52 protein-coding genes are annotated in these 53,475 nt (G+C 73.3%); 17 read left to right on the forward strand and 35 right to left on the reverse strand.

Annotated features, from left to right (window positions below):
- Positions 1-136 precede the first annotated feature (136 nt).
- The 10 genes from ACH495_RS19785 to ACH495_RS19830 all read right to left on the reverse strand — a co-directional run bounded on the left by ACH495_RS19785 (position 137) and on the right by ACH495_RS19830 (position 13,484).
- Entirely contained in the window at positions 137-2,977 is a 2,841-nt protein-coding gene (locus tag ACH495_RS19785; RefSeq protein WP_396859196.1) for a discoidin domain-containing protein, read from the reverse strand.
- Between the two features lie 153 nt (positions 2,978-3,130).
- Entirely contained in the window at positions 3,131-4,756 is a 1,626-nt protein-coding gene (locus ACH495_RS19790) for a glycoside hydrolase family 13 protein (RefSeq protein ID WP_396859243.1), read from the reverse strand.
- A gap of 79 nt (positions 4,757-4,835) precedes the next feature.
- Positions 4,836-5,723 (reverse strand): carbohydrate ABC transporter permease, encoded by an 888-nt coding sequence (locus ACH495_RS19795; RefSeq protein ID WP_396859197.1) that lies wholly within the window; start codon positions 5,721-5,723, stop codon positions 4,836-4,838.
- A 3-nt stretch (positions 5,724-5,726) separates the two neighbouring features.
- Positions 5,727-6,686 carry a carbohydrate ABC transporter permease gene (locus tag ACH495_RS19800; protein WP_396859198.1) on the reverse strand — a complete coding sequence of 320 codons (960 nt, stop codon included), beginning with the start codon at positions 6,684-6,686 and terminating at the stop codon, positions 5,727-5,729.
- Positions 6,687-6,743: 57 nt separating this feature from the next.
- The gene (locus tag ACH495_RS19805; RefSeq protein ID WP_396859199.1) at positions 6,744-8,120 is read right to left on the reverse strand and encodes an ABC transporter substrate-binding protein; all 1,377 of its coding nucleotides are present in this window, start codon (positions 8,118-8,120) and stop codon (positions 6,744-6,746) included.
- A 638-nt stretch (positions 8,121-8,758) separates the two neighbouring features.
- A complete protein-coding gene (locus ACH495_RS19810) occupies positions 8,759-9,760 on the reverse strand; it encodes a LacI family DNA-binding transcriptional regulator (RefSeq protein ID WP_396859200.1) in 1,002 nt (333 codons plus the stop codon).
- 115 nt (positions 9,761-9,875) lie between these two features.
- Complete coding sequence (locus ACH495_RS19815; RefSeq protein WP_396859201.1) at positions 9,876-10,688, reverse strand: SigB/SigF/SigG family RNA polymerase sigma factor; 813 nt, start codon at positions 10,686-10,688, stop codon at positions 9,876-9,878.
- A gap of 128 nt (positions 10,689-10,816) precedes the next feature.
- A complete protein-coding gene (locus ACH495_RS19820) occupies positions 10,817-11,362 on the reverse strand; it encodes a GerMN domain-containing protein (RefSeq protein WP_396859202.1) in 546 nt (181 codons plus the stop codon).
- Positions 11,363-11,463: 101 nt separating this feature from the next.
- Positions 11,464-12,813: a sensor histidine kinase gene (locus ACH495_RS19825; RefSeq protein WP_396859203.1), complete on the reverse strand. Its 1,350-nt coding sequence runs from the start codon at positions 12,811-12,813 to the stop codon at positions 11,464-11,466.
- Positions 12,810-13,484, reverse strand: a complete 675-nt coding sequence (locus tag ACH495_RS19830) for a response regulator transcription factor (RefSeq protein ID WP_396859204.1) — start codon at positions 13,482-13,484, stop codon at positions 12,810-12,812. Before ACH495_RS19830 ends, ACH495_RS19825 begins: the two co-directional genes overlap by 4 nt.
- Between ACH495_RS19830 and ACH495_RS19835 the strand changes: the two genes are divergently transcribed.
- The 8 genes from ACH495_RS19835 (at position 13,485) to ACH495_RS19870 (ending at position 18,321) form a co-directional block, all read left to right on the forward strand.
- On the forward strand, positions 13,485-13,634 hold the full coding sequence (locus tag ACH495_RS19835) for a hypothetical protein (RefSeq protein WP_396859205.1): 150 nt from the start codon (positions 13,485-13,487) through the stop codon (positions 13,632-13,634). It begins immediately after the preceding gene.
- The gene (locus tag ACH495_RS19840) at positions 13,634-14,008 is read left to right on the forward strand and encodes an STAS domain-containing protein (RefSeq protein WP_396859206.1); all 375 of its coding nucleotides are present in this window, start codon (positions 13,634-13,636) and stop codon (positions 14,006-14,008) included. Before ACH495_RS19835 ends, ACH495_RS19840 begins: the two co-directional genes overlap by 1 nt.
- A gap of 9 nt (positions 14,009-14,017) precedes the next feature.
- Entirely contained in the window at positions 14,018-14,332 is a 315-nt protein-coding gene (locus ACH495_RS19845; RefSeq protein WP_396859207.1) for a hypothetical protein, read from the forward strand.
- On the forward strand, positions 14,329-14,865 hold the full coding sequence (locus ACH495_RS19850) for an STAS domain-containing protein (RefSeq protein WP_396859208.1): 537 nt from the start codon (positions 14,329-14,331) through the stop codon (positions 14,863-14,865). The genes ACH495_RS19845 and ACH495_RS19850 overlap by 4 nt, the downstream gene beginning before the upstream one ends.
- 23 nt (positions 14,866-14,888) lie before the next feature.
- Entirely contained in the window at positions 14,889-15,179 is a 291-nt protein-coding gene (locus ACH495_RS19855) for a BON domain-containing protein (RefSeq protein ID WP_396859244.1), read from the forward strand.
- 134 nt (positions 15,180-15,313) lie between these two features.
- Positions 15,314-16,750 (forward strand): cellulase family glycosylhydrolase, encoded by a 1,437-nt coding sequence (locus tag ACH495_RS19860; protein ID WP_396859209.1) that lies wholly within the window; start codon positions 15,314-15,316, stop codon positions 16,748-16,750.
- A 130-nt stretch (positions 16,751-16,880) separates the two neighbouring features.
- The gene (locus ACH495_RS19865; RefSeq protein ID WP_396859210.1) at positions 16,881-17,498 is read left to right on the forward strand and encodes a YdcF family protein; all 618 of its coding nucleotides are present in this window, start codon (positions 16,881-16,883) and stop codon (positions 17,496-17,498) included.
- 61 nt (positions 17,499-17,559) lie between these two features.
- A complete protein-coding gene (locus tag ACH495_RS19870; RefSeq protein WP_396859211.1) occupies positions 17,560-18,321 on the forward strand; it encodes a glycosyltransferase in 762 nt (253 codons plus the stop codon).
- Between the two features lie 43 nt (positions 18,322-18,364).
- Here ACH495_RS19870 and ACH495_RS19875 read toward each other — a convergent pair whose 3' ends face one another.
- Both ACH495_RS19875 and ACH495_RS19880 read right to left on the reverse strand, forming a co-directional pair.
- Complete coding sequence (locus tag ACH495_RS19875; protein ID WP_396859212.1) at positions 18,365-20,926, reverse strand: discoidin domain-containing protein; 2,562 nt, start codon at positions 20,924-20,926, stop codon at positions 18,365-18,367.
- 174 nt (positions 20,927-21,100) lie between these two features.
- The gene (locus tag ACH495_RS19880) at positions 21,101-22,177 is read right to left on the reverse strand and encodes a DUF4037 domain-containing protein (RefSeq protein WP_396859213.1); all 1,077 of its coding nucleotides are present in this window, start codon (positions 22,175-22,177) and stop codon (positions 21,101-21,103) included.
- Positions 22,178-22,276: 99 nt separating this feature from the next.
- Between ACH495_RS19880 and ACH495_RS19885 the strand changes: the two genes are divergently transcribed.
- A complete protein-coding gene (locus tag ACH495_RS19885) occupies positions 22,277-23,200 on the forward strand; it encodes a 5'-3' exonuclease H3TH domain-containing protein (RefSeq protein WP_396859214.1) in 924 nt (307 codons plus the stop codon).
- Between the two features lie 120 nt (positions 23,201-23,320).
- On the opposite strand, the gene ACH495_RS19890 is transcribed toward ACH495_RS19885, so the two are convergent.
- Complete coding sequence (locus ACH495_RS19890; RefSeq protein ID WP_396859215.1) at positions 23,321-24,262, reverse strand: MHYT domain-containing protein; 942 nt, start codon at positions 24,260-24,262, stop codon at positions 23,321-23,323.
- Positions 24,263-24,427: 165 nt separating this feature from the next.
- The gene (locus ACH495_RS19895) at positions 24,428-27,220 is read right to left on the reverse strand and encodes a DEAD/DEAH box helicase (RefSeq protein ID WP_396859216.1); all 2,793 of its coding nucleotides are present in this window, start codon (positions 27,218-27,220) and stop codon (positions 24,428-24,430) included.
- 86 nt (positions 27,221-27,306) lie between these two features.
- On the opposite strand from ACH495_RS19895, the gene ACH495_RS19900 reads away from it, so the two are divergent.
- Together ACH495_RS19900 and ACH495_RS19905 are read left to right on the forward strand one after the other, a co-directional pair.
- Complete coding sequence (locus ACH495_RS19900) at positions 27,307-28,071, forward strand: HAD family hydrolase (protein WP_396859217.1); 765 nt, start codon at positions 27,307-27,309, stop codon at positions 28,069-28,071.
- Positions 28,072-28,143: 72 nt separating this feature from the next.
- On the forward strand, positions 28,144-29,061 hold the full coding sequence (locus ACH495_RS19905) for an EamA family transporter (RefSeq protein WP_396859218.1): 918 nt from the start codon (positions 28,144-28,146) through the stop codon (positions 29,059-29,061).
- On the opposite strand, the gene ACH495_RS19910 is transcribed toward ACH495_RS19905, so the two are convergent.
- Positions 29,024-29,950, reverse strand: coding sequence for a diacylglycerol kinase (locus ACH495_RS19910; protein WP_396859219.1), 927 nt, complete (start codon positions 29,948-29,950; stop codon positions 29,024-29,026). The genes ACH495_RS19905 and ACH495_RS19910 overlap by 38 nt on opposite strands.
- A 95-nt stretch (positions 29,951-30,045) precedes the next feature.
- Here ACH495_RS19910 and ACH495_RS19915 point away from each other — a divergent pair, with 95 nt between their 5' ends.
- Positions 30,046-30,792 (forward strand): hypothetical protein, encoded by a 747-nt coding sequence (locus ACH495_RS19915; protein ID WP_396859220.1) that lies wholly within the window; start codon positions 30,046-30,048, stop codon positions 30,790-30,792.
- A 57-nt stretch (positions 30,793-30,849) separates the two neighbouring features.
- On the opposite strand, the gene ACH495_RS19920 is transcribed toward ACH495_RS19915, so the two are convergent.
- The gene (locus ACH495_RS19920) at positions 30,850-31,500 is read right to left on the reverse strand and encodes a fasciclin domain-containing protein (RefSeq protein WP_396859245.1); all 651 of its coding nucleotides are present in this window, start codon (positions 31,498-31,500) and stop codon (positions 30,850-30,852) included.
- Positions 31,501-31,603: 103 nt separating this feature from the next.
- On the reverse strand, positions 31,604-32,302 hold the full coding sequence (locus ACH495_RS19925) for a hypothetical protein (RefSeq protein ID WP_396859221.1): 699 nt from the start codon (positions 32,300-32,302) through the stop codon (positions 31,604-31,606).
- A 151-nt stretch (positions 32,303-32,453) separates the two neighbouring features.
- On the opposite strand from ACH495_RS19925, the gene ACH495_RS19930 reads away from it, so the two are divergent.
- Positions 32,454-33,338 (forward strand): ABC transporter substrate-binding protein, encoded by an 885-nt coding sequence (locus ACH495_RS19930; RefSeq protein WP_396859222.1) that lies wholly within the window; start codon positions 32,454-32,456, stop codon positions 33,336-33,338.
- Positions 33,339-33,418: 80 nt separating this feature from the next.
- On the opposite strand, the gene tatC is transcribed toward ACH495_RS19930, so the two are convergent.
- The 5 genes from tatC to ACH495_RS19955 form a co-directional block, all read right to left on the reverse strand.
- A complete protein-coding gene (gene tatC, locus ACH495_RS19935) occupies positions 33,419-34,372 on the reverse strand; it encodes a twin-arginine translocase subunit TatC (protein WP_396859223.1) in 954 nt (317 codons plus the stop codon).
- A gap of 20 nt (positions 34,373-34,392) precedes the next feature.
- A complete protein-coding gene (gene tatA / locus ACH495_RS19940) occupies positions 34,393-34,719 on the reverse strand; it encodes a Sec-independent protein translocase subunit TatA (RefSeq protein ID WP_396859224.1) in 327 nt (108 codons plus the stop codon).
- A gap of 185 nt (positions 34,720-34,904) precedes the next feature.
- Positions 34,905-35,153 (reverse strand): hypothetical protein, encoded by a 249-nt coding sequence (locus tag ACH495_RS19945; protein WP_396859225.1) that lies wholly within the window; start codon positions 35,151-35,153, stop codon positions 34,905-34,907.
- A 9-nt stretch (positions 35,154-35,162) separates the two neighbouring features.
- Complete coding sequence (locus tag ACH495_RS19950; protein WP_396859226.1) at positions 35,163-36,173, reverse strand: helix-turn-helix transcriptional regulator; 1,011 nt, start codon at positions 36,171-36,173, stop codon at positions 35,163-35,165.
- Positions 36,170-37,168, reverse strand: coding sequence for a helix-turn-helix transcriptional regulator (locus tag ACH495_RS19955; RefSeq protein ID WP_396859227.1), 999 nt, complete (start codon positions 37,166-37,168; stop codon positions 36,170-36,172). The genes ACH495_RS19950 and ACH495_RS19955 overlap by 4 nt, the downstream gene beginning before the upstream one ends.
- 126 nt (positions 37,169-37,294) lie before the next feature.
- Here ACH495_RS19955 and ACH495_RS19960 point away from each other — a divergent pair, with 126 nt between their 5' ends.
- The gene (locus tag ACH495_RS19960) at positions 37,295-38,284 is read left to right on the forward strand and encodes a cation diffusion facilitator family transporter (RefSeq protein ID WP_396859228.1); all 990 of its coding nucleotides are present in this window, start codon (positions 37,295-37,297) and stop codon (positions 38,282-38,284) included.
- A 44-nt stretch (positions 38,285-38,328) separates the two neighbouring features.
- A complete protein-coding gene (locus ACH495_RS19965) occupies positions 38,329-39,414 on the forward strand; it encodes a DUF3866 family protein (protein ID WP_396859229.1) in 1,086 nt (361 codons plus the stop codon).
- Between the two features lie 57 nt (positions 39,415-39,471).
- On the opposite strand, the gene ACH495_RS19970 is transcribed toward ACH495_RS19965, so the two are convergent.
- The 10 genes from ACH495_RS19970 to arc all read right to left on the reverse strand — a co-directional run bounded on the left by ACH495_RS19970 (position 39,472) and on the right by arc (position 48,913).
- Positions 39,472-40,020 carry a carboxymuconolactone decarboxylase family protein gene (locus ACH495_RS19970; RefSeq protein WP_396859246.1) on the reverse strand — a complete coding sequence of 183 codons (549 nt, stop codon included), beginning with the start codon at positions 40,018-40,020 and terminating at the stop codon, positions 39,472-39,474.
- 115 nt (positions 40,021-40,135) lie between these two features.
- Complete coding sequence (locus ACH495_RS19975) at positions 40,136-40,360, reverse strand: hypothetical protein (RefSeq protein WP_396859230.1); 225 nt, start codon at positions 40,358-40,360, stop codon at positions 40,136-40,138.
- Positions 40,361-40,420: 60 nt separating this feature from the next.
- A complete protein-coding gene (pafA, locus tag ACH495_RS19980) occupies positions 40,421-41,779 on the reverse strand; it encodes a Pup--protein ligase (RefSeq protein ID WP_396859231.1) in 1,359 nt (452 codons plus the stop codon).
- Between the two features lie 146 nt (positions 41,780-41,925).
- Complete coding sequence (prcA, locus tag ACH495_RS19985; RefSeq protein ID WP_396859232.1) at positions 41,926-42,759, reverse strand: proteasome subunit alpha; 834 nt, start codon at positions 42,757-42,759, stop codon at positions 41,926-41,928.
- 63 nt (positions 42,760-42,822) lie between these two features.
- Positions 42,823-43,662 carry a proteasome subunit beta gene (gene prcB / locus ACH495_RS19990; protein ID WP_396859233.1) on the reverse strand — a complete coding sequence of 280 codons (840 nt, stop codon included), beginning with the start codon at positions 43,660-43,662 and terminating at the stop codon, positions 42,823-42,825.
- Positions 43,581-44,102: an endonuclease VII domain-containing protein gene (locus ACH495_RS19995; RefSeq protein ID WP_396859234.1), complete on the reverse strand. Its 522-nt coding sequence runs from the start codon at positions 44,100-44,102 to the stop codon at positions 43,581-43,583. The genes prcB and ACH495_RS19995 overlap by 82 nt, the downstream gene beginning before the upstream one ends.
- A 186-nt stretch (positions 44,103-44,288) precedes the next feature.
- Positions 44,289-44,495: a ubiquitin-like protein Pup gene (locus ACH495_RS20000; RefSeq protein WP_073836803.1), complete on the reverse strand. Its 207-nt coding sequence runs from the start codon at positions 44,493-44,495 to the stop codon at positions 44,289-44,291.
- Positions 44,496-44,601: 106 nt separating this feature from the next.
- A complete protein-coding gene (dop, locus tag ACH495_RS20005) occupies positions 44,602-46,119 on the reverse strand; it encodes a depupylase/deamidase Dop (RefSeq protein ID WP_396859235.1) in 1,518 nt (505 codons plus the stop codon).
- Between the two features lie 159 nt (positions 46,120-46,278).
- Entirely contained in the window at positions 46,279-47,037 is a 759-nt protein-coding gene (locus ACH495_RS20010; protein WP_396859236.1) for a hypothetical protein, read from the reverse strand.
- A gap of 94 nt (positions 47,038-47,131) precedes the next feature.
- Complete coding sequence (gene arc / locus ACH495_RS20015) at positions 47,132-48,913, reverse strand: proteasome ATPase (protein ID WP_396859237.1); 1,782 nt, start codon at positions 48,911-48,913, stop codon at positions 47,132-47,134.
- Between the two features lie 177 nt (positions 48,914-49,090).
- Between arc and ACH495_RS20020 the strand changes: the two genes are divergently transcribed.
- A complete protein-coding gene (locus ACH495_RS20020) occupies positions 49,091-49,384 on the forward strand; it encodes a ferredoxin (RefSeq protein ID WP_396859238.1) in 294 nt (97 codons plus the stop codon).
- A gap of 50 nt (positions 49,385-49,434) precedes the next feature.
- Here ACH495_RS20020 and ACH495_RS20025 read toward each other — a convergent pair whose 3' ends face one another.
- From ACH495_RS20025 to ACH495_RS20035, 3 genes are all read right to left on the reverse strand, one after another.
- Positions 49,435-50,007 carry a hypothetical protein gene (locus ACH495_RS20025; RefSeq protein WP_343447548.1) on the reverse strand — a complete coding sequence of 191 codons (573 nt, stop codon included), beginning with the start codon at positions 50,005-50,007 and terminating at the stop codon, positions 49,435-49,437.
- A 149-nt stretch (positions 50,008-50,156) separates the two neighbouring features.
- Entirely contained in the window at positions 50,157-51,101 is a 945-nt protein-coding gene (locus tag ACH495_RS20030) for a tRNA (adenine-N1)-methyltransferase (protein ID WP_396859239.1), read from the reverse strand.
- Entirely contained in the window at positions 51,098-52,249 is a 1,152-nt protein-coding gene (locus ACH495_RS20035) for a M50 family metallopeptidase (RefSeq protein ID WP_396859247.1), read from the reverse strand. The genes ACH495_RS20030 and ACH495_RS20035 overlap by 4 nt, the downstream gene beginning before the upstream one ends.
- Before the next feature lie 73 nt (positions 52,250-52,322).
- On the opposite strand from ACH495_RS20035, the gene ACH495_RS20040 reads away from it, so the two are divergent.
- Complete coding sequence (locus ACH495_RS20040) at positions 52,323-53,240, forward strand: RecB family exonuclease (protein WP_396859240.1); 918 nt, start codon at positions 52,323-52,325, stop codon at positions 53,238-53,240.
- The last annotated feature ends 235 nt before the right edge of the window (positions 53,241-53,475 follow it).

A 53,475-nucleotide genomic window follows, 5' to 3' on the forward strand; every position in this document is an offset into this window, starting at 1 on the left:
GCGGGGGGGGGGGGGGGCGGGGGGGGGGGGGGGGGGGGGCGGGGGGGGGGGGGGGGGGGGGGCGGCGGGGGGGGGGGGGGGGGGGGGGGGGGGGGGGGGGGCGGGGCCCCCCCCCCCCCCCCCCCCCCGCGCCGGGTCAGGAGGCGTAGACCTCGAACTCGGAGAGCTGGCCGGCCGGCCAGCCGGTGTTGCCGGTGAACGTCAGCCGCACGAAGCGGCGGTCACCGGCGGGCACCGCGATCGACACGGTGTTGCCGCTCGCCGGGTCGAACGGGTAGCCGGCCGACGCCTTGAGCGTGGTGAACGACGCGCCGTCGGTGGAGCCGAGCACGGACACCGTCTGGGTGCGGGTCTGCCAGGCCGCCGACGGTGGCAGCTTCAGCACCACCCGGGCCACCGGCCGGGCGCTGCCCAGGTCGACGGTCACCGACTGCGGGAACGCGTTGTTGGCGCTCTCCCAGTAGGTGTTCGCGTTGCCGTCGACCGTGTTGCCGGCACCGTAGACGTCGGCGTGGCTGGTCTCCGCGACCGGCCGGCCGGCGGCCAGGTTGCCGGTCGGCGGCGCGGTCGTGGTGGGCGGCGGGGTGGTCGTGCCGCCGCCGTACACCTCCAGCTCGCTGAGCTGGGCGGCCGGCCAGCCGGTGTTGCCGGTGACGGTGACCCGGACGAACCGGCGGGTGCCGGACGGCAGCGCGATCGAGACGCTGTTGCCGGCCGCCGGGTCGAACACCCGGCCCGCCGACGCGGCGAGCGTGCTGTAGGAGGAGCCGTCGGTGGAGCCGAGCACGGAGAGCGTCTGCGTGCGGCGCTCCCAGCCGGCCGGCAGCTTGAGCACCACCCGGTCGACCGTGCGCGACGCGCCGAGGTCGACGGTCACCGACTGCGGGAACGCGTTGTTGGCGCTCTCCCAGTAGCTGGCCGCGTTCCCGTCGACCGCGTTGCCGGCCGCGTACGTCTGGTTGACGCTGGTGGCGGTCGCCGGCCGGCCCAGGGCCAGGTTCCCGCCGGCCGGCGGCGGCGTGGTCGGCGGGGCGGTGGTCGGCGGAGCCGTGGTCGGGGGCACGCTGGTGGGCGGCGGGCTGGACGGGCCGTTGCCCCACTGCGGCTGCGGCCACGGCCCGCAGTACGGGGTGGCCGTGTACCAGCCGGAGTTGCCGGCGCCCTGGGTGATCTGGAAGCCGCTGCCGACGCAGTTGTGCATCGGGTTGGCCTGCGCGATGTTGGTGGCCCGCACGTTGGTGAAGCTGACCTGGCTGGGCGCCTGCACCTGGAGCGCGTACGTGCCCGCGCCGTCGATGCGCACATTATTGAAGCTGATGCCGCTGGTCTGCCCCTCGATCCAGTGCAGCGCCGCGTACGAGCTGTCCAGGATGTCGGTGTCGGTGACATTGATCGCCGCGCCCTGGATCGGCTCGTTGAGCGCCGAGAACCAGATCGCGCCGACCCCGAAGTTCCAGTTGTAGTCGGAGTTGCCGTTGCGGATCAGCGTGTTGCGGGCGACCGTGATGGTGCCGGCCACCGCCGTCGGCCCGGTGACGCCCGGATAGCGGTTCGCCACATGGATGCCACCGCCGTTGGTCACCGAGTCGGCGGTCACGTTGTCGGCGATGGTGATGTTTCGCCCGCCGTACGTGACCAGGTGGTTGGCCAGGACCGTCACGCCGATGGTGTTGTGGGTGAACGAGTTGCCGACGTTCGGCACGCTCTGCGCCCACATGGCCAGCGCGTCGTCGCCGGTGTTACGGACGAACGTGTTGGTCACCGTGGAGTTGGTGACGCCCCAGTGGAAGTTCACCCCGTCGGCGGTCTGGTCGAGGATGCGGCTGTTGCGGATGGTGAAGTTGTCCATCGGGCCGTCCATCCAGGCGCCGACCTTGGTGTGCTGCAACCACAGGTTGTCCACCACCGAGTTCGTCATCGCGCCGCCGAGCGCGTTGACCTGGTCCTCGTCCACCCGCTCCCGGATGTCGCCGATGATGGCGAAGTCCCGCAGCGTGACGTTGCGGCTCGGCCCGCCGGCCTCGTGCGGGCGGATCTCCCCGGAGTAGCCGCCGCCGGGCACGTACTTGCCGTAGATGCCGGCGGCGCGCTTGCGGTCGGTGGGGTGCCGGCCGCCGAGCACCGAATACCACGGCCCGGCGCCGCGCAGCGTCACACCGTCGACCACCACGTGGTCCCAGAGCGTGAACGTGCCGGCCGGGATCCACACCGCCCTCCCCTGCGCCTTGCCGGCGTCCACCGCGGCCTGGAACCTCGCGGTGGAGTCGGTGGCGCCGGTCGGGTCCGCGCCGAAGTCGGTGACCACGTCCAGCACCCCGGACGGCTTCGCGATCGGTGCCCCGACCAGCTCGAAGTCGGCCAGGTCGATGGTGAACGTGGGCGACTGCGCGGTCGAGGAGACCTGGAGGCGGATCTTCGTGCCGGCCGGGTAGGTGGTGCCGAACATCGCCCGGGTCTCGTCGTAGAAGTGGTGCGGGTTGGTGTCGCCCGGGTTGTTGTTGAACGGGTAGCCGCCGTAGAACCAGCCGTACCGGGAGGTGACCGGCACGGCCTTGACCAGCGTGCCGTTCGCACGCAGGTCGATGGCGGCGTCCCGGCCGGTGCCGGCGGCGTTGTCCGGCAGGCTGTAGCGGAACGTGACGGCGTTCGCCGGGGCGGCGAGCGTGAACTCGACGTACTCCCCGACCGCGTCGAGCGTGACCGCCTCCCGGCCGGACGCCTCGGACGGCAGCGTGCCGTAGCGGCGGTCCGGGCCGATCCTCGTGCCGTTGTGCGCGGCCTGCTCCGCCTCCTGCTCCCGGAATCCGACGGTGGCGCCGCGGCCGGCGATGTCGAACGGGGACAGCCCGGCGGCCTGCGCCGGGGTGGCGGTGGAGGTCAACGCCACGACGGTGAGTGTCGAGGCGGCGAGCGCGGCGGCGGTCAGGGCCGCCAGCCCGGTCCTGCGGTGGCGGTGCGCGGTGCGGTGCTCGGCCATGCGGGGTGTGCTCCCTTTCGTCGGTGGCCAGGTCCCCCGTTGCGGCGGTGCTGTTCCTTTCTCCCGGGTGCGGTGGCGGCCGGGACGGGCCGCCGGTCGTGGTGCGGCGCGGTGATGCCGGCGGCGGGACGGAGCCGCCGGCGCCGCCGCGGTTCAGCGCGATCCGGTACGCAGCCAGACCGCGGTGTCCGGTGGTAGCCGGTCGTCGTCGAGTGGGCCGCTGGCCAGCAGCAGCCGGTCGTGCGCGGGCAGCGGCACGGCCTCGCGGCCGAGGTTGACCAGGCAGGCGAAGCCCGGTTCGCGGGCGAACGCGAGCACCCCCTCCGGCGCGGGCAGCCAGCGCAACGCGCCGTCGCCGAGTGCCGGTTCGGCCCGGCGCAGGCCCAGCGCCGCCCGGTACAACTCCAGCATCGAGTGCGGGTCGCCGACCTGGGCGCGGACCGTGCGGTCCTTCCAGTCCGCCGGCTGCGGCAGCCACGGCGCGACGGTGGCGTCGTCGGGGCTGAACCCGAACGGCGGCGTGTCGCCCTGCCAGGGCAGCGGCACCCGGCAGCCGTCACGGCCCGGGTCGACCCGTCCGGAGCGTTCCCACATCGGGTCCTGCCGCAGCGCGTACGGGATGTCCTCGACCTCCCAGAGCCCCAGCTCCTCGCCCTGGTAGACGTAGGCGGCGCCGGGCAGCGCCAGGCTGAGCAGCGCGGCGGCGCGGGCCCGGCGGGTGCCCAACTCCAGGTCGGTGGGGATGCCCTCGCGCTTGGCGGCGAAGCTGAACGTGGTGTCCGCCCGGCCGTAGCGGGTGACGTGCCGGGTCACGTCGTGGTTGGACAGCACCCAGGTGGCCGGCGCGCCGACCGGCGCGTGCGCGCTCAGCGTGCCGTCGATGCTGTCCCGCAGCGCGACGGCGTCCCAGGCGCAGCCGAGGAAGTCGAAGTTGAACGCGGTGTGCAGCTCGTCCGGGCGCAGGTAGTTGGCGAACCGCTGCCGGTCCGGCAGCCACACCTCCCCCACCAGCGCCCGCTGGCCCGGATAGCTGTCGGCGATCCGCCGCCAGGCCCGGTAGACGTCGTGCACGCCGTCGAGGTCGTGGAACGGGTGCGGCCGGTCCGGGTCGACCTCGGGCAGCGTGCCGTCCTTGACCAGCAGGCCGGCCGAGTCGATCCGGATGCCGTCCACCCCCCGGTCGAACCAGAACCGCAGGATGTCCTCGAACTCGGCGCGCACCCGGGGGTGGTCCCAGTTGAAGTCGGGCTGCTGCGGGGCGAACAGGTGCAGGTACCAGTCGCCGGGCGTGCCGTCCGGGTCGGTGGTGCGGGTCCAGGTGGGGCCGCCGAACTCGCCGGTCCAGTCCGTGGGCGGCCGGGAGCCGTCCGGGCCGCGGCCGGCGCGGAACCAGAACAGGTCCCGCTCCGGCGCGTCCGGGCCGCCGGCCAGCGCCGCCTGGAACCACGGGTGCGCGTCCGAGCAGTGGTTGGGCACCACGTCGACGATGGTCCGGATGCCCAGCGCGTGCGCCTCGGTGATCAGCGCCTCCACCTCGGCGAGCGTGCCGAAGACCGGGTCGATGTCGCGGTAGTCGGCCACGTCGTAGCCGGCGTCGGCCATCGGCGACGGATACCAGGGGCTGAACCAGATCGCGTCGACGCCGAGCGCGGCCAGGTGGTCCAGGCGGGACCGGATGCCGGCGACGTCACCGATTCCGTCGCCGTTGCCGTCGGCGAAGCTGCGCGGATAGACCTGGTAGATCACCGCGGAGCGCCACCACGGGCTGCTGTCGACCATGGACACGGTCACCTGCTTTCTGCGGGTCGGTTCTGCTGCGGCGGGGCTCGGTGGCCGGCTGCGGGGCGGCGACGCCCGGTCAGCCCTTGAGCCCGCCGGTGGTCAGGCCGGACATGATGTTCCGTTGGAAGATCAGGAACAGCAGGACGGTGGGGATCGCGGCGATCACCGACGCGGCGATCACCACGTTCATCGGGGTGCCGCCGGCGAAGGCGTAGATGCCGACGCTGACCGTGCGCGTCTCCGGCGACGGCATGACCAGCTTGGGCCAGAGGAAGTCCTTCCAGACCGCGGTCACCGCGAAGATGGCGACCACGCCGAGGATCGGACGGGACATCGGCAGCACGATCGACCGGAGCGTACGCAGCGGCGACGCGCCGTCCATCACGGCGGCGGCCATCAGATCCTCCGGGATCGAGTCGAAGAACCGCTTGAGCAGGAAGATGTTGAACGCGTTGGCGACCAGCGGCAGCCAGATCGCGAACGGCGAGTCCAGCAGGTTGAGGTGCACGATCGGCAGGTCGATCACGGTCACGTACTGGGGGACGATCAGCACCATCGCCGGGATCATCAACGTCGCCAGCATCAGGCCGAGGATCAGCCCACCCAGCACCGGGCGCAGCTTCGACAACGCGTACGCGGCGGCGGTGTCGAACACGAGCTGGAACAGCACCGCGCCGGTGGCGTAGTAGAACGTGTTGAACAGCAGTTTCGCCAGGTCGAGGTTGGTCCACGCGTCGACGTAGTTCTGCGGCTGCGGGTCGCGCGGGAACAGCGACGGCGGCGTCTGCGCGATCTCCTGGCCGCTCTTGAGCGCACCGGTGACCATCCAGTAGAGCGGGCCGAGGAAGACCAGCGTGAACGTCACCACGACGACGGCGAGCACGGTCCAGTAGAGGACCCGGCCACGACCGCGCCGCAGTTGGGCCGCGGAGATGAGGGTACGGGTGGTGGAGTCGGCGGCCATGTCCTAGTCCTGTCTCGCGGTCAGTCGCACGTAGACGGCGGAGAACCCGGCCAGCACCACCAGCATGATCACGCCGAGCGCGGCGGCGCCGTTGAGGTCGTTCTGGAAGAAGCCGTGCTGATAGATCAGGTACGCCACCGAGGTCGCCGAGTCCTGGGTGCCGGCGCCGTTGGCGAGGATCAGCGGCTCGATGAAGAGCTGCATGGTGGCCACGATCTGGAGCATCGCCAGCAGCGCGAGGATCAGCCGGGTCTGTGGGATCGTCACGTGCGCGATCCGCCGCCACACCCCGGCGCCGTCGATCTCGGCCGCCTCGTACAGCTCGCCGGGGATGTTCTGCAACGCGGCCAGGTAGATCAGCACGGCGCCACCCATGTTCATCCAGGTCGACGCCAGCACCATGGCCGGCATCGTCATGGTCGGCGACTGCATCCACTCCGAGGTGGGCAGCCCCAGCGCGGTGAGCACCGCGTTGAACAGTCCCGCCTCGCTCGGGTCGTACGCGTAGAACTTGAACAGGAACAGCGCGGACGCCGGCGGCAGCATCACCGGCAGGTAGACCAGCACCCGCAGGTAGCCCTTGGCGTGGCGTAGCTCGTTGAGCAGGATCGCCACGAAGAACGGCACCGCGTAGCCGAGCACGAGCGCCAGGCCGGTGAAGACGAAGGTGTTCTTCCAGGCGGTCCAGAAGCTCGGGTCGGCGACGATCCGGGCGTAGTTGTCCCAGCCGACCCAGGTGGTCTCGCCGCGCCGGGTGCGCTGGAAGCTCATCACCACGCCGCGGACCATCGGATACCAGGAGAAGACGGCGAAGCAGGCGACCGCGCCGATGAGGAACGTGTGCCCGGTCAGGTTGTCCCGTACCTTCCGGCCGAGCCCGGCCCGCCGGGCGGCGGAACGCTGCGGTGGAAGGGCGGGGCGGCCGGGGGTGCGGGTGGCACCCGGGGCGGTGGTGAGCGCCAAGACGACTCCTGCGGTAGTGGGTGGGGGCCGGTGCGTCCGGCCCCCACCCCGGTCGGGTCAGCTACCGGCGGCGAGGAGCTGGTTGACCTTGTCCTCGGCGGTCTTGAGCAGGGCGTCGATGTTCGCGTTCGGGTTGGTCAGCACCCCGGACATCGCGGCGTCGAGCACCGCGTAGATGGCCTGGGCGTTACGCGGCTCCCCCTTGATCGGCACCGGGTTGGCCTCGAAGGCCGTGAAGTTGGTGGTGTCCACGTTGGCGTTGGCCTTGCGCAGCTCCAGTTCCTGCTTCTGCGCGTCGCTGCCGTTGGTGAACAGCAGCGGCTGGGGCAGACCGACCGGGTAGTTCTGCGGCTTGGCGCGGACGTAGTCGAACTGGCCCTTGCCGGGCGTGAGCTTCTGGTAGGCGATCCACTTCAGACCGGCCTTCACCTGCTCCGGGCTCAGGCCCTTCTTGAAGAAGTAGCCCTCGCCGCCGCCGAGCGTCGCCTTGGCGGGCCCGTCCTGGCCGGGCAGCGGGCCCATCGCCCAGTCCTGGTACTTGCCCTGGAACTGGCTGACGATCGCCTGGGTGGCGTCGGGCGCGCCGATGAACATGCCGACCTTGCCGGCGCCGGCGTTGGTGAGCAGGTCACCCCACTGGAGAAGCTGGCGGCTGCCCATGCTGTTGTCGCCGTACCGCATGTCCTTGAGGTTCTGCAGGACCTGCCTGCCCATCGGGTTGTTGAAGTCGGCCTTCTTACCGTCGGCGCTGAGCACCTGGCCGCCCTGGGAGTAGAGCAGCGAGGTGAAGTGCCAGCCGCCGGTGTTGCCGGCGCTGTACTCGGAGTACCCGGCGACGCCACCGCCGAGCGCGGAGATCTTCTTGGCCGCGGCCCGCACCTCGGGCCAGGTCTTCGGCGGGTTGGCCGCGTCGAGCCCGGCGCGCTGGAACAGCGCCTTGTTGTAGACCAGGCCCATCGAGTAGTTCTTCACCGGTACGCCGTAGAGCTTGCCGCCGTCGGTGAAGACCTCCTTGAGCGCCGGGTCGACGCTGTCCCAGGTGGGGATGGTGTCCTTGCCGACGTAGTCGGTGATGTCCATCGCCTGGCCGGAGTCCAGCACCTGCTGAAGGTCGGTCATGTATCCGTAGAACACGTCGGTGACGGTGCCGCCGGCGAGGCGGGCGGTGAAGTCGGGCGGGTTGTTGCACTGCTCGCCGACGCTGACGCTCTTCACCACGATGGTGGGGTTCTGCCGCTGGAACTCGGCGACGTCGTCGTTCCAGTTCTTCAGCAGCTCCTTCTGGGCGCCGACCGGCTGGCAGTCGACAGTGATGGTGACCTTGCCGCCGGCGTCGGCGGAGTCGTCGCCCTTCGTGGAGCAGGCGGCGAGGCTGAGCCCGAGGCCGGCCGCGAGCGCCGCCGCCGCGACCTTCCGATATTGCGGTACGGACATCTGTCCATCCCTTCGGGAACGGTTATGTCGAGGACCTTCACTGGTGTGGGTGACCGCCGGTGAGTGGAGTCAATGTAGCGAAGCCGACTCTTGACGGCAAGGTTTCAACTCGATGACGAAAGAACACGACTTGACTACGGATGATCGAGACGACGGATGGGTTCGGGTGGTCGGACGGGGCGGCCGAGGCGGATCGGCCGAGGCGGCCGGGAGCACTCGACCGGCGCTTTCGAGCTGAGTCGACGGTGATATCGCCTCGCCGTCACCGGCGGTGCGGACAAGTGCCCGACCAAGGCGGGAGTGCGGCGCGGCGTGCGGGCACGGCGATGCGCGGCGTACGGGCGAGGCGCTGCGCGGCGTACGGGGGCGGCGAGGCGTGCGGGCGCGGCGTGCGGCGGCGCGGCGTACGGGCACGGCGAGGCGTGCGGGCGAGGCGTGCGGGCGCGGCGAGGCGTGCGGGCACGGCGTGCGGGCACGGCGAGGCCTGGCCGGGCGGCGACGCCGGCTGAGTCGTTTCTGCTCTCAGCTCGAAAGGGACCGGTCAGCAGCCCTCCCCGCTCCGCACCGCCGGGGCGAGCCGGCGGAAGGAGCGGCGCCGGAAAGCGCGGCGCGGGCGCGGGCGCGGGCGGAAGGCGGGGCTAGGAGCGGGGAGCGGGGGCGGTGGAGCCGCGTACCACCAGCTCGGGCTCGAAGAGCAACTCGTCGTGCAGCACACCGGCACCCTCGATCTGGGTGACCAGCAGGTCCACCGCGGCCTGCCCCATCGTCTCGATCGGCTGCCGGACCGTGGTCAGCGGCGGATCGGTGCAGGTCATGAACGCGGAGTCGTCGAAGCCGACCACCGACACGTCGGCCGGCACCGCGCGGCCGAGCCGGCGGGCCGCGCGGATGGAGCCGAGGGCCAGCACGTCGCTGGCGCAGACGATGCCGGTCACCCCGCGCTCGATCAGCTTGGTCGCCGCGACCCGCGCCCCCTCCATGGAGAAGCTGGACCGCTCGACGAGGCGGTCGTCCGCGCCCCAGCCGGCGGCCCGGACCATGGCATCCAGCTTGCGCCGCGAGGGCACGTGATCCTCCGGGCCGAGCACCATGCCGATCCGCTCGTGTCCGAGCGAACGCAGGTGCCCGTACGCCTGCTCGACCGCGACCGCGTCGTCGGTGGACACGCGCGGGAAGCCCAACTCCTCGACGCCGGCGTTGACCAGCACCACGGGCAGGCCCCGGTCGGTCAGCCGCCGGTAGTGCTCGTGCGAGGCGTCGGCGAGCGCGTACGAGCCACCGGCGAAGATGACGCCGCTGACCTGGTGGTCGAGGAGCATCTCCACGTAGCCGGACTCGGGCACGCCACCGATGGTGCGGGCGCAGAGCGCCGGGGTGAAGCCGCGTTGGGCGAGTGAGCCGGTGACCACCTCGGCCAACGCCGGGAAGATCGGGTTCTGAAGTTCCGGCAGGACCAGCCCGACCAGTCGGGCCCGCTCCCCGCGCAGCTTCGTCGGGCGTTCGTAGCCGAGCACGTCCAGGGCGGTCAGCACGGCCGTCCGCGTCGCCTCGGAGACGCCGCCGCGCCCGTTGAGCACCCGGCTCACGGTCGCCTCACTGACGCCCGCCTTGCGGGCCACCTCCGTCAAACGCTTCGTCACGGCGGCATCGTACGTCATATTCTTGCAAGAATTGAACAGCGAGGCGGCGCTGACATGACGCGACCGCCACCGGCGCGGGGCCGGTGGCGGTCGGGACGTGGTGTGCGCCGGTCGGTCAGGCCGCCTCGGTGAGCTGGCCCCGCAGCTTGGTCAGCGCGCGGGCGAGCAGCCGCGACACGTGCATCTGGGAGACACCGACCTTGGCGGCGATCTCGCTCTGGGTCAGGTTGCCGTAGAAGCGGAGCGTGAGGATCTTCTGCTCCCGCTCGTCGAGCGTGGCCAGCGCCGGGCCGAGCGAGGCGCGCAGGTCGGCCAGCTCGTACTCGTTGTCCTCGATGCCGAGCGTGTCACCAAGCTCGGTGGCGCTGTCACCGTCGCCGATCGGGGTCGAGAGCGAGACCGCGTTGTAGGCGCGGGCGCCCTCCAGGCCCTCCAGGACCTCTTCCTCGGTGACGCCGAGGTGCGCGGCGATGTCGGCGACGGTCGGCGCCCGGTTGAGCGTCTGGGTCAGCGAGCTGTTCGCCTCGGAGATGCGCAACCGCAGCTCCTGGAGGCGACGCGGCACCCGGATGTTCCAGGTGCGGTCACGGAAGTGCCGCTTGATCTCGCCGAGGATGGTCGGGATGGCGAAACCGGCGAAGTCGACGCCACGGGAGGCGTCGAACCGGTCCACCGCCTTGATCAGGCCCAGCGCCGCCGTCTGCGCGAGGTCGCCGGCCGGCTCGCCGCGACCGCTGTAGCGGGCGGCCAGGTGGTTGGCCAGCGGCAGCCACGCCTCGATGACCTGATTGCGCAGGGCGGCCCGCTTCGGGTGGTCCGCCGGCAGTTCGGCGAGCGCCGCGATCAGCTCGCTGGCACGGGACTCCTCACCGTTCTGCGGCGCGCGGTGCACCTCGGTGACGGACGGTGCCATGGTCATCGTGGTCATGCTGCCCTTCCTGTCCTCGGAGAACGGGTGGGACTCCCACACCGGTCGTGGGAGCAACACTAGACCAAAGGTCACCGGCAAATCAACCGAACGGACGATGGATGTTTGCCTCATAAGCGGACAAAAAATCAGCGAGGCAGCAGCGGGCGGTAATCGGCGGCGGTGAGCGGCAGCGCCGACACGCTGCCGTCGGCACGCGGCACCTCCAACGGCTGGCCGTCCCGGCGGAACGCGACGCTGTCCACGTCCGGTCGCTGGGTCAGGCTGCACACGATCTGCCCGAACGCGAGCACCTCGTCGTTGCGGCCGGTCTCCTCGCCGGCCTGTCGCACGTCGACCGTGGCGACGGTGCCGGTCAGCGCCGCGCCGGCCACCGCCACCGTGCCCGGCAACGCGGTGGCCAGCCCTCGCTCGCGCTCCGCCCGGTCCGGCCCGGCCAGCAGGTGCTGGAGGTGGGCGTCCACCCCGGGCAGGCCGTCCGCCCGGCGGGTGACCACCGCCAGCCCGTCGTCGCGCACGAAGCAGAACGGCTCGTCCACCCGCCCGTCGGGGTCGGCCGTCGAGGTGCCCGCCGGCGTCGGGAACCGCCCGGGCGGCGGCTGCACCAGCCGGGGCTCGTCGTCGACCGGCACGCCGCAGCCGGCCAGCAGCACCACCGCGAGCAGCGCACGCACCAGACGCCGCGTGGTCGGGCGCCCCCCGACCACGGGAGCCGCGTCCGCGCGCCGCGCCACCGCACCGTCCCCGACCGTGCGGCCCCGAACCACGCGCCGCGTCACCGGACCGCCCCCGGCAGCTCGACCCGGAACCGGGCGCCCCGGTCCCGGCCCAGCACGGCGGCCGTGCCACCGTGCGCGGCGGCGTGCTGGGCCACCAGGGCCAACCCGAGGCCGGTGCCGTCGGTGCCGGCCCGGGCGTGCGCCGCCCGCCCCCGGACGAAGCGGTCGAAGATGACCTCCCGGTCCGCCGGCGGCACACCCGGCCCGTCGTCGTCGACCTCCAGGACGCCCACCCCGTCCGCCGCCCCCAGGCGGACCGCGACCGGGCCGCCGCCGTACCGCTCGGCGTTCTCCAGCAGGTTCAGCAGGACCTGGGCGATCCGGCGGCGGTCGATCCACCACTGGTGCGGTACGCCGTCGGCCACCTCCACCAGGCTCTCCGGCAGCGACCGTTCCCGGCAGGCGGCCCGCGCCAACTCGGCCACGTCGACCGTCTGGCGGTGCGCCGGCTGCTCGGTGCGGGCGAGCTGGATCAGGTCGTCGACCAACCGCTGGAACCGGGCCACCTCGTCGGCCACCAGGCCGGCCGCGGTGGCGGTGCGCTCGTCCTGGTGCTCCTTGCGGCGGTTCAGCACGCTCGCCGCCGCGGCCAGCGTCTGGAGCGGCGAGCGCAGCTCGTGGCTGACGTCCGCGGCGAACCGCCGGTCCCGGTCGATCCGCTGCACCAGCTTGTCGACCATCTCGTTGAACGAGCTGGACAGGCGCGTGAGGTCCGGGTCGGTGGTCGGGTCCAGTCGGGTGGCGAAGTCGCCGGCCGCGATCCGCTCGGCGGCGTCGGCGACCGCGGTGAGCGGCCGGAGGCTGTTGCGGGTGGCGTACCAGCCCAGCGCCGCGCCGGCCCCGGCGATCATGATGGCCACCGCGGTCAGCGCCAGCCCGACCACCTGGAACGTGTCCTCCACCTCGCGCAGCGAGGTCAGCTCGTAGTAGCCCAACTCGCCGGGGAGCGGCACGCCGACCAGCAGCGTCGGCTGCCCGTCGAGGCGGATCCGCTGCACGGCGGGCTGGCCGTCGGCGACCACGCGTTGCAGCTCCGCCGGCACCGAGCTGGCGCCCACGTCGGCGGTACGGGCGTACCAACCGGTGCGCAGGTGCAGCAGCGGCCGCCGAGCGCTGCCGGTGTCCAGCGAGCGCAGCACGGCCACCACGTCCGGGGTGTCGGTGTCCAGCCCCGACCGGACCACCGCGGCGTCGTAGTACGCGGCCCGGACCGCGGTGCGCTCCCGCTCGTCGAGCAGCGAACGGCGGGTCAGGTCGTACGAGAAGAGCGCCATCAGCGCGGCCAGCAGCAGGGCGCCGACGGCGAACGCGGCGGTGACCCGGGCGCGCAGTCCGGGTCGGCTCATCGTTGCAGCTTGTAGCCGAGGCCCCGGAGCGTGACCAGGTGGCGGGGGTTGGCCGGATCCGGCTCGATCTTCTGCCGCAGGCGACCCACGTGCACGTCGACCAGCCGTTCGTCGCCGGTCTCGTAGCCCCAGACGCGGCTCAGCAACTGCTGGCGGGACAGCACCCGGCCGGCGTGCTCGGCCAGCTCGCAGAGCAGCCTGAACTCGGTCCGCGTCACCGGCACCGGTCGGCCCGAGCGGCGCACCTCGCCGGCCTCCGCGCTGATCTCCAGGTCGCCGAAGAACTGGGCGGGCGCGGGGCCGGCCACGGTCCGGGCCCGCCGGCGCAGCGCGCGGAGCCGGGCCGACAGCTCCTTGATCGCGACCGGCTTGACCACGTAGTCGTCGGCGCCGGCCTCCAGCGCGGCGACGATGTCGTGGGTGTCGTCGCGGGCGCTGATCACGACGACCGGGACGTCGTCGTCGCGGCGCAGTTGGCGGATGCAGTCGAAGCCGTCGATGCCGGGCAGCATCAGGTCGACCAACACGTAGTCGGCCGGGCTCTCCCGCTGGCGGCGCAGCCCCTCCTCCGCGGTCGCCGCCCCGTCGGCCTGGTAGCCCTCCTCCTCCAACGCGAGCTGGAGCGCGAGCCGGATGCGGTCGTCGTCCTCGATCACCAGTACGGCCGTCATATGGGCATCATGACCGGCCCGGCACAGGTCGCCCAATCGCGTCGGCTGTTCGTGGTTTTTGTCATCGAACCGTCATCCAACCGTCCGGTGACCTCCAAGATCGCCGCCCAGAGTGGGACCGAACCGGAACCCGTCCCGAAAGCGACCTGATGACCAGCACCCTGCCGCCCGCCCCGCAGCCGGAGTCCTCCGTGCCGCACGTCCGGGTGGAGATCACCGACGAGCTGGACCTGGCCGGGCTGCCGGAGGTCGCGCACGTGCTGGACCGGGTCCTCGCGCTGCGGCCCCGGGAGGTGACCATCGACCTGGCCGGTTGCCGGCACGTGGACGCCGCCGCCATCGCGCTGCTGCTGGACGCGCACCGCCGACTGGCCCGGCGTCACGGCACCCTCACGCTGAGCAACCCGCACCCCCGGATCCGGCGCATCCTGGTCACGGCCGGGCTCGGCGCGACCGTTCCCATCGTCGACACCCCCCGCCCGGCCGCGCGCGGCCGGGCTCGGGTCTCGTCCGCATCGCGCTGAGGAGGAGTGGTGACCGTCAGCACGCTCGTCGGGGCGCTCGTCGTGGGGCTCGCGATCGGCGGGGTGGGCCGGCTGGCCGTCCCGGGGCGCAAGGCCGTCCCGGTCTGGCTGACCCTGGCGCTCGGCGTGGCCGCCGCGCTGCTCGGCGCGATCGTGACCGGGCTGGTCGACCGGCGGCCGGGCGGCACGGTGCTGCTGTCCCTGCTGGTGCAGTCCGGCTTCGCCGCCCTGGCCGTCATCCTGGCGGTGCTGGCCGCCGGCCGGCCCGGGGCGGGCCGATCGGCGTCGTCCGGTCCGGGCGCCCGGCGGAAGGAGGAGGTGTGACGGTCGTACCGGCGGAACACCTGATGATGCTGATCTGCGACGGCTGCGGCGACAGCGTCACCGGCACGGGCACCACGCTGCCGGATGCCGAGGTGGTCTGGACGCTGGTCTTCGAGCACGGCTGGGTCGGTTCGCCGTTCGCCTCCGGACCGCACCACTGCCCCCGGTGCAGCGCCCGGGCGGCGGTCGCCGACGACGGCATGTGCCTGGACGATCTGGAGCAGGTCGGCGGGCGGCCGGCCGCGCCGGAGGCGGACTCCGCCGAGGCGGTACGCCGGGCGCTGGCCGACCGGCTCGTCCGGGACGATCGGGTGCTGGTCGACCTCGCCGGACTCGAGGTGATCGACTCCGTCGGTCTCGGCCTGCTGGTCCGCGCGCACCAGGAGGCCCGGCGGGACGGCCGGCGGCTGTGCCTGGTGGCGCCGTCGCGGTTCGTGCTCACCGTGTTGCACACCATGCGGCTCGACCGGGTCTTCACCGTCGTCGACGACCGCGCCTCGACGTCGGGTGCCGCATCCGGCCCGAGGTCATGAGCGAACAGAAGGAGCCCTCCGCAGTGATGATGCCCTGGCCGTACCCCGAGTTCCCGTTCGCCGGCGACGGGCCGGAGCCCGCCGGCGCGGACGTGCGGCTCGCCTCCCTGGTCGCCCAGCGGCTCAGCGCCGACTGGACCACCCGGCGGCAGCAGATTACCGTCACCGTGCAGAACCGGGTGGTCATCCTCGCCGGCCTGGTCGCCGACCCGGAGACCCGCCGGGTCGCCGCCGAACTGGCCTGGGACGTGCCCGGCGTGTTCGACGTCTGCAACGCGCTGCGGCTCTACGGCGGGCGACGCTCCCGGCGCTGATCGCCGGTTGCACGTATCGGCGTGCGCCTCTACCCTCGGCGTGGGAGCGCTCCACAGGCCGCCACGTCGGGCTTTCCGGGCAGGTCGACGACGGGCACCGTCCGATCACCACCCACCAGATGGGACCTTCCCGCATGTTCTCGATTCCCCGCCCGTCCCGGCGGCATCTGCTCGTCGGCGGCGCGGTCGGCGCGCTCGCCCTGACGGCCACCGCCGTCATGCCGACGACGGACGCGATGGCGGCGACCGGCTGCGCCGTCACCTACACCACCAACTCCTGGCAGGGCGGCTTCACCGCCAACGTGACAGTGAAGAACCTCGGCGACCCGGTGAGCAACTGGACGCTGGGCTTCACCTTCCCCGACGGGGGCCAGCGGTTGGTGCAGGGCTGGTCGGCCACCTGGCAGCAGAGCGGCGCCGCGGTGACCGCGCGCAGCCTGGACTACAACGGCGCACTCGGCACCGGCGCCAGCACCACCGTCGGCTTCAACGGCTCCTGGACCGGGTCGAACCCGAACCCGACCTCGTTCACGCTCAACGGCACGGTCTGCACCGGCGGCACCAGCACGCCGCCCCCCACCACACCGCCGCCGACCACGCCGCCGCCGACCACCCCGCCGCCGCCGACCGGTACCACGCCGGTCGCGATCAACGGGCAGCTCCGCGTCTGCGGCGTCAACCTCTGCAACCAGTACGGGCGACCGATCCAGCTGCGCGGCATGAGCACGCACGGGTTGCAGTGGTTCGCCAACTGCTACACCGACGCCTCGCTCAACGCGCTCGCCGACGACTGGCAGGCCGACCTGCTGCGCATCTCGATGTACGTGCAGGAGCAGGGCTACGAGACCAACCCGGCAGGCTTCACCAACCAGGTGAACACGCTCGTCGACAAGGCCGAGGCCCGGGGCATGTACGCGCTGATCGACTTCCACACGCTGACCCCCGGCGACCCGACGTACAACCTGGACCGGGCCAAGACGTTCTTCGCCAACGTCTCGGCGCGCAACGCGGCCAAGAAGAACGTGATCTACGAGATCACCAACGAGCCCAACGGGGTGAGCTGGTCGACCATCCGCGCCTACGCCGAGCAGGTCATCCCGGTGATCCGGGCGAACGACCCGGACGCCGTGGTCATCGTCGGCACGCGGGGCTGGTCGTCGCTCGGTGTCTCCGACGGCGGCAACTCCGACGAGATCGTCAACAATCCGGTCCGCGCGGAGAACATCATGTACACGTTCCACTTCTACGCCGCGTCGCACAAGGACAACTACCGCAACGAGGTGCAGCGGGCCGCCGCCCGGCTGCCGCTGTTCGTCACCGAGTTCGGCACGGTGACCTACACCGGTGACGGCGCGGTCGACACGGCCAGCAGCAACGCCTGGCTCGACCTGCTCGACCGGCTGAAGATCAGCTATGCCAACTGGACGTTCTCCGACGCGGCCGAGGGCAGCGCGGCGCTGCGGCCGGGGACCTGCGCGGCGGGGAACTTCACCGGCACCTCGGTGCTGACCGAGTCCGGCGCGTACCTGCGCAACCGGATCCGTACCCCGGACAACTTCCCCACCTCCTGACCGGGCGGCCGGCGGCGGCCCTCCCCCCTTCGGGTCGCCGCCGGCCCGCCCCCCCCCCCCCGCGGGCGGCCCCCCCCGTGCGGGCCTGCCCCCGACCGCCCCCGGGCTGCTGGTCTTCGGCCGAGGGGTGGTGGCCGGCGACGACGGCTACCGGCTCACCGCCGAGAGCGCGGCGCGGACCCGGGCCGCCGTCGGGTACGTCCGCGCGCACGCGGCCGAGTTCCGGGCCGCGCCCGACGCGCGGGTGGTGTTCACCGGCGGCTGGCCGCACGGGCCGGCCGGGGCACCGGACCCGCCGGCCGACTGCCGGGAGGGCGAGCTGATGCGGGCGCTCGCCCGCGACGCCGGCCTCGACGCGTACGCCCGGCTGGACGCGGAGACCCGCTCCCGCACCACGCTGCAGAACCTCGCGCTCAGCGTCCAGGACGGGCTGCTCGGCGCGGCCGGCTTCACCCCCGACCACCCGCTCGGGTTGGTCTCCCACCCCTGGCACCTGCCCCGGATCCGGCTGCTCGCCGGTCGGGTGCTCGGGCTGCGCGGCGCGCAGTTGCGGGACGTGCCGGTGACCGGCCCGGATCCGGTGCCGGCGCGGCGGGAGCGGGCGGCCCGGGTCGCCTGCCGGATCGGCTATCTGGGCCTGCGTACCCCGGAGGCGCTGTTGCGCCGCGAGCGCGGGCTGACCCGCGCCGCCCAGCGCGTCGAGCGGCTGCTCGGGACGCGTGGGTTGGCCGCCCGACGCGCGGGGTAGAACGCTCGTCGATCGACCCGGCGGGCCGCGCCGGCGGACGACGCCACCCCGGGAGGGTTTCGTGATCGTGCTGGTGCCGGTGTACCGACCGGGGGATCGGCTGCCGCCGCTCGTCACCGACCTGACCGCCGCGTTGCCCGGGGCGTCCGTGCTGGTCGTCGACGACGGCAGCGGCCCGGCCGCCGCCGCGGTGCTCGCCGAGGCCCGCGCCCGGGGCGCGACCGTGCTGCGCCGCCGGGTCAACCGGGGCAAGGGCGTGGTGCTGCGCACCGGTTTCCGGTACGCCATGACGCACCGCCCGGACGACGACGTGGTCTGTGTGGACGCCGACGGCCAGCACCGGGTCTCCGATGTGGTCCGGGTGGCCGACCGGATGCGCGACACCGGCGCGCAGACGCTGGGGGTGCGCCGGTTCGACGGCGAGGTCCCGGCCCGCAGCCGGTTCGGCAACGCCGCGACCCGGGTCGCGTTCCGGCTGGCCACCGGCCGGGACGTCCGCGACACCCAGACCGGCCTGCGCGCCTACCCGGCCGGGCTGCTGCACCGGCTCACCACGATCCCCGGCGACCGCTTCGAGTACGAGATGAACGTGCTGCTGGACGCCGCGCGGGCCGGGCTGCCGATCGAGCAGGTCGACATCGCCACCCGCTACCACGCCGGCAACTCGGGATCGCACTTCTCCGCGCTGGCCGACTCGGTCCGGATCTACCGCCCGCTGGTCGGCTTCGCCGCCGCCCGGGCGCTGTCCCTCGCGCCGGTCGCTGTCGACGTGCCCGCCGACGCGGCCGCGACGCCGCACCCGACGCCCGCCCGGACGCCCTGAGCCGGAGGGCGGCCGGCGCACGTCGGCCGCCCCTCCGGCCCGGTCAGGGATAGCTGACCACGTTGACCGGCACGGTGTTCGTGCCCTGCGCCGGGCCGCCGGTGTCGTTGATGACGTGGGTGATCGACCCGTTGCCGCCCAGCGAGACGGTGAGCAGGTCGTGGAACCGCACGCCGGCCCGGGTCGGGGCCTCGAAGGCGTGGTAGGCGGCGATGGTCGGGTCCACGTTGAAGTAGCAGTAGCTGCCCATCCCCCAGCCCTCGAACGAGGTGACCGCGTCAGCGACCTTGAACGCCGCGTACCCGACCCGGGAACCGTTCGTCCAGGCGGCGGCGTTCGGCGGGTCGTACGGCAACTCGTTCTGGAAGAAGACGGTGCGCCCGTTCTCGCCGTTCCAGATCACCTCGTGCTTCTGGTAGTGCTCGACGAAGAGCCCGAGCGCGGTGACGTTGTCGCCGTTGACGATCAGGCCGGTGTCGGCGGTGTTCACGGTCCAGCCGATGCCGGCGCCGTGGTCGCCCCGCCAGGCCCAGATGTGGTCGATCAACGCGTCGTCCTGGTTGACCACCAGGCTGGTGGTCGCCTTCCCGGCGTGCGCGCCGCCGATGCGGAAGAACACGTCCTGCACGGAGGTGGGGTCGGCGGCGTGCCGCGCGGCCGACCCGGCCGGGCCGACCTGCAACAGCACCGGTGAGTTCACCGCGCCGGCGTCGAACAGCAGCCCGGCGAGCCGGACCCCGTCGACGTCGGCGACCGTCATCGGCACCACGCCGTTCTGCGGCACCAGCGTCGGGTAGCCGATGCCGAGCACCACCGTGCCGGGGCGGTTCACCGCGATGGTCTGGTCGACGGTGTAGACGCCGGGCGTGAACAGCAGGTTCAGCCCCTGGGCCAGCGCGGCGTTGATGGTGGCCGCCGAGTCACCGGGCTTCGCCACGTAGAACTGGCTCAGCGGGATCGACGTGCCGGGCGTGGCGCCGCCCAGCCAGGAGGCGCCGACGGCGTTGGTCCGGGTGGACGGCACGAACACCTGGTAGGTGCCGCCGTCCAGGTAGAGGTAGGGCACGTCGCGGCTGACCGGGGTCTGCGCCAGCGTGGTGTACGGCGGGTTCGGGAAGCTGGTCGCGGGCGCCCCGACGACGCCGGAGTTGGTCACGTTCCATACCGCGTTGAGGTACCCGCCGACGTTGCTGTCCCGGGTGTACCACTGCTGCTGCGAGTACGGCTGGACCACGCCGGTGACCCGGCTGTCCGCGATGTAGCCGCCGCTGGCCCAGCCGTAGCCGTTCGGGGCCAGGTTGAGGTCGCCCTGGATGTCCATCCGGCGGAACGGCGCGGCCTGCGACACCGCCCAGCGGGTGAACCCGGCGGACGGATAGACCCGCATGTTCGACGCCGAGCGCCAGAAGTTCTGGGTGGCGTTGCCGTTGAACCAGCCGGCGTCGACCGTGACGTCGCCGTGGATGCGCACGTCGCCCGGGTTCCGGCCGAGCCCCATGATCGAGGTGTAGAAGCCGATCTGCGCGTTGATGCCGGAGTAGTCGCCGGGGGCGAACATCAGCGCGTACCGCTCGGTGCCGAACTGGTTCGACTCCTGGGTGCGGAAGACGGCGTCGAGCTGGGCCTGGATGGTGGCGGCGGACATCGACGGGTCGAACGTGAGCACGTTGGGCCCGAGCGGCCCACCACCCGGCACGGTGCCGCCGCCGGTGGTGTTGACGACGAGTTCCCAGAGGGAGTAGCCGTAGCCGGTGGCCCGCGCGGTGCCGTACACCCGCACGTAGCGGCCGGAACCGCTGACGGTCACCGTGTCGGTGCCGCCGTCTCCGCTGGTGGTGGCGTGCACGGTGGTCCAGGTGGCGCCGTCGGTCGAGGTCTGGATCTGGTACGCCCGCGCGTACGCGGCCTCCCAGGTCAGCACCACCCGGCAGACGGTGCGCACGCTGCCCAGGTCGACCCGGAGCCACTGCGGGTCGGCGGCGACGCTGGCCCACCGGGTGCCCGGGTTGCCGTCGACAGCCGCCGAGGCGGGGGTGCCGGCGTTCTCGGTCGAGGAGGCGGTGGCCGGTCGGCCCTGGGCCGCGTTCGTCGCGGTGTCGCAGCCGCTGCCGCCGCCGGTGGTGCCGTAGACCTGGAACTCCCAGAGGGAGTAGCCGTAGCCGGTGGCCCGCGCGGTGCCGTACACCCGCACGTAGCGGCCGGTGCCGGTGACCGTCAGGTCGTCGGTGCCGCCGTCCCCGGTCGTGGTGCCGAACACGGTGGTCCAGGTGGCGCCGTCGGTCGAGGTCTGCACCTGGTACGCCCGCGCGTACGCCCCCTCCCAGGTCAGGCTGACCCGGGAGACGGTGGCGGTCGCGCCGAGGTCGACCTGGATCCACTGGGGATCGGCGAACGCGCTGGACCAGCGGGTGCCGGTGTTGCCGTCGGTGGCGTCGGACGCCGGGGTGCCGGCGTTCTCGGTCGAGGAGGCGGTGGTGGGCCGGCCCTGGGACAGCAGCGGGTCGGCGGCGCGGGCCGGCCCCGCCGGGGCGGTCAACGCCCCGGCGGTGAGCAGCGCGGCCAACGCGGCGAGCAGTCGGCGGCGGGCGGACGGGAGGGGCGACATGGGCAGCTCCGGGACGGGTGGAGTGCGGGGAACGGGGCTCGGGCGTGCCGGGGGTGGCCGCCCGTGCGCTGGACCCTCCCCGCAGGCAGTGGCGCATGTCAATTCCCCGGAGCGCTCCGCCCTCCTTTTTTCGCGCCTTGTGAAAAGTCCGGAACAAAGTGCCCCGTGGCGTCCTCACCCGGTCGCGGCCACCGCCGCCGCGATCCCGCGGACCCGGTCCGCGTGGGTGAGTACGTCGACGTTGTCGACGTACTGGTCCACCGCGCCGACCGGCGGCCGGTCGCGCAACTCCGGGTCGGCGATCGACGCGCGCAGCGCCTCGACGAACCGCCCCGCGTGCAGCACCAGGAAGGGCCGGTCGTGGAACGGCCGGGCGGTCGGGTCCACGGGCGCGGCCAGCCCGGCGTCGTTGGTCCAGGCGGCCACCGTCTCCAGGGCCCGCACCAGGCCGGCCTGCCGGGCCGGCCAGTCGCCGGGCCCGAGCGCGACGGCCAGCGCGTCCCGGACCGGCGCCGCCGCCGGCAGGCCGGCGAAGACCGTGCCCAGCCACTTCGAGTAGGGCGGCCAGCGACGGTGCAGCACCAGGCCGAGACGCATCAGGTCGCGGGCCAGCCCGGCGACGACCACCCGGCTGCCCAGGTCGTCGCCGACCTCGGCGCAGCGGCCGGCCAGGTGCTCGGCCTGCGCCACTCGCTGCCAGCCGGCCAGCAGCACGTGCCGCCACACGTCGTCCGGATACCACGCCAGCCGGGCCCGGACCTCGGTGAGCGCCCCGTCCAGCCCGTCGTGGAAGACCGCGCCGCCGGTCAGCTCGGCGAGCCGCTGGGTCGGCGTGGCCAACCAGTCCGCCGTCGTCAGGCCGCCCCGCGGGTCGACTCCCAGCCGGTCCCGCAGCCACGCCCCCAGCTCGTCGACGCTCACCCCGTGCCGGTCGCCGTCCGCCCGGACCACCCCGAGCCGGACCGTCGGCCCACCGGAGAACCGGGCCGGCCAGCCGAGGAACTCCGCCGGCAGCTCCGCGTCGAGCACCGCGCGCACCGCCGGCGCCCGCGCCGCGTCCGCCACGAACACCTGGGTACGCGGACCCCAGTCGTGGTCGGTGGAACGGGGCGTGTCGAGGCCGAACAGCTCGGAGCCGCCGTCGAGCAGACCGGCGGCGTACCGCAGGCCGGGCAGCCGGCGGGCCAGCAGCGGGGCCACCACCTCGTCGTGGAACCGGCGGGCCAGGATCAGACCGGGTACGAAGCTCACCGGGCCAGTCTGCGCGCACCGGGGTCGGCCGGGCCCCCGGTTTTCGGCCCGGCGAGCGCGTCCCCCACCCCGTCGGAGGGCTGTGCCACAGTGGTCGGCGTGGCACACCGACCCCCGATCCTGCTGATCGACTCCCCCAGCCTCTACTTCCGCGCCTACTTCGGCATTCCCGAGTCGGCCGCGAAGACGGGCGACGGCCAGCCGGTCAACGCCGTGCGCGGCTTCCTCGACATGCTCGCCCAGCTGGTGCGCACCCGCCGTCCGGACCGGATGATCTGCGCGCTGGACCACGACTGGCGGCCGGCCTGGCGGGTGGAGCTGCTGCCGTCGTACAAGGCGCACCGGGTCGCGCCGGAGGGTGGCGAGGTCGTGCCGGACACGCTCTCCCCGCAGGTGCCGATGATCCTGGAGGTGCTCGACGCGCTCGGCATCCCGGCGGTCGGCGCCACCGGCTACGAGGCCGACGACGTGCTGGGCACGCTCTCGGTGACCCAGCCCGGCCCGGTCGAGGTGGTCTCCGGCGACCGCGACCTGTTCCAGCTCGTCGACGACACCCACCCGACCCGCCTGCTCTACGTCGGGCGGGGCGTGGCCAAGCTGGACGACTGCGACGACGCCGCGGTGCGGACCCGCTACGGCGTGCCCGCCGACCGGTACGCCGACTTCGCCGCGCTGCGTGGCGACCCGAGCGACGGCCTGCCCGGGGTGTCCGGAGTGGGTGAGAAGACCGCCGCCCGGCTGATCGACCGCTACGGCGGCCTCGACGGCATCCTCGCCGCGCTCGACGATCCCGCTTCCGGATTCGCGCCGGGCCTGCGCGGCAAGCTCGACGCCGCCCGCGACTACCTGGCCGTGGCGCCCAAGGTCGTCCGCGTCGCCACCGACGTGCCACTGCCCGAGCTGGACCCGGCGTTGCCGACGTCCCCGGCCGACCCGGACCGGCTGCTCGACCTGGCGCAACGCTGGAACCTGGCCGGCTCCTGCCGACGCCTGGTCGACGCGCTAGCCACCCCCCACCCCTGACCCCCCACCCGCCTCAGCCCCACCCCACCCCCCTCTCCGCCCCGCCTGTTTCACGGAAAGAGTGGCCATTCCGGGCGGGATGGCCACTCTTTCCGTGAATGTGTGTGCGAGCGGGGAACGTCAGGGACGCGGGTCGGTGCTCCGGCGGGAGGGGAACTGGGCGCCGGGCTGCGCCAGCGTCGAGCGGGCCCGCAGGCCCACCGGGTCCGGCGCCGGCTGCCCGGGCGTCGCGCGGGTCGCCCGCAGGCCCACCGGGTCGGGTGCCGGCTCGGCCTCGGCCGCCGGAGTCGCGCCGTCAAGCCGGGCCGCCACGTACGCCGCCCCGGCCCGATCGTCGTCGGACGGCGCGGCGAGCAGCGCGTAGACCAGCCCGACCACCCCGAAGACCACCGCGAGCACGATCGGCACCAGCAGGCCGCTGACCTCCGTGCCGCCGGTGGCCGCGCCCCGGCCCTCGTGCAGGTGCACCGACAGCGCGCTCATGCCGGTGAAGTGCATGCCGTTCACGGCGACGCCCATGACCAGCGCGGAACCGATGATGGCGACGCCGCGCCGGACGGTCATCGCCAGCCAGAGCGCGACAGTGGCGGCCACCAGCGCGACCACGACGGAGAGCGTCACCCGCAGCGGGTCGTAGCCGAGCGTGCCGTCCAGGCGCATCGCCGCCATGCCGGTGTAGTGCATGGCGGCCACTCCGGCGCCGGTGAAGAGGCCACCGGCGAGCAATCGGAGCGCGGTGAGCCGACCGGTGCCCACGATGGCCAGGCCGATGCCGACCCCGACCATCGCGATCACCGTGCTGGCGGCGGTCAGCGGCACGTCGTAGCGGATCCGGGTGCCGCTGACGGCGAACCCGAGCATGGCCATGAAGTGCATCGCCCAGATGGCGGTGCCGCCCAACGCCCAGGCCGCGAGCAGGCCCCACCACGCCCGCTGGCCGGCACCGGTGGCGGTGCGGATCCGCCCCGCGCAGACCAGTCCGAGCGCCGAGCCGAGCACGGACAGCGCGTAGCTGAGCGCGGGTGTGATCCACCCGTACTCAAAGTGATTGATCTCGCCCACGGTGATCTTCCCCCGATCCGCTACCGACGCGTAACCAGCGCGTCCCGACAATGATCCGGCAGCGCCTGACCAGGCATGACGGCGGCCCCCGCAGTTTCGGGGGGTGCCGTCACGATGACGGAGCGATGCGTCGATTCTCCGGACCGAGGTGACCGAAAGTGATGGTCAGGCGGAGGCGTGATAGGCCAGGACGCCCCGGTTGACGGCCGAGATCGCCTGCCGGGCGGTGGCCCGCAACTCGGTCGAGGCACCTCCCGAGTCGGCGAGCTGGCCGAGCAGGTCGACCACCTGCCGGGCCCACCGGACGAAGTCACCGGCCGGCATCTCGCCGTCGATCTGGTGCCCACTGGCGAGCACCTTGGCCAGCGCCTCCCCGCGCGCCCAGCGGTAGATCGGCCAGGCGAAGCCGAGATCCGGCTCGCGGGTGACGGTCAGACCCCGGGCCGCCTCGTCCGCCTCGATGTCGCCCCACAGCTTGAGCGTCTCGTCGACCGCGTCGCCGACCGCGCCGCGCGGCAGCGACGCCCGCTCGTCGACGTCCCGCCGGGCCTCGAAGACCACCACCGACACGGCGGCGGCCAGCTCGGCCGGGGACAGCCCGTCCCACACCCGGCGACGCAGGCACTCGGCGACCAGCAGGTCGGCCTCGGTCCAGATCCGGGCCAGCATCCGGCCGGCGTCGGTGACCTCACCGTCGGGGGCCAGGTAGCCGCGCGCGGTCAGCAGCGCGACGATCCGGTCGAACGTCCGGGCCAGGGAGCCCGTCCGCCCGCTCACCCGCTGGCGCAGCTCGTCGGTGTCGCGCTCCAGCCGCCGGCGGCGCTCCGCCCAGCGGGCGTGCTCCTCCCGCTCCGGGCAGGCGTGGCAGGGGTGCCCGCGCAGCTCGACCCGGAGCTGGCTGAGCCGGTGGTCCTCCCCCACCGGCTGGCGGGACCGCCCGCCGCGCCGGCCGCCGTGCCGGTCCAGCCCGGTGCCGCTGACGGCGGCGGCCAGGTCACGCCGCGCCGCCGGGGACCGGTGGTTGAAGTGCTTCGGGACCCGGATGCGGGTGAGCACCTCGGCCGGGGTGGTGAAGTCCCCGGGGCTGACCCGGCCGGCCCAGCGGTCCTGGGTGAGCACCAGCGGGCGCGGCTCGCCGAAGCCGCCGGTGGCCGGGTCGAGCACCACGGCCAGGCCGGCCCGCCGCCCGGACGGCACCCGGATCACGTCACCGACCCGCAGCCGCTCCAGCGACTCGACGGCCGCCGCCTTGCGCTGGGTCTGCCCCTGCCGGGCGATGGCCCGCTCGCGGTCGGCGATCGCCACCCGCAGCGCGAAGTACTCGTCGAAGTCGCCCTGGTGGCAGGCGGCCTCCGCGCCGTACGCGTCGATCGTCTCGGTGTTGCGCTGCACCTGCCGCGCCAGGCCGACCACCGAGCGGTCCGCCTGGAACTGCGCGAACGAGGACTCCAGCAGCTCCCGGGCCGGCTCGGCGCCGACGCTGCCGACCAGGTTGACGGCCATGTTGTAGGACGGCCGGAAGCTGGACCGCAGCGGATAGGTGCGGGTGGAGGCGAGGCCGGCCACGTGCCGGGGGTCGGTCTCCGGCGACCAGACCACCACCGCGTGCCCCTCCACGTCGATCCCCCGCCGGCCGGCCCGGCCGGTGAGCTGGGTGTATTCGCCCGGGGTGAGGTCGACGTGGGCCTCGCCGTTGAACTTGACCAGCCGCTCCAGCACCACGCAGCGGGCCGGCATGTTGATGCCCAGGGCGAGTGTCTCGGTGGCGAAGACGGCCTTGACCAGGCCGCGGACGAACAGCTCCTCGACGACCTCCTTGAACGCGGGGAGCATGCCGGCGTGGTGGGCGGCCAGCCCGCGCTCCAGGCCGTCGAGCCACTCCCAGTAGCCGAGCACGGTCAGGTCCTCGCCGGGGATCGCGGTGATCCGGGACTCCACCACCCGGCGGATCTCGGCGCGCTCGTCCGGGGAGGTCAGCCGCAGCCCGGCGGCGAGGCACTGCTGGACGGCGGCCTGGCAGCCGGCCCGGCTGAAGATGAACAGGATCGCCGGGAGCAGCCCCTCCCGGTCGAGCCGGTCGACGATGTCCGGGCGCATCGGGCCGCGCCACCGGGGGCCGCGCCGCCCGCCGCCGGGGCCGGCGCTACGCCCCTCGCCCAGCTCCAGCCGGCGCACCGTGTCGCGGGTGTAGCGCAGCAGCTCGGGGTGGACGTCGTGCTTACGGGCCGCGTCGGCGTCGTGGAACAGGTCGAACATGCGCTTGCCGACCAACATGTGCTGCCAGAGCGGCACCGGTCGGTGCTCGGAGACCACCACCGCGGTCTCGCCGCGCACGGTGACCAGCCAGTCGGCGAACTCCTCGGCGTTGGAGACGGTGGCCGACAGCGAGACCAGGGTCACCGAGGCGGGCAGGTGGATGATCACCTCTTCCCACACGCCGCCCCGGAACCGGTCGGCCAGGTAGTGGACCTCGTCCATCACCACGTAGGCCAGGCCCTCGAGCGTGGCCGAGCCGGCGTAGAGCATGTTGCGCAGCACCTCGGTGGTCATCACCACCACCGGCGCGTCGCCGTTGATCGCGTTGTCGCCGGTGAGCAGGCCGACCTGCTCGACGCCGTAGCGGTCGACCAGGTCGTGGTATTTCTGGTTGGACAGCGCCTTGATCGGCGTGGTGTAGAAGCACTTGCGCCGCACGGCCGGGCCGTCGCCACCCGCCGGTGCGCCGGGCACGCCACGCAGCGCCAGGTGCACCGCGAACTCGCCCACCACCGTCTTGCCGGCGCCGGTGGGGGCGCAGACCAGCACCCCGCTGCCCCGCTCCAGGGCCTCGCACGCCTCCCGCTGGAAGTCGTCGAGGTCGAACCCGAGATCACGGGAGAATTCGTCCAGGGCCGGGAAGGCGGAGGCCTGCGCGGCCCGGCGGCGCGCCGCGGCGTACCGCTCGGCGGGGCTCGACATGCACCCAAGATTAATCGCTACCACCGACGACCACCGGTCAAGGCCGTCCGGCAGGGCGGTCGGAGCGGGTCGGTAGGGTGCACGACGTGCCGGACCGTATCGAACTGCCCCACGCCTCGCGCGGCGCCGACGACGCCGTCCGCCCGAGCCCGTCCCGCCGGCCCGTGGAGGCGGTGCTCTTCGACTTCCACGGCACCCTCGCCCAGGTGGAGGCGCCGCTGGCCTGGGTACGCGCCGCGGCGGCCGCCTGCGGGGTCGAACTGGACCGGATCCGGGCCACCTCGCTCGCCGACCGCCTGCTCACCGCGGGCCGGGCCGGCGGCCCGCTGCCGGCCCGGGTGCCGCCCCGGCTGGCCGAGCTGTGGGCCGACCGCGACCTCTACCCGCACGCCCACCGGGGGGCCTACACCGGGCTGGCCGAGACCGTCGACACCGGCATCGACGGGTTCGCCGACGCGCTGTACGAGCGAGTGCTGGTCCCCGACGGCTGGCTGCCGTACCCGGACACCGCCCCGGTGCTCGGCGCGTTGCGGGCCGCCGGGGTGAAGGTGGCGGTGGTCAGCAACATCGGCTTCGACCTGCGGCCGCTCTTCGCCGCCTGGGGCCTCGACGCGCTGGTCGACGCGTACGCGCTCTCCTACGAGGTGGGGCGCTGCAAGCCGGACCCGGGCATCTTCCTGCGGGCCTGCGGCATGCTCGGCGTCGACCCGGAGCACACGCTGATGGTGGGCGACACCCCGGCCGACGCCGGCGCGGTGGCGGCCGGCTGCGGCGTGCTGGTGCTGCCGTGCGCCGACCCCGGCCGGCCGAACGGGTTGGGCGCGGTGCTCGACCTGGCCGGCGTCGGGTGACCGGCCGCGCGGCGGGTCGTCCCGGCCGACGCGCTCGACGCGACGGACGGCACCCCGGCTAACGTCAGGGGCATGACCGCTGACCACCCCGTACCGCAGGGACGGCTCGGCGGGGTGGCGCTGGTGCTCGGTGGGGCGCTGTCCGTGCAGTTCGGCTCCGCGCTGGCCGCGTCGTTGTTCCCGCGTACCGGGGTGGCCGGGGCGGTCACCCTGCGGCTCACCCTCGGCGCGCTGCTGATGCTCGCGGTGTGCCGGCCCCGGCTGCGCGGGCACCGGCGCGGCGACTGGGCCGCCGTGGTCGCCTTCGGGCTGGCCCTGGCCGGCATGAACTCGATCTTCTACCAGGCGATCGAACGCATCCCGCTCGGGCCGGCCGTGACGCTGGAGGTGCTCGGCCCGCTGGCGCTCTCCGTGGTCGGGGCGCGCCGCGCGGCGGCCTGGTGCTGGGCCGGGCTGGCGCTGGCCGGCGTCGCCCTGCTCGGGCAGGGCGGCTTCGACCGGCTGGACCCGGTCGGCGCCGCGCTGGCGCTGGCGGCGGGCACGATGTGGGCGGCGTACATTGTCTGCTCGGCCCGGGTCGGCGCGCGCTTCCCCCGGGCCGACGGGCTGGCCCTGGCGCTCGCCGTGGCGGCGCTGGTCACGCTGCCGATCGGGCTGGTCGACGCGGGTGGCCGGCTGACCCACCCGGCGGTGTTGGGGCTCGGCGCCGGGCTGGCGCTGCTGGCCTCCGTGCTGCCCTACAGCCTGGAACTGGCGGCGCTGCGACGGCTGCCCACCGCCACGTTCGCGGTGCTGATGAGCCTCGGGCCGGCGATCGCCGCACTAGCCGGCTGGCTGGTGCTCGGCCAGGCGCTGCACCCGGTCGAGATGCTCGCCGTCGCGCTGGTGGTGGCCGCGAGCGTGGGCGCGGTCCGGGCCGCCGCCCCACCGCCACCGCCGCCGCCGGCCCCGGTCAGCGCAGCAGCCGCAGCGCCGCCGGCACGGCGGTGACCGTCACCGGCAGCGGGAACGCCCGTTCCCCGTCCACGTACGTGGTGATGCCCTCCGCGGCCAACTCCACCGTCCGCGCCCGGTAGGTCCGCACCAGCGGGTGCGTGACGTGGGTGCCCCGGTAGATGCGGGGCTTGACCCGCATCAGCGTGCGCCGGTCGAAGCGGCCGCCCACCACCACGTCCAGCAGTCCGTCGGTCGGGTCGGCGTCCGGGCAGATCCGCATGCCACCGCCGTAGCTGGCCGCGTTGCCGACCGCGACCAGCACCGCGTCCACCTCGTGCGGCACGCCGTCGAGGGTCAGCCGGTAGCGGCGGGGACGCAGCCGGGCCAGCTCGACCAGGATCGCCAGGTCGTACCGGCGGCGGCCGCGCGGCCAACGCATCCGGTTGGCCCGCTCGTTGACGATCGCGTCGAAGCCGGCCGCGAGCACCGCGCCGTACCACCGGTCGTCGTCGCCGGGCCGGGACAGCCGGGCCAGGTCCACCGGGCGGGTGCGGCCGGCGGCCAGCGCGGCGGCGATCACCCCGACCGCGGCGAGCGGGTCGGCCGGGTAGCCGGTGTCGACCGCGAAGTCGTTGCCGGTGCCGGCCGGGACCGGCCCGAACGGCACCGCCGTGCCGGCGACCGCCTGCACCGCGCGGTGCACAGTGCCGTCGCCGCCGACCGCGACCAGCGCCGCGGCGCCGCCGGCCACCGCGGCGTGGCACGCCACCTCCGCCTCCTCCGGGGTACGCGCGCGCAGCAGCTCCACCGGGCGGCCGGCGGCGCCGAGGCGCGCCAGGACCTCCGGCAGCAGGCCCCGGTGCCGTCCCCGGCCGGCGGTCGGGTTGGCGAGCACGGCCACCGGGCCGGGCGGAACATGATCGTGCGCGGTCACGGCGAGCACGGTACGACACCGGGCGCGCCACCCACCAGGGGCGACACCGGCGCCGCGGATCGACGGGGCCACGGCGCGGGCACCCGTACGGCATACTCCGCGCCATGCGTTCCCGCACGCTGATCGCCGTCCTCGCCCCGCTCGCGCTCGCGCCGTTCGTGGTGGCCGCCGCGGTGTGGTGGGCGCACCGGCCGGGCGAGACGCCCTGGCACGACAGTGCGGTCGCCGACGCGACCGAGACCGTCGACCGGGTCGAGGCCCGGTTCGACCGCGACCACCTCTACCGGGCCGAGGAGTTCGTGCACACCGCCGGGCAGGAGCAGGCGGTGGAGGTGCTCCAGGTGCGCGGCGAGACGCACTGGCAGACCGGGGTGACGTTGGTGCTGCGGGTGACCGGGCACGGGGTCGGCGTCAACGACTGGGGCGAGCGGGTCGAGGGCACCGAGCCGGTCTGCTTCCGGCTCAGCCTCGGCCCCGAACGGGACGACCGCGACGACGACGTCGACTGCCCCACCGGCGACCCGCTGCCGGTCCCCCGGGACCCGTCCCTCACCGGCGTCGACGCCCGGCTCCGGGCGGCGCTCACCCGGTCCGACCGCGACGAGGCCGCGGTCCGCGCCGCCGTGGCCGGCCTGGAACTCGACCCGGCGGTGCGGCAGGAGATCGCCGTCGAGGGCGGCACGGTCGGTGTCGCGCTGCGGGCCAGCCAGTACGACTGCCTGCTGGCCCGCGTCGGCCCGAAGGGCGCCGCCGAGACGTGGCGGCCCGCCCACGTCCAGCTCGCCCCCGGCGAGCTGAGCTGTTCCGCCGGGCTGGCGTTGAGCCGCCAGTTCGGTCACGCCGTACGCTGACCGCCGGCACGCCGACGGCGCCCGGCACGGGGCCGGACGCCGTCGGGGGAAAGCGCGTCAGGGCAGGTCGATCGGGCGCAGCACCCGGTCCACCGCGTGGGCGATCTGCTTGTTGCCCTTGTTGATGTCGTAACGGACCACCCGCGCGTCGCGGTCGTTGGTGTCCGCGTCGACCAGGCGTACCTGCTTGCCGTACCAGCAGTGCCGCACGTCGACCTCGACAGTGGCGCCGAGCGCGGTCGACAGCTCCGCGCCGTCGGCCTTCAGCGCCGCCTTCCGGTCGATCGTCGCGCCCGGCACCACGTGGTAGAGCAGCACGTTCTCCACGGTGTCCACACCCAGGCCGGCGACCCCGTCGAACGCGGCCTTCTCGCTCGGCAGCGTCCGCGCGTGGGTGATGTCGCGGACCAGCTCGCGGAACGCGTAGTCGTTCGGCACGAACGCGGTCAGCGCGACCGTGCCGTCGGTGAGCACCTTCACCGGCGAGTTCGGCTTCGCCTCCAGGACGGTCAGGACCGCCTTGGTGAGCACGTCGAAGTCCCGCGCGTTGCGGTCGAAGCCGCTCTTGTCGGCGGTGAGCACCGCGGCCAGCGAACGCGTGCCGGGCTGCTTCGCGCCGGCCTGGGCGGGCGCGGCGGCGACGGCGGTGGCCACCGCCGCGGCCGTGGCACCCACGGCCAGCCGGGCGGCGAGACGAGCGATGTTCATCGGGGAGCCTTTCGTCGAGGCGACCAGGTCCGTGACTGTCGTCACGACCCATGCTTCGCCCGGACCGTCCCCGATGGATGCACCCGCGTCGGAACTCGTCGGATCAGCGCACCACCAGCCGCTTGCTCACCGAGGCCACCCCGTCGCCCTTGACCTTGAGCGTCCAGTTGCCGGCCGCGCCCAACGCCACCACGGTCTCGGCGGTGCCGTTCGGCTCCGCCTTCAGCTCGGCGACCCGCTTGCCGTCCGGGTTGAGCACGTACAGCGTCCGGGCGCCGGCGGTCTTGTTGGTCACCTTCAGCGAGAGCTTCTCGCCGGGCTCGGCGATCAGCCCGTCCACGCCGGTGAGCGTGTCCCCGGTCAGCTCGATGGCGACCGCCCGGTCGTACGCGGTCTCGGCCGCGGCGCTGGCCACGTTGCCGTCGTCGGAGACGGTGATCCGGGTACGCACCCCGTCGCCCTGCCGGCCGGGCTTGCAGGCCACCTCGTAGGAGCCGGTGGCGAGCGTGGCGCGCAGGTCGCCGGTGCGGCCCGCCGGCACGTCGGCCACCTCGGCGACCACCTTGGTGAAGCCGTCGCCCTCCCGGCCGTAGACGTAGACCCCGGTGGCCTGCTGCCCCCGGTTGGTCACGGTGAAGGTCACCGTGCCGGGGGTGAACAGCGTGGTGGTGACCTCGCAACTGGTGTCGGTGGCGGTCACCGGAACCTGCTCGCCCTTCGGCGCGGGCTCGTCGTCGCCGCAGGCGGTGAGCGCGGTGGCGGCACAGAGGACGGTCAGGACGGCGGCGGTACGGCTCTTCATCGAAGCTCTCCGGAGCGGAGGTCAGCGCGCTGACCGGGACGGGGGGTGGGACTCGGCGGAGTCAGCAGAGTCTAAGCGGGCCGGCCGGCCCGGCAAGGCCCGAGGGCGGCTCGGATGTCCACCCGCGCGCCGGCCGGGCATGATGGGCGGCATGCGCCTGGTGTCCCTGCTCCCGTCCGCCACCGAGATCGTCCAAGCGCTGGGCCTCGGCGACGACTTGGTCGGGGTGACGTTCGAGTGCGAGGTGCCACCGTCGTACCGGGCCGGCGTCACGGTGGTGGTGGGTGGCCGCGACACCCGCGGCATGAGCCCCGGCGAGATCGACGCCTACGTGCGGGAGCGGGTCGCGGCCGGCGCGGACCTGTACACGTTGCACGCCGGCGCGCTGGCCGGGCTGGACCCGGACCTGATCCTCACCCAGGACCTGTGCCGGGTCTGCGCGCTGCCGTCCGGCCGGGTGGCCGACGCCGTCGAGCATCTCGGCGCGCGGGCGGAGGTGCTGTCGCTCGACCCGTACACCCTGGACGACGTGCTGGGCACGATCCGCGCGGTGGGCGCGGCGGCCCGGGTGCCGGACCGGGCCGAGGCCCTGGTGGACGGGCTGCGGGCCCGGCTGGCGGCGATTCGCGCGGCGGTGGCCGGCCGGCCCCGGCGGCGGGTCGCCGTGGTCGAGTGGGTGGACCCGCCGTTCGGCGCCGGGCACTGGATCCCGGACCTGGTCGACGTCGCCGGCGGCGAGCCGGTCGCCACCCATCCAGGGGCCCGGTCCACGCCGACGACCTGGGCGGAGCTGCGTGCGGCCGAACCGGAGGTGGTGCTGGTCGCGCCGTGCGGCTTCCGGCTGGACGGCGCCGCCGCGCAGGCGAGCGCGGTGGTCGGGCACTTCCCGGGCGCGGAGGTCTGGGCGGTGGACGCGGACGGTCTGATCGTGCGGGCCGGCCCCCGCCTGGTCGACGGCGCCGAGGCGATCGCCGCGATCCTGCACCCCGACGCGGTCCCGCCGCTGTCCCCCACCGCCGCCCGCCGCGTGGCCTGACCCCTGATCCACCACACCTCCCGGGACGACGAACGCCGCCCCCGGGCAGCGGGGACGGCGTTCGACCGCGGACCGGACGGTCAGGTCATGTCGTCGTAGCGGCGTTCGATCGGCGCCGGGGCGGCAACCGGCTCGGGGGCGGCGACCGGGGCGGCCGCCTCGATCCGGGCACCGGTCGGCACCGGTTCGCTCGACAGGTCCAGCGGCGACACCTCGTCGTCGGCGATGCCCGCGTAGACCTCGCGGCCCCGCCCGCGCCGCTTGTCGTTGAGGAACGCCAACCCCACCGCGCCGAAGTAGAGCGCGGAGAGGCAGAACGCCAGCGCCGTCATGCCGAACGGGTCCGGCGTCGGCGTGACCACCGCGGAGAACGCGAAGAACACGAAGATCGCCACCCGCCACCAGCTCAGCAGCCGCTTCGCGCTGGCCAGGCCGACGAAGTTGAGCATCAGCACGATCAGCGGGAACTCGAACGCCACCCCGAACAGCAGGATCAGGTTGGTGACAAACCCGATGTAGCGGGTGATGTCGAGCGTGGTGGTGACGTCACCGCCGCCGGAGACGTCGAGCAGGAACTCCAGACCCTTGGAGGTGACGAAGAACGCCAGCACCGCACCGGCCGCGAACAGCGGCGCCGCCAGGGCGGTGAAGAAGTAGGCGTAGCGCCGCTCGTGCCGGTGCAGGCCGGGCGCGATGAACGCCCAGAGTTGGTAGAGCCAGACCGGCGCCGCGATGATCAGGCCGACCCAGAGGGAGACCTTCATCTGCAGCAGGAACAGGTCGGCGGGACCGAGCTGCACGAAGTTGCAGTCGCCGTTGATCAACCGCGCCTTGGGCAGGTCGCAGTAGGGCTTCTGCAGCAGGTGCATCACAGGCCCGGACAGCCAGACGCCGAAGCCGAAGCCGAACAGGATCGCCAGTGAGGCCCGGAACAGTCGGTTACGCAGCTCGCGGATGTGCTCGATGAGCGTCATCGAGCCGTCGGCGGCGCGCGCGAACGTGCTCGGCCCGCGCTTCTTCAACCCGAAGGCCACGGTGATGAGGCCCCTTCGGGTCAGTTCTCGCGGACGCGCTGCACCGGGTCGACCGGCGGGGCGACCGGCTGCTGCGGCTGCGGGGCGTACTGCGGCTGCGCGTACTGCTGCTGACCCGGCGCGAACTGCTGCTGCGGCTGCTGCGGCGGGAGGGGCTGGTAGGCGGCCTGCGCGTCGGCCTTCTCGGCCAGGTCACGGTCGTCGTCGTGCAGGCTCTTCGTCTCGGCCTTGATGATCCGCAGCGAACGGCCCAGCGAGCGGGCCGCGTCCGGGAGCCGCTTCGCGCCGAAGAGCAGGATCAGCACGACCACGAGTACGGCGATGTGCCACGGCTTGAGGGCACCCATGGGAAGCTCCAGTCGCTCTGTGTCGGTGGTGAGGTGGGTCGCCGCCCATCGTACGTGCGTCGCAGCGGCTTGCCACCCCCGCCGGGCCTGCTGGTGCCGGCCCGGTCGGTGAAGTCTCGGCCAACCCGAAGTGTCCCGTCAACCACCCGTCACGGCGCATTCGGGTGGGAAACGGCAGGCGTCGATCACTCGCCGCGCTTGGCCTTGATCAACGTGATCCGCTCCTGCGTGACGGTCGCCCGCTCCTGGAGCGCCTCGGCCCGCGCCTGCAACGTCTCCGCGGCCGAGCGTAGCGACTCCGCCTCGGCCGCCCGGCGCTGCAACGCCACCGCCGACCGGCGCAGCCGGGGCAGCCGGGCCACCACCGGGCGGACCGCCAGGGCCAGCACGACCAGCGCGAACAGCACGACCCCGAGCACGATCCACATCACCACGCGGTCAGCCTAACGGGTGACGCCGGTCGCCGCCGCGTCGGCGCTGCCGGTCGGAACCGCGTACGCGTCCAGCGCGGCGACCGCCTGGGCGCGGACCTGATCGGTCAGCTCGGCCGGGGCCACCACGGTCGCCTCCGGGCCCAGCCCGAGCACGAACCGGCGGGCCCAGCCGAGGTCGGTGACCCGCAGCGACACCAGCCACTGCTCGCCGTCGGCCTCGACCCGCTCACACGGATAGTATTCGGTGATCCACCGCTCGCCCCGGCCGATCCGCAGCGTGATCAGCGGCAGGTCGGCCGAGGGCCGGAACACGCCGTCGCGCAGATCGTGCGGGCGGGCCTGCGGCGGCACCACGGCCCGCTCCGGCAGCTCGGTGACCGCGTCGATCCGGTCGGCCCGGAACAGCCGGACCGCCTCGGCACGGCGGCACCACGCCTCCACGTACGCCCGGCCGCCGACCATCAGCATCCGCAACGGGTCGATGGTGCGTTCGGTGGTCTCGTCCCGCGCCGGGGTGTAATAGGTGATCCGCAGCGCCCGGCCCCGCTCGACCGCGGCGCGCAGCTCACGCACCCGGGCGCTGTCGCCGGGCAGCCGCACCTCGACCGGCGCGCCGGCCAGGTCACCGGCCGCGCTCTCGATCTTGGCGAGAGCCCGCTCCACCGCCTCCCGGTTGGCCACCCCCGGCGTCTCGGCCAGCATCCGCAGCGCCACCACCAGGGCCAACGCCTCGTCCGGAGTGAGCCGCAGCGGACGGTCGATGCCGGCGTCGTAGGTGATCGTCACCCGGTCGCCGTCGAACGCCATGTCGATCAGGTCACCGGGCCCGTAGCCGGGCAGCCCGCACACCCAGAGCAGCTCCAGGTCCTCCCGGAGCTGCCGCTCGGTCACGCCCAGGTCGTGCGCCGCCTCGGCGATCTCGATGCCGGGCCGGGCCAGCAGGTAGGGCACCAGGTTGAGCAGCCGGGCCAGCCGGTCGGCCGAGGCGCGACCGGCGCGGGTCGCCGCCGGCCGGGTCACCGGGCACCCCCGGCCGCCGCCAGCTCGTCGTGCCGGGCCGCGACCTCCTTCAACCGCTGGATGACCGCCTCCCGCACCTCCGGTGGCTCCAACACCCGCACGTCCGGGCCGTACCCGACGATCTGGCCGGCCAGGAACTCGGCGTCGGCGTACGGCAGCACCAGCCGGTCGCCGTCCGGCCCGGCGTGGCCCTCCACCGCCCAGCGCCGCAGCCCGGCGGCGCGACCCGGCGTGACCAGCACGGTCGCCCGGCCGGTGCGCTCCACCGGCCCCGACCAGCGGGCCACATGGCTGATCAGGTCCACCCCGGCGGGCGGCTGGTAGGCCCCCGGCTCACCGGTCGCCCGGACCGCGCCGACGACCCGGGAGAGCCGGAAGCAGCGGGTCGCCGCCCGGTCCAGGTCGTGACCGACCACGTACCACCGGCCGCGCCAGCAGACCACGCCCCACGGCTGCACCCGACGGCGGGTCGGCGCGTCCCGGTCCGGCACCCGGTAGTCGAAGCTGACCTCCCGCCGGTCCCGCGCGGCGGCGGTCAACGGCGCGAACGCCGGGTCGACCGTCACCATCGGCTCCAGCCCCAGGGTGGCCTGCGGATCCACGTCGATGCCCGCCGCGCGCAGCTTGGCCAGCCCGGACGACGCGGCGGCGGCCAGACCGGCGTGCTGCCACAGCCGGGCCGCGATGCCCACCGCGGCGGCCTCGTCCGGTTCGAGCGGGATGTCGGGCAGCGCGTACTCCCGGTGGGCGATCCGGTAGCCCGGCTCGGCGTCGAAGACGCTGGCCGTGCCGGTCTCCAGCGGCACGCCCAGCTCCCGCAGCTCGGCCTTGTCCCGCTCGAACTTGCGCTGGAACGCCTCATGGTCCTTGGCGTCGTCCGGGTCGTGCTCGTAGCCGGGCACGGTCGCGGCGATCTGGGCGGCGGTCAGGAAACGCCGCGTCGACAACAGGCAGATCACCAGGTTGACCAGGCGTTCGGTACGGGTCCGGGACACGTACCGAACGCTAGCAGCCCGCACGTCCGACGCGGGCACCCGCGCGGGCGCGGCGCGCGGTCACCACCCGAGCGGCCCCGTCCGCCTCACCGCGCGGCCCGCCGGGACCGGCCATAGGGTGAGCCCATGGCGGAACCGGAAGTCAAGACCGAGAGCGTCGGCACCGTCGTGGTGGCCGGCGCGGCGAACCTCGCCATCGCGATCGCCAAGCTGGTCGCCGGCCTGCTCTCCGGCTCCGCGGCGATGCTCTCCGAGGCCGCCCACTCGGTCGCCGACACCACCACCGAGGTGCTGCTCTACCTGGCGTTGCGCCGCGGCGCGCGGCCCGCCGACCCCCGGCACCCGTTCGGGTACGGCAAGGAGAGCTACGTCTGGGCGTTCCTCGCCGCGCTGTTCACGTTCGTGGCCGGCGCCGGTTTCGCCATCACCCACGGCGTCACCACGATCCTCGTGCACGACCACACCGGCGACTACCTGGTCGCGTACGTCGTGCTGGCGATCTCGTTCGCCATCGAGTCGGTGTCGCTGGCCCGGGCCGTGCGGCAGGTCCGCGGCGAGTCCCGGCGCTGGCGCACCACCCCCCGCCGCTACCTGCGGCTCACCGCCGACACCACGGTCAAGGCGGTCTTCCTGGAGGACAGCGCCGCGCTGATCGGCCTGCTGATCGCCGCCGCCGGGCTCACTCTGTCCCACCTCACCGGCGACGAGCTCTACGACGGCATCGCCTCCATCCTGATCGGCGTGCTGCTGCTCGTGGTCGCCGCGATCCTGGCGCACAGCAACATCTCGCTGCTGGTCGGCCGCGCCGTGTCCGAGCGCACGCACCGGCAGATCGAGCAGGAACTGGCCGCGCTGCCGACGGTGGACCGGATCGACACGCTGATGACCATGTTCCTCGGCCCGGAGGACATCCTGGTCGCCGCCAAGGTCGACTTCCGGGACGACGCCACCGGCGCGGAGATCGAGGCCGCCGCCGACGAGGCCGAACGCCGGCTCACCGGGCGGTTCCCGGAGATCGCGTACGTCTTCCTCGACCCGACCCGGTCCCGTGCCACCGGCCGGCGCGCCCGCACCACCCAGGACGAACCCGGTCGACCGGTCGACCAGGAGGCCTGACCCGGCCGACGCCCGCCCGCCCGCCGGCCGATAGGTTTCCGGTCATGGTGCGATGGCGGTCCGGCACGGTCACGACGGTACGGCGACGGTGGGCCGGCGCCGTCGAACTCGACGTCGACCTGCCCGACGGCGCCCGGATGCGCGCCCTGGCCTACCCCGCGCTCGTCGGCGACCCCGAGCCCGGCGACCGCGTGCTGCTCAACGCCGGCGCCCTGCTGATGGGCCTCGGCACCGGCGGGTACGCCCTGGTCGTCGCACTGCCCGACCGGCTGCCCGCCGACCCGCCGCAGGCCGGCGACAGCCGCGACGCCGGGCACCTGGTGAAGGCCCGCTACACGCCGCTGCAACCGATCCTGCTCGGCGTGGACGAGGAAGCCTCGCCGCACCACGCCCGGCTGGCCGCCGCCGAGTCGGTCGACGGCATGCCGGTGGTCACCGCCGACCTGCACTCCGCGCTGCCGGCGATCCTGGCCGGCGTGCGCGCCGACGCCCCGCACGCCCGGGTCGCGTACCTGCTCACCGACGGCGGCGCACTGCCCGCCTGGTTCTCCCGCACGCTGGCCGGGCTCGCCGACCACCTCGCCGGCACGGTCAGCGTGGGCCAGGCGTTCGGCGGCGACCTGGAGGCCAGCACGCTGCACAGCGGCCTGCTCGCCGCCCGGCACGTGCTCCACGCCGACCTGGCGATCGTCGCCCAGGGGCCGGGCAACCTCGGCACCGGCACCCGCTGGGGCTTCTCCGGCGTGGCCGTCGGCGAGGCGGTCAACGCGGTCGCCACGCTGGGCGGCCGCCCGGTCGGCTCGCTGCGGATCTCCGACGCCGACCCGCGCCCCCGGCACCGCGGCGTCTCCCACCACAGCCTCACCGCGTACGGCCGGGTGGCGCTGGCCCCCGCGGAGCTGGTCGTGCCGGACGGCCTCGACCCGGAACTGGCGGCGGCCGTGACGGCGGCGCTGGCACCACTCGCGGACCGGCACCGCGTCGTCACCGTGCCCACCGACGGCCTCGACGCGGCGCTGCGCGCCAGCCCGGTGGGGCTGTCGACGATGGGCCGTGGCCTCGACGCCGACCACGCCTACTTCCTGGCCGCGGCCGCCGCCGGCCGCTACGCCGCCGGCCTGCTCCGCTGAGCGGCCTGCTCCGCTCAACGGTCAGCGGGCGACGGAGCCGCTCGCGACGTCGTGCGCTCAGCGGGCGCCGTAGCCGTCGGTGACGATGCGCTCCGCCGCCCGGGTGTAGCCCGCCGGGTCGGCGGGCACGACCGTGCCCAGGCCGTCCACGTAGCGGTTGAACATGCAGAACGCGGCCGCGATCAGCACCGTGTCGTGGATCTCCAGGTCGGTGGCGCCCTCGGCGCGGGCCGCCTCGACCAGCGCGGTGGTGACCTCCCGGCCACTGCGCTGCACCGCCCCGGCGATCCGCAGCAGCGCCCGCAGCTTCGCCTCGACCGGTGCCGCGTCCAGGTCCCGGCGGACCTGCTCCACCAGCGCCATCCCGGCCGGCAACTGCGCGGCGGCGAACGCCGAGTGCGACGCGCAGCAGAACGTGCAGGCGTTCAACCCCGACACGTACGCGGCGATCAGTTCCCGCTCCCCCGGCGTCAGCGTGGGATGGGGAGCGTGCAGCAGCGTGTCGGCGAGGTCGAGCAGCGGCCCGGCGGTCTCCGGCCGGTAGCGGGCCAGCCCGTTGATGCCGGGGTGGGCCTGCTCGTCCAGGCCGAGGTCGATGTGTGCGATGACGTCACCCTCCCGTGCCCGCGCCCACGGTGCCCCATGGGTCGATCTCGGTCGATGTGACAACTCTCCCGGCGACCGGGCGACGGCGCAACCCCCCGTGCGCGGACGCCGACGGTCAGCCAACCAGGAAGATCAACGCCAGCCAGGCGCCCACGATCAGCACCAGCGCGGCCGCCAGCACCCAGGTCGGCACCGCATGATCACCACGACGGTTACGCGCGATCTCGGCGCGGATCTTCTCCCGCCGCCGGTCGATCCAGTTGAGCTTCTCGGCGCCGCCGTCCCGCTCGCGGCCGGAGGTCTGGCCGCGCTCGCGGCCCTGCGGTTCGGAAGTGTCCATGGCGACGCCAGCCTACCGGGGCCGCGGCGGCCGGCACGCAGGCACCGGCCGCCGCCGGCCTCACATGCTGGCGATCAGCCGCTCCACCCGCTCGTCGTACGCCCGGAACGGGTCCTTGCACAACACCGTGCGCTGCGCCTGGTCGTTCAGCTTCAGGTGCACCCAGTCGACGGTGAAGTCACGCCGCTTCTCCTGCGCGTGCCGGATGAACTCGCCACGCAACCGCGCCCGGGTGGTCTGCGGCGGCGTCTCCTTCGCCTCGAAGATCTCCGGGTCGGTGGCCACCCGGTCCACCTCGCCCCGCCGCTCCAGCAATCCGTACAGGCCCCGGCCGCGCCGCAGGTCGTGATAGGCCAGATCCATCTGCGCCACCCGCGGATGCGACAGCGGCAGGTCGTGCTTGCGCTGGTAACGCTCGATCAGCTTGAGCTTGCTCACCCAGTCGATCTCGCGCGCCACCGGATCCAGGTCGCCGGTCTCCACCGCGCCCAGCACCCGCGCCCACAGGTCCACCACCCGCTTGGCGGTCTGGTCGCCGCCCCGGCGCTCCACGAACTCCGTCGCCTTCGCCAGATATTCCTGCTGGATCTCCAGGGCCGAGACCTCCTTGCCGGAGGCCAGCCGAACCTTGCGCCGGCCGGTGATGTCGTGCGACACCTCCCGGATGGCCCGGATCGGGTTCTCCAGCGTCAGGTCCCGCATCACCACACCGGCCTCGATCATCCGCAGCACGATGTCGGCCGTGCCGACCTTCAACAGCGTGGTGACCTCGTTCATGTTGGAGTCGCCGACGATCACGTGCAGCCGGCGGTAGCGCTCCGCGTCCGCGTGCGGCTCGTCGCGGGTGTTGATGATCGGCCGGCTCCGGGTGGTCGCCGAGGAGACGCCCTCCCAGATGTGCTCCGCCCGCTGCGACAGGCAGTAGACCGCGCCGCGCGGCGTCTGCAACACCTTGCCCGCGCCGCAGATCAACTGCCGGGTGACCAGGAACGGGATCAGCACGTCGGCCAGCCGGCCGAACTCCCCGTGCCGGGACACCAGGTAGTTCTCGTGGCAGCCGTACGAGTTGCCGGCCGAATCCGTGTTGTTCTTGAACAGATAGATCTCGCCCGCGATGCCCTCGTCGTGCAGTCGCTTCTCCGCATCGACGAGCAGCCCCTCCAGGATCCGCTCACCGGCCCGGTCGTGGGCCACCAGATCGGTCACCGAGTCGCACTCCGGCGTCGCGTACTCCGGATGCGAGCCCACATCCAGATAGAGGCGCGCCCCGTTGCGCAGGAAAACGTTGCTCGACCGGCCCCACGACACCACCCGCCGGAACAGGTACCGCGCGACCTCGTCGGGGGAAAGCCGGCGCTGCCCGCGATAGGTGCAGGTGACGCCGTACTCGGTCTCGAGGCCGAAGATTCGCCGCTCCATGATGAGACATTAGCCGCCCGGAGCCCCCGATGGGCAGCGCCCGCGTTCATCGTCGTACACCGAAGCCGCCCGATCGGCGAGACGGCGGCACCAGACACCGGCGGGCCCCGCCACTTCACGGAAGTGGCGGGGCCCGAAAACAGGTGTCACTCGCCGGGGGCGTCCTCCCGGTGGCCCTCCAGGTCGGCCGAGCCCGCCGACGTGGTCGGCTTCTTCGCCTCCTCGGTCGGCACCGTCGGGGTCTTCGCCGTGCCCGGCGCCGGCGCCACGTCCCCCTCCGCCTCGCCGTTCAGCAAGGCGGTCAGCGCCGCGCCGGTGATCCGCCGGAACGTACGACCCACCCGGCGCCGGTCCAGGACCGCCACCTCCAACTGGTTCGCCGCGATCGTCCGGGCCGCCCCACCCTCGCCGCCGACGCTGCTCAACGCCTTCATCGCGGCGCGCACGGCCTCCGACAGCGACATCTCCGGCCGGTGCTCGTTCTTCAGCACGCCGGCGATCGCCTCCGACTGGCCGCCCATCGCCATCCGGCCCGGCTCGTCGTTGACCGAGCCGTCGTAGGTCACCCGGTAGAGCGAGTCGTCGTCCGGCGAGGCAGCCACCTCGGCCACGCAGATCTCCACCTCGAACGGCTTCGACTGCTCGGTGAAGATGGCACCCAGCGTCTGCGCGTACGCGTTCGCCAGCGCCAGCCCGGTCACGTCCCGCCGGTCGTAGCTCAGGCCGTTGAGATCGGCCATCCGCACCCCGGCGCGGCGCAGGTTCTCGAACTCGTTGTACCGGCCGACCGCAGCGAAGCCGATCCGGTCGTAGATCTCGCTGACCTTGTGCAGCGTGCTGGACAGATTCTCGGCGACGAAGAGCACCCCGCCGGCGTAGCTCAGGACCACCGCGCTACGGCCCCGGGCGATGCCCTTGCGGGCCAGCTCGGAGCGGTCGCGCATGATCTGCTCGGGCGAGGCGTAGAACTGCATGGCCACGGCGGCGGTTCTCCTTCGTACCTGTGGTGCGGGACTGCTGACTCGGTGGACGTGCGAGCGGGGTCAGCCGCCGGGGTTCTCCATCCGGCCGGACACCACGCCCTCCGCGATCGCCGCCGTCTCGGCGTCGGTGAGCCGGTAGGTGCCCTCGGCCGTCGCGGTCATCACCACCGGGTAGATCCGCCGGGTCAGGTCGGGGCCGCCGGTGGCGGTGTCGTCGTCCGCGGCGTCGTAAAGCGCCTCGACGGCCAACCGCGTCGCGTCGTCGACGGACAGGCCGGCCCGGAAACGCTTCTTCAGCGCGGACTTGGCGAACAACGAGCCGGAGCCGATCGCGTCGTAGCCGGTCTCCTCGTAGGGACCGCCGGTCACGTCGAAGCTGAAGATCCGGCCGGCCCGCGCCGGGTCGCTCGCGGCCAGGTCGAAGCCGGCGAACAGCGGGACCACGGCCAGGCCCTGCATGGCGGCGCCCAGGTTGCCCCGGATCATCGAGGCCAGCCGGTTGGCCTTGCCGTCGAGCGAGAGCATCGCGCCCTCGATCTTCTCGTAGTGCTCCAGCTCCACCTGGAACAGTCGCATCAGCTCGATGCCGATGCCCGCGGTGCCCGCGATGCCGACCAGCGAGTACGCGTCGGCCGGGTGCACCTTCTCGATGTCGCGCTGGGCGATCAGGTTGCCCATCGTGGCCCGGCGGTCGCCGGCCATGACCACGCCGTTCGCGGCCGCGATGGCCACGATCGTGGTGGCGTGCGGCGCCATGTCGGCGGCCATGCCGGGCGGCAGCGGCCGACGGCCCGGCAGCATCTCGGGGGCCACCTTGCTCAGGAACGTGGTGAAGGAGGACGTCCCCGCGTTGGTGAACACATCTGGAAGACGCCCGGATGGATCAAAACCCGCTGCCACGTGGTTCCTCTCAGGTATGTGATCGCCCCGGCCAGGTTGTCGAGGTTGTCCTTGAACTGGCCGAGACCGCCATTGCAGTTGAAGCAGAGTATCCCGCGCACCCATCCGGTGCGATGATCGTGGTCCAGATGTTCCGGATCGGGGCGCCGACAGATCGCGCACACGCCGCCCTGCTCGGCCAGGAGCTCCTGGAACTCCTTCTCCCCGACCCCGTAGCGACGGCGCAGGTGGTACTCGCGGTTGCCGCCGTAGAGCCGCTGCTTGGTCTCCACGGTCCGCCTGTTGTGGCAAGGCTTGCAGTAGGTGGCGTAACCGGTGCTATCGGAGCGGTTCCGCGGAAAGTCAGCCAGCGGCTTGGCGTTTCCGCAGTCGGCACAGAAGCGATGCCCGTCCGGAACGTCCCGCTTGGGCTTCACCTCTCGGCCGAAATTGGCCTTCACACGCTTTGCGTAACTGGCCTTGGAGCGCGTGTTGAAGCACGGCTTGCAGTAGCTGCCGCGACCACTGGGACGCTTGCTGCTCGCGCAGAAGTCGTCGAGAGGCTTCCACTCCCCGCAGTCGCGGCAACGGCGTCGACCTTCCCGATCATCCGAAGGGAGAGGCATGTCCGTTTCGCCCCGGTATATTCACTGACCTCCTTTTTGTACGTATCCTCTCACGAACTCTTCTGCATTTTCCTCCAGGACGGAGTCGATCTCGTCGAGCAGGTCGTCGACGTCCTCGGTGATCTCGGCGTGCCGCTCGGCCACCTCGGGGTTGGCCTGCGCGGTGACCTCCTCGACCTCCTCGTGGGACTTGCCGGACTGGGTCTGCCCACCCTCTTGCGTCGCCATGGTGGTGCCTCCTCCACGATCGCCTGCGATCAACTTACCTCGCGCGGGCGACGAAAAGCCCGCCGCGCGCCGGGTTCGGCACGCGACGGGCCTTCCGGCATCCGCGTCAGCCGCCGGTGAGCATCTCCAGCAGGTCCTTGGCGCTCGCGCACCGGTCGAAGAGCTGGCCGACGTGCGCGCGGGTGCCCCGCTCGGGCTCCATCATCGGCACCCGGACCAGCGACTCGCGGCCCACGTCGAAGATGACCGAGTCCCAGCTCGCGGCCACCACCTCGGAGGCGTACTGGGCCAGGCAGCGACCGCGGAAGTAGGCCCGGGTGTCCTCCGGGGGCTCGGTCATCGCGGTGCGCGTCTGCTCGTCGGTGAGCAGCGTCTTCATCGAACCGCGCTGGACCAGCCGGTGGTAGAGCCCCTTCTCCGGTCGCACGTCGGAGTACTGCAGGTCGACCAGTTGCAGCTTGTGCGAACCCCAGCCGAGGTTCTCCCGCTCCCGGTAGCCCTCCAGCACCCGCAGCTTGGCCACCCAGTCCAGCTCGTCGGCGCACTCGAAGGCGTCCCGGCCGAGCCGGTCCAGCACGCTCTCCCAGCGGTCCAGGACGTCGGTGGTCTGCGCGTCCACGTCCTGGCCGTGCCGGTCGTCCACGAAGGAACGGACCCGCTCGTAGTAGGCCCACTGCACGTCCAGCGCGGTGAGCCGGCGACCGTCGCGCATCCGCATGAGGTGCTTCAGCGACGGGTCGTGGCTGACCGCGCGCAGCTCACCGACCGGGTCGGCGATGCCCAGGTCGGCACCGAGCGCCTTCTCCTCGATCATGGCGAGGATCAGCGACGTGGTGCCGACCTTGAGGAACGTGGAGATCTCGGAGAGGTTGGCGTCGCCGATGATGACGTGCAGGCGACGGTACTTGTCGGCGTCCGCGTGCGGCTCGTCGCGGGTGTTGATGATGGGCCGCTTGAGCGTGGTCTCCAGCCCGACCTCGACCTCGAAGAAGTCGGCGCGCTGGGAGATCTGGAAGCCGCTCTGGCCGCCGTCCTGGCCGATGCCGACGCGGCCGGCGCCGCAGACGATCTGGCGGGTGACGAAGAACGGCGTCAGGTACGCCACGATGTCGGCGAACGGCGTCTGCCGGCGCATCAGGTAGTTCTCGTGGGCGCCGTAGCTGGCGCCCTTGTTGTCGGTGTTGTTCTTGTAGAGGTGGATCGGGTGGGTGCCCGGGATGGTGGCGGCCCGCCGGGCCGCCTCGGCCATCACCCGCTCACCCGCCTTGTCCCAACGGACCACGTCGAGCGGGGTGGTCACCTCGGGGGTGGAGTATTCGGGGTGGGCGTGGTCGACGTAGAGCCGGGCACCGTTGGTGAGTATCACGTTGGCGAGCCCGAGATCCTCGTCGGCGAGCGCCTCGGCCGGGTCGTACGCCGCCCCGGAGTAGGTGAAGCCGCGGGCGTCGCGCAGCGGCGACTCCTCCTCGTAGTCCCAGCGGGCCCGTCCGCCCCGGTTGAGTTCCGGTCGCGCCCCGTAGGCGTTGACCACCTGCGAGGAGGTGACCATCGGGTTGGCTCCGGCCTGGCCGGGCACGGAGATGCCGTACTCGACCTCGGTGCCCATGATCCGTCTGACGCTCATCGACCTGCCCGCTCCGCTCGCCGTCCCGGTCCCCGTCATGTCGAGCGTAGTCGGCGCATCGACGCCAGGTGGCGCGCCGGGCTTCCGGCGGGCGCGGCGGTGTGGCGGGCGGGGCGGCCGGAGCAGGGGTTCTCCGTCCGGCCACCCCGTCGCGACCGGTCAGAAGAAGCGGTACATCTCGGCCGACGCCGGCTCGGTCTCGGACGCCTTCGGCGTGGTGATGGTGACCGGCTCGCCGAAGCCGTGCATGGTCAACTCGTTCTCGATCTTCCCGGCCGCGGTGTCGAACGTGTAGGTGAGCCTGGTGAGCCGGCCCTCGGTGTCCAGGGTGGCCTGGAACGGCACCGACTTGTCCTTGAGCACCTTGAACGCGTTGCGCAGGGTCGCCCGCTCCGCCTCGCTGGAGGCCGCCGCGATGGCCTTGTCGGCGTCGGCCGCGCCGGTGTAGCGGCCGTCGCCGGCCGCCTCGGCGGTGACCACCCCGCCGAGGATGCCGGCCTGCGCCCGGATGTCGAGGCCCTGGGCCAGCGGGCCGTCGGCGCGGAGCCGCTTCCGGTCCAGTTTCACCCAGGGCTTGCCGTCCGACTCGTCCTGCTTGACGTAGACGGCGTCGGCGGTGACGACCATGCTGACCGGGTCGGGTGTCTTCATGTCGAGCGTCATCGCGCCGGAGGCGGGCTCGACGGCCGACTGCATGGTGACGGTCTGGTTGCCGGCCTTGATGACGACGTTCATCCTGGCCGACTTCTCCAGGCTGCGGCCGAACCCCTGCTTGACCGCGGCGACCGGGTCGGCGGCGGACGTGGCGGCGGAGGCCGGGCCGGCCGGCGCGGCGGCGGTGTCGGTGGTGGCGGTGCCGCACGCGGTGAGCAGCGCCGCGAGGCAGACGGTCAGGACCGGGGCGAGTGATCTACGCACGGGCGCAGACCCTAGTGGGTGCGTCCCGCTCCCGGAGCCCGGAGACGACCGACCGGGACGGCGCCGGCGTGGCGCCGCCCCGGTCGGGCCGGTCTCAGAGGTACTGGCCGGTGTTGCTGGCGGTCTCGATGGACCGGCCGGCCTCGGTGCCCTTGCCGCCGGAGACGAGCGTGCGGATGTAGACGATCCGCTCGCCCTTCTTGCCGGAGATGCGGGCCCAGTCGTCGGGGTTGGTGGTGTTGGGCAGGTCCTCGTTCTCCCGGAACTCGTCGACGCACGCGTCGAGCAGGTGCTGCAGCCGCAGCCCCTTGCGACCGGAGGTGAGGAACTCCTTGATGGCCATCTTCTTGCCCCGGTCGACGATGTTCTGGATCATCGCGCCGGAGTTGAAGTCCTTGAAGTAGAGGACTTCCTTGTCGCCGTTGGCGTAGGTGACCTCGAGGAAGCGGTTCTCCTCGGTCTCGGAGTACATCCGCAGGACGACGGCGTCGATCATCGCGGCCACCGTGGCCTGCGGGTCGCTGCCGTGCTCGGCCAGGTCATCCGCATGCAGCGGCAGGTCGGCGAGGACGTACTTGGTGAAGATGTCCTTGGCCGCCTCGGCGTCCGGCCGCTCGATCTTGATCTTCACGTCGAGCCGGCCGGGGCGCAGGATCGCCGGGTCGATCATGTCTTCCCGGTTGGAGGCGCCGATGACGATGACGTTCTCCAGCCCCTCCACGCCGTCGATCTCGCTGAGCAGCTGGGGAACGATGGTGTTCTCCACGTCGGAGGAGACGCCGGAGCCGCGGGTGCGGAAGATCGAGTCCATCTCGTCGAAGAACACGATCACCGGGGTGCCCTCGCCGGCCTTCTCCCGGGCTCGCTGGAAGATCAGCCGGATGTGCCGCTCGGTCTCGCCGACGTACTTGTTGAGCAGCTCGGGACCCTTGATGTTGAGGAAGAAGCTGGTGTGCCGCTCCTTGCCCAACCGCTCGGCGATCTTCTTGGCGAGCGAGTTGGCCACCGCCTTGGCGATCAGCGTCTTGCCGCAGCCGGGCGGACCGTAGAGCAGGATGCCCTTCGGCGGCCGGAGCTGGTGCTCGCGGAACAGGTCGGCGTGCAGGAACGGCAGCTCCACCGCGTCGCGGATCTGCTCGATCTGCGCCTGGAGGCCACCGATGTCCTCGTAGTCGACATCCGGCACCTCCTCCAAGACCAGCTCCTCGACCTCGCTCTTCGGGATCCGCTCGTAGGCGTACGCCGAGCGGGGCTCGATCATGAGCGAGTCACCGGCCCGGATCGCGCTGCCGATCAGCGTCTCGGCGAGGTGCACGATGCGCTCCTCGTCCGAGTGCGAGACCACCAGCGCCCGGTCACCCGGCGCGCCGTCCGGACCGACGAGGATCTCCTTGAGCATCACCACCTCGCCGACCCGCTCGAAGCCGAACGCGTCGACGATGTTGAGCGCGTCGTTGAGCAGCACCTCCTGCCCACGGCGTAGCTCGTCGACCTCCAGCGAGGGCGAGACGGCGACGCGGAGCTTGCGCCCGCCGGTGAACACGTCCACCGTGCCGTCGTCGTGCCTCGCCAGGAAGACGCCGTAGCCGCTGGGCGGCTGGGCGAGCCGGTCGATCTCCTCCTTGAGCGTCACGATCTGCGCGCGAGCCTCCTTGAGGGTGCTCACCAGACGCTCGTTGTTCTCGGTCAGCCGGGCCAACTGTGCCTGGGTGGCCGCCAGCCGCTCTTCGAGCTGCCGGACGTGTCGGGGGCTTTCGGTCAACTTGCGCCGCACCAGAGCGAGCTCCTCTTGCAGGAACGCGACCTGCGTGGAGAGATCGTGGGCTTCCTTTTCCCACCGTGCGGCGCGCGAGTCCGCGTCGTCGCTGCGTGCCACGTCCCACCTCCCCGGGGGGCTTGAACGTTCTGAGCTAACACTAGCCGCTATGAGCCCGATTCGGTCCTCCGCAACGCGCTCGTCACCGAAGCTTGATCGCCAAGGGCTGGTCGACGGGCGGGTACGGGCGTTCGGGTACCGTCGGAGTCCGGGACGGGAGAACATGGGGGGTGCTTCGTGACCGACGTCGCGACCGACCAGTTGCAGGTCTGGGTCGACCAGGACCTCTGCACGGGTGACGGGCTGTGTGTGCAGTACGCGCCGGAGGTCTTCGAGTTCGACGTCGACGGCCTGGCGTACGTCAAGGGCCCGGACGGCGAGCTGCGACAGACCCCGGGCGCCCGGGTGGACGTGCCGGAGCACCTGCGCCTCGAGGTGATCGACTCGGCGAAGGAATGTCCGGGCGAGTGCATCCACGTGACGCGGGGCAGTGACGGCGTCGAGGTGGCCGGCCCGGAGGCCGACGACTGACCGCACGGACGGAGGGGGGCCGGGGACCACGTCCCCGGCCCCCCTCCGTCTCAGAGCATGGGACGGCCGACCACCGAGGCCACCAGCCGGGCGAACTCCTCCAGCCGGGTGATCTGCCCGGCGCCGCCGTCGTCGAGCGTCTTGCCGAAGCGCAGCGCGTCGTGCCGCGGCGTGCCGGCCGCCTCGTCGCTCGGCGGCGCCTCGTCCAGCGAGCTGAGCAACAGGTACACGTCGATGCTGTCGACCCGGACCGTGCCGTCCTCGGCGCGGGTGAGCCGGCGCCGGCAGCCGACCTCGGTGACCGTGGAGACCGGCACCACCCGCAGCGAGGAGGTCATCGCGCCGGGCGGCCCCTCCCCCGGCGGGACGTCCTCGCCGTGCCAGAGCACCAGCCGGCTGCCGTCGCAGACGACGACCTCCTGCCACACCCCGTTCACCTCGTTGACGAAGCGTTCCAGCGTGAAGCCGAGCACCGAGGCGCCGCGCAGCACCCCGCCGAGCGCCTCCAGGGCGATGTCGGGGTCCCGCAGGTAGGCGCGGGCGGCCGACTCCAGGTCGGCGTAGGGCGACCAGTCGGGGAAGACGGCGGGCATCTCGCCGTTGCCGTAGCCGGGACTGCTCACGTCACCTCCCGTCGACCCGTACCGCCGGGGCCGGGACGGACGCGCCCACCGCGCGCCCCGAGCCGCTCTGTCATGCTTACCGTCTCCGGTGTCGTCGTCCCCACGGGCACACATGATCCGCCCGCCCGTGGCGGTTCGCGCGGCGGGGGTCAGGACTGTTCCGGCTCCTCCGCCGGCCGCGCCGCCGCGGCGGCGCGCAGGGCGTCGCGGCGCTGCGCGTACGCCTCGGCGCCCTTGCTGGGCTTGCGCCGGCGCGGCGGCGCGGTGACCCCGGGGGCGAGCTTGCGCGCGGAGACCAGGAACGCGGTGTGCGCGATCATGCGGTGGTCCGGCCGGACCGCGAGGCCCTCGGCGTGCCAGTCGCGGACCATCGACTCCCAGGCGCGCGGCTCGGTCCAGCCGCCCCGCTCGCGCAGCGCCTCGACCAGCTCGGAGAGCTGCGGCGTGGTGGCCACGTAGCCGATCAGCACGCCGCCGGGGACCAGCGCCCGCTCGACCATGTCGAGCATCTCCCACGGGGTCAGCATGTCGAGGATGATCCGGTCGAAGCCGGTCTCGGCGCACTCGGCGACGTCGCCGACGTGCAGCCGCCAGGCCGGGTGCGGGCCGGTGAAGAACGCCTCGACGTTGCGCCGGGCGATCTGGGCGAAGTCGTCGCGCAGCTCGAAGGAGTGCAGCTCCCCCTCGGTGCCCACGGCGCGCAACAGCGAGCAGGACAGCGCGCCGGAGCCGGCGCCGGCCTCCAGCACCTTGGCGCCGGGGAAGATGTCGCCCATCGCGACGATCTGCGCCGAGTCCTTCGGGTAGATCACCTGGGCGCCGCGCGGCATGGACAGCACGTAGTCCGACAGCAGCGGTCGCAGCGCCAGGAAGGCGGTGCCGCCGCCGGCGGTGGTGACCACGCTGCCGTCGGGCAGGCCGATCAGCGTGTCGTGCTTGAGGATGCCGCGGTGGGTGTGGAACTCCTTGCCGGGCTCCAGCGTCACGGTGTGCATCCGGCCCTTCGGGTCGGTGAGCTGGACCCGGTCGCCGATCCGGAACGGCCCGCGGTGGACCGGGGGCAGCGCCGGGACGGTGGAGTTCTCTGCGGTCACGTGTTCGTCTTCCGTTTCGGTTCGAGGAGCTGGGCGAGATCCGCGACGTGGAGCACGCCGACCACATCTTCGCCTGCCGTCACCAGGTACTGCGCGCCCGGGTGGGTGCGGACCGTCTCCAGCACCCGATCGCCGTCCGCGGCGACCGGCAGGGCGGGCAGCGTGGCCAGGCCGCGGGCCACCTCGTCCACCGCGAGCCACGGCCGCCGTTCCGGGGGTACGGCGGCGGCGCGCGCCGGGTCGACCAGCGCCACGGTACGGCCGGCGGAGTCGACCACGGCGAGCGCCGCGTCGGGTGTGCCCGCCTCGGCGCGACGACGCTGCGCCTCGGCCAGCGGGGTGCCGGTGGGCACCGGCAGCAGCGGGCGGGCCAGCCGGGTCAGGTCGACCAGGTGCAGCCGGCGGCCGATGCGGGCCAGCCGGACGGACTGCCCGGCGCCCCGCCACAGCGTCAACGCGACCAGCAGGAGCAGCGGCAACGCCAGCGGGGCGAGCGCCCGCCGTAGCGTGAGCGCCACCACCAGGGCCAACGTGGCCAGCGCGACGGCCCGGCCGACCCAGCCGGCCACCTCGGTGCCCCGGTGCCGGTCCCGGGTGAGCGCCCACACCGCGGCGCGCAGCGCGCGCCCGCCGTCCAGCGGCAGCCCGGGCAGGCTGTTGAAGATCGCCACCACCACGTTGCTGACCGCGAGCTGGAAGGCGAGCTGGTGGCCGAGCGTGCCGGCGGGCAGCGTGAGCGTGGCGGCGACCGCGCCGGCGCCGAGCACGGCGGACACGGCCGGGCCGGCCAGCGAGATCAGCAGCTCCACCCGGGGGCTGGGGGCGTCGGAGTCCATCTCGGTGTAGCCGCCGAGCAGTTCCAGCGTGATTCCCCGCACACCGATGCCGAACCGGCGGGCGGTGAGCGCGTGCCCCAGCTCGTGCAGCAGCACGGAGCCGAGCAGCGCGACGACGAAGCCGAGGCCGACCAGGTAGCCGCCGAGCGGACCGAGGTCGAGCTGGCGGCGGGCCAGCGCCGCGTAGAGCACGGTGACCACGACGGTGAGCAGCAGCATCGACGCGTCGGCGCGCAGCGGCACCCCGAAGACCCGGCCGAGGCTCAGCCCGGGCCGGCGCGGCGGTCGGGTGCGCTGCTCCACCCCGACGATGCTACGCGGCGGTAGATCATGGCCCGGTGCGGCGACGACGGCGGTGTCACACCGGTGGCCTAACCTTCCGGGCATGACGGCGGAACCGGTGATCGACACGCAGGGCGTCCCGACGACGGAGCCGGCGCCGGTCACGGTGCGGGCGTCGCTGTCGCCGTCGCGGGCGGCCGACTTCAAGACCTGCCCGCTGCTCTACCGGTTCCGCAGCATCGACCGGCTGCCGGAGCGCCCGACGGTCGAGCAGGCCCGGGGCACGCTGGTGCACGCCGTGCTGGAGCGGCTGTTCGACCTGCCGGCCGCGGCGCGCACCCCGGAGTCGGCGGGCGACCTGGTCGCCCCGCAGTGGGACCGCCTGGTCACCGAGGAGCCGGAGCTGGCAGCGCTGTTCGCCGACGGCGACACGGCCGGCGTGGAGGGGTTCCTCCGCTCGGCGGCCGGCCTGCTGGAGGGCTACTTCGCGGTGGAGGACCCGCGCCGGCTGGAGCCGGCCGAGCGCGAGGCGCTGATTTCCGCGGTGGTCGACGACGAGTTGCTCATCCGGGGTTATCTCGACCGCCTCGACGTGGCACCGGACGGCGCGTTGCGGGTGGTCGACTACAAGACCGGCGGCGCGCCGCGTGAGGCGTTCGAGGCGCGGGCGCTGTTCCAGTTGAAGTTCTACGCGCTGGTGCTGTGGCGCACCCGGGGCGTGGTGCCGCGGGTGCTGCGCCTGCTCTACCTCAAGGACGCCGAGGTCTGCGACTACGCGCCCGACGCCGAGGAGCTGGTGCGCTTCGAGCGCACGGTGGTGGCGCTGTGGCGGGCGATCGAGCAGGCCACCGCGCGGCAGGATTTCCGGCCCCGGCCGAGCCGGCTCTGCGACTGGTGCAGCCACCAGGCGCTCTGCCCGACCTTCGGTGGCACGCCGCCGCCGTTCCCGGTGGCCGCCGCCGCGCCCGACCCGCTGGTGGACGCCCGTTCCCGGCCGGCCACCCCCGGGGCCGACGAGTGAGGCGCCTCCTCGCCGGGTGAGCCCCGGTTCGGCTTCCCCCGTGCCCGCGCGCCCCACCCGACGCCGCTCGCCCACGCTCCTCCCCTTGGCCACCGCCCACTTTCACGGAAAGCGGGGCCATGCAGGCGCCGTTAGCCACTCTTTCCGTGAGCTTGTCTCATCCTGTTTGTGCTGGTCGGGGGGTCTTGACGTGGTGGTGTGAGGTGTTTTCTGGCTGGTCGGTGGGGTGTTGATC

Origin of the sequence: Micromonospora sp. NPDC018662, assembly GCF_044391475.1 — a bacterium.
GTDB lineage: Bacteria > Actinomycetota > Actinomycetes > Mycobacteriales > Micromonosporaceae > Micromonospora.

Bases quoted from the DNA above. Each gene is read 5' to 3' on its own strand.
- ACH495_RS19895 (WP_396859216.1), bottom strand. From the start codon at position 27,220: ATGTCGAGCCCCGCCGAGCGGTACGCCGCGGCGCGCCGCCGGGCCGCG.
- ACH495_RS19920 (WP_396859245.1), bottom strand. From the start codon at position 31,500: ATGAACATCGCTCGTCTCGCCGCCCGGCTGGCCGTGGGTGCCACGGCC.
- ACH495_RS19960 (WP_396859228.1), top strand. From the start codon at position 37,295: ATGGCGGAACCGGAAGTCAAGACCGAGAGCGTCGGCACCGTCGTGGTG.
- ACH495_RS19905 (WP_396859218.1), top strand. From the start codon at position 28,144: ATGACCGCTGACCACCCCGTACCGCAGGGACGGCTCGGCGGGGTGGCG.
- ACH495_RS19815 (WP_396859201.1), bottom strand. From the start codon at position 10,688: ATGACCACGATGACCATGGCACCGTCCGTCACCGAGGTGCACCGCGCG.
- ACH495_RS19790 (WP_396859243.1), bottom strand. From the start codon at position 4,756: ATGGTCGACAGCAGCCCGTGGTGGCGCTCCGCGGTGATCTACCAGGTC.
- ACH495_RS19965 (WP_396859229.1), top strand. From the start codon at position 38,329: ATGGTGCGATGGCGGTCCGGCACGGTCACGACGGTACGGCGACGGTGG.
- pafA (WP_396859231.1), bottom strand. From the start codon at position 41,779: ATGGAGCGGCGAATCTTCGGCCTCGAGACCGAGTACGGCGTCACCTGC.
- ACH495_RS19835 (WP_396859205.1), top strand. From the start codon at position 13,485: ATGGGCATCATGACCGGCCCGGCACAGGTCGCCCAATCGCGTCGGCTG.
- ACH495_RS20040 (WP_396859240.1), top strand. From the start codon at position 52,323: ATGACGGCGGAACCGGTGATCGACACGCAGGGCGTCCCGACGACGGAG.
- ACH495_RS19925 (WP_396859221.1), bottom strand. From the start codon at position 32,302: ATGAAGAGCCGTACCGCCGCCGTCCTGACCGTCCTCTGTGCCGCCACC.
- ACH495_RS19785 (WP_396859196.1), bottom strand. From the start codon at position 2,977: ATGGCCGAGCACCGCACCGCGCACCGCCACCGCAGGACCGGGCTGGCG.
- ACH495_RS19840 (WP_396859206.1), top strand. From the start codon at position 13,634: ATGACCAGCACCCTGCCGCCCGCCCCGCAGCCGGAGTCCTCCGTGCCG.
- ACH495_RS20000 (WP_073836803.1), bottom strand. From the start codon at position 44,495: ATGGCGACGCAAGAGGGTGGGCAGACCCAGTCCGGCAAGTCCCACGAG.
- ACH495_RS19825 (WP_396859203.1), bottom strand. From the start codon at position 12,813: ATGAGCCGACCCGGACTGCGCGCCCGGGTCACCGCCGCGTTCGCCGTC.
- ACH495_RS19975 (WP_396859230.1), bottom strand. From the start codon at position 40,360: ATGGACACTTCCGAACCGCAGGGCCGCGAGCGCGGCCAGACCTCCGGC.
- ACH495_RS19805 (WP_396859199.1), bottom strand. From the start codon at position 8,120: ATGTCCGTACCGCAATATCGGAAGGTCGCGGCGGCGGCGCTCGCGGCC.
- ACH495_RS19830 (WP_396859204.1), bottom strand. From the start codon at position 13,484: ATGACGGCCGTACTGGTGATCGAGGACGACGACCGCATCCGGCTCGCG.
- dop (WP_396859235.1), bottom strand. From the start codon at position 46,119: ATGAGCGTCAGACGGATCATGGGCACCGAGGTCGAGTACGGCATCTCC.
- ACH495_RS19930 (WP_396859222.1), top strand. From the start codon at position 32,454: ATGCGCCTGGTGTCCCTGCTCCCGTCCGCCACCGAGATCGTCCAAGCG.
- ACH495_RS19795 (WP_396859197.1), bottom strand. From the start codon at position 5,723: ATGGCCGCCGACTCCACCACCCGTACCCTCATCTCCGCGGCCCAACTG.
- ACH495_RS19860 (WP_396859209.1), top strand. From the start codon at position 15,314: ATGTTCTCGATTCCCCGCCCGTCCCGGCGGCATCTGCTCGTCGGCGGC.
- ACH495_RS19915 (WP_396859220.1), top strand. From the start codon at position 30,046: ATGCGTTCCCGCACGCTGATCGCCGTCCTCGCCCCGCTCGCGCTCGCG.
- tatA (WP_396859224.1), bottom strand. From the start codon at position 34,719: ATGGGTGCCCTCAAGCCGTGGCACATCGCCGTACTCGTGGTCGTGCTG.
- ACH495_RS19875 (WP_396859212.1), bottom strand. From the start codon at position 20,926: ATGTCGCCCCTCCCGTCCGCCCGCCGCCGACTGCTCGCCGCGTTGGCC.